The organism is Mycolicibacterium chlorophenolicum (assembly GCF_001044235.1).
Classification (GTDB): domain Bacteria; phylum Actinomycetota; class Actinomycetes; order Mycobacteriales; family Mycobacteriaceae; genus Mycobacterium; species Mycobacterium chlorophenolicum.
Genome location: NZ_JYNL01000010.1, coordinates 1 through 57,671, shown reverse-complemented (window position 1 = coordinate 57,671; position 57,671 = coordinate 1). Strand labels below are relative to the sequence as shown.

Genomic DNA, 57,671 nt, shown 5'->3' with positions numbered 1-57,671 from the left:
GGGTGGGCATCGCGCGGCTGCGGCTCGACCGTGCCGCCGCGGCGTTCCCCGAGATCCATCAGATCGGGTTCTTCACCGACCTGATCGGCGAGCTCCAGACCGACGACATCGACGACGACTGGGGCGGCGCGGACGCGCTCAAGACCATGGACGCCGCGGAGGTCAACCGGGTCGTGGTGGCCCGGCTGCGCCGCCGCATCTCGGCGATCATGGGCTACTCCGACGACAGCGCGGTCGACGTCGCGCAGCCGCTGACCGAGCTCGGTCTCGATTCGCTGATGGCGGTGCGCATGCGCAACACCATCCGCGGCGATTTCGGGGTCGAGCCGCCGGTGGCACTGTTGTTGCAGGGCGCCACGCTCAACGACCTCGCGGTGGATCTGATCCGCCAGCTGGGGCTCGAGGAGCAGGAGGACGCGGAGCGTCCCAACGCGCTGCGCGAGCGCGCCCAACAGCGTGCCGCCGCGCGTCAACGTGCCGCATCGCGGCGGAAAGTAGGACCACGATCGTGACGGACAACCAAGCGGAGCTCCCCGACAACGCCATCGCCGTCATCGGCATGGCCGGGAAGTTCCCGGGGGCCGAGTCGGTGTCGGCGTTCTGGCGCAATCTGCGGGCCGGCGTGGAGTCCATCGTCGACCTGTCCGAGGACGAGCTGCTGGCCAACGGCGTCACCGAGCGGGCGCTGGCCAACCGCGGCTACGTCCGGCGCGCGGGGCTGATGCCGGGCATCGAGGAGTTCGACGCGGAATTCTTCGGGTTCACCCCGTACGCGGCGCGCATGCTCGACCCGCAGCACCGGCTGTTCCTGCAGTCGGTGTTCCACGCGCTCGAAGACGCCGGCTACGACCCCAAGGGCCTGGAGTCCACCGTCGGTGTGTTCGGCACCAGCAGCTCGAGTGGCTACCTGCTGCACAACCTGATGTCGAACTTCGACCCGATGATGGTGATCGGGCAGGGCGCCAGCTTCGAGATGGTCAACCTGTCGCTGCAGAACGACAAGGACCACCTCGCCACCCGGGTGGCCCACCAGTTCGATTTCCGCGGCCCGGCCCTGTCGGTGGCCACCGCGTGTTCGTCGTCGCTGGTCGCGGTGCACCTGGCGTGCCAGTCGATCCTCAACGGCGAATGCGACATCGCGCTGGCGGGCGGGTCCTCGTTGCGCATCCCACACCACGTCGGCTACTGGTACGAGCAGGGCGCGATGGTGTCGCCGACCGGGCAGTGCCGCCCGTTCGACGTCCGCTCGGACGGCACGATCTTCGCCAGCGGCGTCGGCGTGGTGGTCCTCAAGGCGCTGGCCGACGCGATCGACGACGGTGACCGCATCCACGCGGTGATCCGCGGCTCGGCGCTGAACAACGACGGCGCGACGAAGATGACCTACGCCGCGCCGAACGCGCTCGGGCAGGCCGAGGTCATCGCCGAGGCGCACGCGATCGCGGGCGTCGACGCGTCCTCGATCACCTACGTCGAGACGCACGGCACCGGCACCCCGCTGGGCGACCCGATCGAGATCGAGGGCCTGCGTCAGGCGTTCGAGCTGGCCGAGGACACCCGCAGCGCGCCCTGCTACCTGGGCTCGGTGAAGTCGAACATCGGCCACCTCGAGACCGCGGCCGGCATCGCCGGGCTGATCAAGGCCATCCTGTGCCTGGAGCACAAGGCGATCCCGGCGACGCTGCACTACACCAGCCCGAACCCGGAACTGCACATCGACCGCGGACCGTTCCGGATCCGCAACGCCGACGGCCCGTGGGAGTCCGACGGCATCCGGCGCGCCGGGGTCAGCTCGTTCGGGGTGGGCGGCACCAACGCCCACATCGTGCTCGAGGAGGCGCCGACCGCACCGGCCCCGACACCGAGCGCGCGGCCGCAGGTGCTGGTGCTCTCCGCCCGCACCCAGGAGGCGCTCGCGCAGTCGCGGGCCGCGCTGGCCGCGGAGCTGGCCGTCAGCGACGAGATCAGCCTGCCCGACGCCGCCTACACGCTGACCCGGCGCCGCAAGGACCCGTTCCGGCTTGCCGCCGTCGTGCACGACCAGGCCAACGCCGCGACGGTGCTGTCGGCAACCGAGACCGACAACGTCTTCGAAGGCCATGGGGTGCCGGACGCCGAGTCCTCGGCCGACCGGGTGGCGTTCCTGTTCCCGGGCCAGGGCGCCCAGCACATCGGGATGGCCCGCGGGCTGTACGACGGCGAGCCGGTGTTCGCCCGTCACTTCGACGAGTGCGCGACCGCCTTCAGCGACGAGATGGGCTACGACCTGCGCGCCGAGATCTTCGACGGCGTGGGCCGCAACCTCGAGCACACCGATCGTGCCCAGCCCGCGCTGTTCACCGTGGAGTACGCGCTGGCCCGGCTGATCCAGTCCTACGGCGTGGAGCCCGCCGTGATGGCGGGCCACAGCATCGGGGAGTACCCGGCCGCCACGATCGCGGGCGTGTTCGACCTCGACACCGCGGTCAAGGTCGTCTCCAAGCGGGCGCAGCTGATGCACGCCGCGCCGCGCGGCGTGATGGTCGCGGTTCCGCTGAGCCCCGAGGCCATCGCCGAGCACCTCACCGGCGACGTGGACGTCGCGACGATCAACGATCCGGGCAGCTGCGTCGTCGCGGGCAGCGAGGAGGCGATCCGCACCTTCCAGGCCGGCCTGGCCGAGAAGGGCATCGCCGCGCGGCGGGTGCGCACCTCGCACGCGTTCCACTCCCGCCTGATGGATCCCGTGGTCGCCGAGTTCAGCGCGTTCCTGTCCGGCATGACGCTGCACGAGCCGCGAATTCCGTTGCTGTCCAACATCACCGGCACCACGATGTCGGCGGCCGAGGCCACCAACCCGACCACCTGGGCCCGCCAGATCCGGGCCACGGTGCGCTTCGCCGACGAGCTCGACATGCTGCTGAGCGCGCCCGACCGGGTGCTCGTCGAGGTCGGTCCCGGCGGCACGCTGACGTCGTCGGCCGGCCGCCACCCGCGCTGGTCGGAGCGGCACCGCGCGGTGCGGCTGATGCGCCACCAGGCCCAGAACCGCAGCGACTCCGACACCTTCCTGCTCGGTCTCGGCCAGCTGTGGGCGGCGGGCGTCGAGGTCGACTGGAACCAGGGCACCGACAGCGAGCCGCAGCTGGTGACGCTGCCGGGCTACCCGTTCGCCAAGCAGCGGCACTGGGTCGAGCACAACGCGAACGCGGCGTGGCTGGCCGGTGCGGGCGCCAACGGCATCGCCGTGGATGCGGCCTCGCCCGCCGGGATGTCGGGGGCGCCGGCCACCGCGGGCGGCACGTCCTCGGTGGAGACCGCGCTGCAGCAGGTCTGGGCGCAGTGCCTGGGCCTGTCCGACATCGACCGCAACGCCAACTTCTTCGAGCTGGGCGGCGACTCGCTGATCGCGATCAGCGTGGCGATGACCGCGGGCCACCGCGGCCTGGACCTCACCCCGCAGGATCTCTACGAGAACCAGACGGTGTCGTCGCTGGCCAAGGTGTTGACGGCGCGGTACGCCGAGGGCGGGCTGGCCCGGCATTCGCTCGACGACGTGGTCACCCCGCCGGTGCCGCCGAACGTGGCGTACTTCCTCGAGCACGGCCTGCGCGACGTCGGCCGCTGGCGCACCCCGGTCATCCTGGGGCTGCGCGCCGACATCGGTGAGGACGACGTGCGCGCGGTGCTGACCGCCGTCACGGGCGTTCACGACGCGCTGCGGGTGCATCTCGTGGAACGGGCCGGCGTCTGGGAGCAGCACATCGCCGAGCCCGGCGAGTTCACCGAACTGGTCGTGCGTGCCCTGCCCGACGGGGTGTCCGCGGGCAGCCCGCAGGAGCGGGAGGCTGTGCAGGCCGCGCTCGACGAGCAGGTTCGCGAACACCAGTTGCTGACCGCGCCGCTGACGGCGACGTTCCTGCGCGGCAGCGCGGGCGGCCCGTCCTACCTGGCGCTGAGCCTGCACGGGGTGGCCGGCGGACCGGGCGACGACGGGGTGTCGCGCGACGTGCTGCTGACCGACATCTTCACCGCGTTCTCCCAGCGGATGGCGGGGGAGGAGATCGCCCTGGCCGCGGTCCCCACGTCGTGGCGGGAGTGGTCGCAGCGCTGCGCCGGGCTGGCCACGCACCCGGCGGTGCTGGACAGTCGCGACTACTGGCTGCAGACCGCGCGCGCCGCGACGGTGAGCGTGGCCGGACCCGAACCGGCCGAGCGGCCGGGCGCCGACGATCTGGTGCGGTTCTCGGCGGCGATGTCGGCCGCCGAGACCGGCGAGATCGACGACACGCGGCGGCGGCTGCGGTTGCCGGTCGAGGAGATCCTGCTCGCCGCTCTGGGCCGGGCCGTCGCGGCGACGGTCGGCGAGGGCGCGGTGGCGGTTGACGTCGGCGGGCGTGCCCGCTCGGTGCTCAAGCCCGACGTCGACCTGCAGCGTACGGTGGGGTGGTTCTCCACCCTGCACCCGGTCGCGCTGACCGCGGCGTCGGCCCAGAACACGGGTGCGGGGGCGCTGCTCGAGGACGTCCGCGAGACGCTGAAGGCGGTGCCGCACTACGGCATCGGGTACGGCCTGCTGCGGTACCTGTACGCGCCGACGGCTAAGGCGCTGGGGGAGACCCGGTCGGCCGACATCCTGTTCACCCACGTCGGCACGATCCCCGAGGTGCCCGCCGAGCAGCCCGAGGACGCGCCGGTGCGCTTCGACGCCGACACCGCGCTGCCCATCCGCGACGCACTGCCCGGCCTCGGGCACGCGCTGGAGTTGCGCGTGTACCGGACCGGCGGCGTGCTGCACACCGACTGGTGGTACGACAGTCGCCGGCTCGGGCCCACCGATGTGGAATCCTTTGCCCGGCAGTACTCGACGGCACTGCTGGAGATCACGAGGGAAGCGCTGGCCGAGGAGGACTCCGACGCGGCCGGCGACGAGCTGGCGCTCGTCGACCTGTCGTGACACGGCGCAACCGGGCAGGAGGAGCTCATGGCCCGCTCTGAGAAGGCGGTGGTGGTCGCCGGCATCCGGAAGTCGTTCGGCGACGTCGTCGCGCTGCGTGACGTCAGCTTCGAGGTGGAGCGCGGCGAGGTGCTCGGTCTTCTGGGCCCCAACGGGGCGGGCAAGACGACGACGGTCAACATCCTCTCGACGCTGATCACCCCGGACAGCGGCCGCGCGCTGATCGCGGGTCACGACGTGGTCGGCGATCCCGCGGGGGTGCGCCGGTCGCTGATGCTGACGGGGCAGTACGCGGCGCTCGACGACATGCTCACCGGTCGGGAGAACCTGCTGATGTTCGGCCGGCTGCAGGGCCTGAAGAAGAGAGTCGCCAAAGAGCGCGCGGTGGAGCTGCTCGAGCAGTTCGACCTGGTGGCCGCCGGGGACCGGCCCGTCGGCACGTATTCCGGCGGGATGAAGCGCCGCATCGACATCGCCTGCGGGCTGGTGGTCCGCCCGGAAGTGGTGTTCCTCGACGAGCCGACCACCGGGCTGGATCCGCGCAGCCGCCAGGCGATCTGGGAGCTGGTCACCGACTTCAAGGAGGCCGGCATCGCCACGCTGCTGACCACGCAGTACCTGGAGGAGGCCGACCTGCTCAGCGACCGCATCATCGTGATCGACAAGGGCACGGTGATCGCCGAAGGCACCGCCGACCAGCTCAAGGAGCGCACCGGCGGCACCTACTGCGAGATCGTGCCGCGGCACATGCGCGACCTGCCCGAGGTGGCCCGCGTGCTGGGACCGCTGCTGCCGCAAGCGAACCGGGCCGCGCTGACCGAGACCTCCGACCGCATCTCGATGCCGGCGCCGGACGGCCCGACCACGCTGATGGCCGCGCTGACCAAGCTCAGCGAGGCGAACATCGAGCTGATGGACATCGCGCTGCGGCGCCCGTCGCTCGACGAGGTGTTCCTGGCGCTGACCGGTGACGACACCCGCGGCGACGACGAGCGCACCGCCAAGCTCGCGGCTGCGGACGCCTACGCGTGACCGGCTCCGTCTCGACCGCGGCGCGGTCGTCGAGGTCCACGGTTCCGGACGCGTCGCGGCCGCGGGTCAACCCGATCCAGCAGTGGTGGGTGCTGACGGTCCGGATGATCATCCCGACGCTGCGCAACGGCGAGCTGGCCACCCAGATCGCCGGGTCGATCGTCTTCACCATCGGCTACTACCTGCCGCTCAAGCAGATGATGGGCGCGATCCAGCCGCTGTCCAGCTACGCCCAGTACCTGACGCCGCTGATCATCCTGCAGGCGATCTGGTTCGCGGCGGTGTCGGCGGCGTTCCGCTCGGCGACCGATTCGATCCAGGGCATCAATCGGCGCTTCCGCGCGATGCCGATCCCGGCGATCATGCCTCTGGCCTCGCGGTTGACCGCGAGCATGTACCGCTGCTGCATCGCGCTGGTGGTGTCGGTGGTCTGCGGTCACGTGATCGGGTTCCGGTTCCACGGCAGCCTCGCCCACATCGCCGCGTTCGTCGGACTGGTGCTGCTGATCGGCGCGACGCTGGCGGTCATCGGCGATCTGATCGGGATCGCCACCCAGAACCCGGAGGCGACGGCCCCGATGATGCTGGTTCCGCAGCTGACGCTGGGCCTGGCGTCGGTGGGCCTGCAGCCGGTCGAGCGCTTCCCCGAGTGGATCCAGGGTTTCGTACGCAACCAGCCGCTGTCGCAGTGGGTGTACGGCCTGCAGGCGCTGGCCGGCGACAGCACCGATGCCGCGCCGGAGGCGACGTGGGCGGTGCTCGCTCCGGGCCTGGCGTGGGCGGTGGGCTGCGGGGTGCTCGCGGTCGTGCTGCACGGCGTGGTGAGCAGGAGACGCCGATGACGGCGACGCAGGCGTCCCGGGCGGAGGCGCCCTACCGGCCCGGCGGGCGGCACCGGGTGGCCAGGGTGTGGGAGAACTCGCCCCGCAGGCTCGTCCCGCAGGTGCTGGTGCTGACCGCCCGCATCCTGCGCCGCTGGAGCCGCGACCCGGCGACGCTGGTGCAGTCGCTGGTGATGCCGGCCGGGTTCCTCGCGGCGCTGGACATCGTGCTCGGCGACGTCATCGAGAAGGTGACCGGACACAGCGGCCTCTACGGGCAGGTGCCGCTGGTGGCGCTGGTCGGCGGTATGACGGGCGCGATCATCGGCGCGGTGAACGTGATGCGCGAACGTGAGGTCGGCCTGCTGTCCCGGTTCTGGGTGGTGCCGGTGCACCGGGCGGCCGGGCTGCTGGCCCGGCTGCTGGCGGACTTCGTCCGCATCCTGGTGATCACGCTGGCGGTGATGTGCGTGGGCCTGGCGCTGGGCATGCGGTTCGAGCAGGGCCTGCTCGCCGCGGTCGTCTGGGTGTTCGTGCCGTCGCTGTTCGTGGTCGCGCTGTCGGCCGCGGTGCTGACGCTGGCACTGTTCTCGCAGTCCACGATCGTGCCGCAGGCCACCGAGATCGTGATCGCGCTGCTGATGTTCTTCTCGATCGGGTTCGTCCCGCTCGACCAGTACCCGGACTGGCTGCAACCGATCGTCGAGCATCAGCCCGTGAGCTATACCATCGAGGCGATGCGGGGCCTGTCGCTGGAAGGGCCGATCGCCGAACCCCTCCTCTTCACGGCGCTGTGGTCGTTCGGCATCTTCGCCGTCTGCGCGGTGCCGCTGGCGATCGGGTACCGCAGGGCCAGCCGTCGTGGGTGAGCCACCCACGCCACCGACGTACAGGGAGAACTGAGCGATGTTTCCTTCCTCGGGCATCCGCAAGCTCGCGCGCAGCGAGGAGATGTTCGCCGAGACGCACAACTTCATCGGCCTCGCCGCGCACGTGAAGGGCCCGATGGACGCCGACGCGCTGTCCGACGCCTTCGACGCACTGCTGCAGGCGCATCCGGTGCTGGGCGGGCACCTCGAGCAGCTGCCCGACGGCAAGTGGGAGATCGTGCTCGACGACCTGATGCATCCGGGCATCGAGGTGGTGGAGCTCTCCGGCGACGAGCCGGCGCCGCCGCTGATCTTCGACCAGACCCAGTCGCTGGTGCACCTGCGGCTGACCGTCCGCGACGGGCAGGCCCAGCCGACGCTGTACATCCACCACAGTCTCGCCGACGGCCACCACCAGTTCAGCCTGGTCGAGGAGTTGTTCTCCACCTACACCGATCTGGTCACCACGGGCACCGCCCGGCCGGTGAAGGTGCATCCGGCGCCCGAGCCGCTCGAGGTCATCCTGGCCAACCGCGGCGTGGAGAAGAGGCCGCGCTCGGGGCTCGAGCGGCTGCTGGCCGCGATGTTCGCCTACGAGCTGCCGCCGTCACGGCGCGCCCCGTCGGACGTCAATCCTGTTCTGCCACAGCTGGTTCCGATGGAGTACTGCACACTCTCCGAGCAGGACACCGAGAAGATCATCGCGTTCTGCCGGGCGAACAAGCTGGGCCTGAACAGCCTGCTGTCGGCCGCGGTGCTGATGGCCGAGTGGCAGGTGCGCAACACCCCGAACATCCCGGTGCCCTACGTCTATCCGGTGGACCTGCGGTACCTGCTGACCCCGCCGGTCTCGGCGACCGAGAGCACGAACCCGGTCGGCATCGCGACCTACCTGGCCGAGATCCATCCGGGCACCGATGTGGCCGCGCTGGCCCGCGACATCAACGACACCTACAAGAAGGACATCGCCGAGGGCGTGATCCAGCAGAGCTTCCTGCACTTCAGCCCGCAGTACGTCGGCAACCCGCCGGGCCTGCCCGATGTGGTGATGTTCACCGACAACGGGATCGTGCCGCCGCTGCGGACGCCGCCGGACATGGAGGTCGCGGCGAGCCACGGCGAGTTCTACTTCGCGGTCGGGGCGGGCATCGAGATCTACACGTCGAAGATCTTCAACGGCGCGCTGATGATCGAATACCACTCCCACGGACCCGATCGCGACAAGTCGATCGCCGCGATCGAGGCGCAGCTGCGCAGCATCGCGGCCAAGCAGGCCGCGAGCACGGGCGCCTAGGCGCCCGGCCCGAACGCGTAGCGATGGTATTGCAGCGAGGTGCGCAGCGCCGGCGCCAAGGTCACGGCACGCTTGAGCGCGTGCATGCCGCGGCCCGTGCGCGCGTAGGTGCTCGCATCGAAAAACGTTGCCGCCGAGAGCAACCGGATGTCGGGCAGCTTGTCGAGGATCTGCTGCGGGCTGTTGACCGCCCAGTACAGCACCGATCCGGAGGTGCGGACCAGCGACTGCGTCTTCTGCGATTTGATGGCCAGCCAGTTGAAGAAGTCGATCTGCAGCTCCCCGGTACCGAAGCGGTCGATGAACCGGCGCAGCAGCGCGATGCCCTCCTCCTCGGTCAGGTACATGCTGATGCCCTCGGCGATGAGCAATGTCGGCCTGTCCGAAGGGATCTGGTCGAGCCACCCGGGCTCGGTCGCCGGGGTGGGGATCAACTCGTAGTGGGGCCGGCTCGGGTAGATCTGCTCGCGCAGCGCGATCACCTGCGGGAAATCGACGTCGTACCAACGGACGTCGGGTCCGGGGTCGATGCGGAACACACGGCAGTCCAGCCCGCAGCCGAGGTGGACGACGGTGCACTCGGGGTGCGCGGCGATGAACTGGCGCACCCAGATGTCGTACTGCGCGGTGCGAACGGTGAACAGCGGAGCCCACTTCGGGGTGATCTCGAGTTCACTCCAGTCGAAGTCGAGCTTGCCGATCGCCTCCTTGGCGAACCGGTCGCCGAGGATGGGCTGCTCGAAGTCCGCATCGAGCGCCTTGAGGTACAGCGTGGACAGCATCGTCTTCGCGGGACCGCTCAGATTGACCGCAACTTTGTCGTTCACGTGTGTGAGGCTATGCGGTTGAGGCCCGGCGTGGCACGTCGGGGCGTGCGCACCAGGGATGACATCAGGGAAAGGATGTGCCGAGGGTGACTGAATCACCGCAACCGGCGGCCCGGTCGCCGCGGGTGCTGCTGCTCTACTACAGCTACACCGGGCAGGCCAAGAAGGTTCTGGATGCGGCGGCGACGGTGTTCCGCGCCCGCGGCTGCGAGGTCACCGAGGCGCCCATCGAGTTCACCGATCCGCGCTACGCCGAGCGGTTCTCGCGGTTCCCGATGCGCCGGGTGTGGCCCGAGTTCATCGGGATGCTGCCCGCGCAGACGCTGCAGCGCACCGGGGACATCCGCACCCCGGACGCGGTGCGCACCGGCGACTACGACCTGATCTGCATCGGCTCGCCGACGTGGTGGGACACCGTGTCGATGCCGCTGCGGTCCTTCCTGAAGTCCCACGAGGCGCGACCGCTGTTGGAGGGCAAGCGGTTTGCGGTGTTCGTGGTGTGCCGGCGCAAGTGGCGCAAGAACCTCGCCGGGGTGCGCAAGCTCGCCGAGAAGAAGGGCGGCCGCTACGTCGACGGCATCCACTTCACCTATCCGGGTGGCGAGCTGCCGTCGATGCTGTCGCTGACCAGCTACCTGGGCACGGGGGAGTACCGCGACCGCTACCTCGGGGTGAAACTGCCCCCGACCAACATCGACGACGACCACCTCGAGGAGGCGCGCCGGTTCGCCGCGCGTGTCGCGGACAAGGTGTTCGGCCGGCAGAAGCAGGAGACGTAACCGACGTGCCCCGTCCCTTCGACGTGACGACCGAGACGTCGGCAGGCGTCGCCGATGTCGTCGCCGCATTCAGTGCCCAGGAGTACTGGCTGGCCCGGCTGGCAGCCTACGGCGGTGACTCGATGACGCTGGACTCGCTGGTCGTCGACGACGACGGCGGCATCGTCGTGCGCACCACCCAGGATCTGCGCCAGGAGATGCTGCCCGGCGCGATCGGCCGGCTGCTGCCCGGCGACACCGCGATCACCCGGACCGAGTCGTGGCGGCCCGCGACCGACGGGCAGGTGCACGGTGAGTTCACCATCGCCGCCCGCGGGGTGCCCAGTTCGGGCGCGGGAACCATGGTGCTGCAACCGGTTCCGGCGGGCTCGCGGCTGCGGGTGCGGGGCTCGCTGGAGGTGCGGATCCCGATCATGGGCGGCCGCATCGAACGCTACGTCGCCGATCTGATCGCCCGGGAGGTACCGCAGATGCAGCAGTTCACCGCGTCGTGGATCGCCGGGGAGGCCTAGCGATGCCCGAGCCGATCCCGGCCACCGCCGACGCGCTGGCCCGGCTGGACATGCCGTTGGTCGAGGCGATGATGACGCAGCGGGCGATCCGGCGGGTCCGGCCCGACCCGGTCGACGACGCGATCGTGCTGAGGTGCATCGAGCTCGCACTGCGGGCACCCACCGGCGCGAACGGGCAGAACTGGGAGTTCGTCGTCGTCAAGGACCCGCGGATCAAGAAGAAGCTGCAGCGGCGCTACCGGATCGCCTGGCGGGTGTTCCACCGCACGTCGATCCGCGACATCGCCTCCTACGACGACGAGATGGCCAAGAGCGTGAAGGCCATCGAATGGCAGCTCGAACACTTCACCGAGATCCCCGTGCTGGTGATCGCCTGCCTGCGCCTGGGCGCCCGGGACGGCAAGGTGCCGTTCGTGCCGATGCCGCACGCGGCCGCGTCGTCGTTCTACGGATCGATCTACCCCAGCCTGCAGAACCTGTTGCTGGCAGCGCGCTCCATGGGGCTGGGCGCCTCCCTGATCACGTTGCCACTGTGGAACGTGACGTCGGCCCGACGGGTGCTCGGGCTGCCGCTGGACGTCACCCCGTGCGCGGTCGTGCCGCTGGGCTGGCCGAAAGGCCGGTACGGACCGACAACCCGCAGGCCCGTCGACGAAGTCGTGCATCTGGACCGGTACGGCAACCGGGCCTGGTTCGGCCCGCGCCGGACACTGCAGAACTGACGCACACGTCAACCGCGGAAGCGTCTCGGCGCGGTCATCTCGCTTTGCTGGACACCCGTGGCCGGGTGGGATACGTTCCTTGCTGTCGGGGATCTGTTCACGCACAGTCGATTCACAGTTGAACCTGAAAGGGGCGTCATGCCTGCTGCCGTACGGCCTTATGTCACGGCCGGCGTGGCACTGGTAGGGGCCAGCGTCATCTCCGTCACTCCGATCCAACCGGTGTCCCTCGCCGACCGCGCGGTCACCCAGGAATACAGCCTGACCGCCGCGTCGAGCCCCACCTGCGCACCGGGATCCGTCTCGGCGCTGTGCGGCGACGCCTCCGGCGCCGCGGCGCTGCCCACGGGCCTGCCGGTCACCGCGCTGGGCACCGACCCGTCGCTGCTCTACGTCCCGATCAACCTGCTCAACATGGCCCTGAGCATCCCGGCGTGGGAGATCCAGGCCATGGACCGGTTCGCCGACGCGATGATCGGCACCGGCAGCTGGCAGGTGTGGGGCCCGACCAACGTGTTCGGGTTCGACGAGTGGGATCCGCCGAAGCTGAAGGGCTTCGTCGACATGCTGATCCCGATCAAGCCGTTCTCGTCGGTGCTCGGCCAGGACCTGAGCTGGTGGGCCCAGGCCAATCTGCCGATGAACTCCGGTTGCGCGGCGTTGCCCGGCGCGTGCCCGAACCTCGGCGGGCTGCTCGGCAGCATGTTCAAGGTGTCGCTGCTCGACCTCTACCAGGGCTACACGTTCCCCGCCGCGGGCGAGGAGGGTTCGACCAACCCGTTCACCGGTGAGCCGGTGTCGTGGGCGGGCCAGACCGTCAAGCTGGATCCGTTCGGTCCGATGACGTCGATGTGGGACTACCTGACCGCACCGCCCACCGGCCCGGAGACCGTGCCGCTGAGCGACTACTTCTCGGTGCCGGCCAAGCTGGGCAAGGCGCTGTTCGACTCGTTCTACCCGTTCGTGCAGAACAGCGAGTGGTTCAACGACGAGCAGACCAGTTTCGCGCCGCTTTTCCGCGCGCTGGCCCCTCTGCTGTGCCCGTCGTGCACACCCGGCAAGCCGGTCTACGACAACCCGTGGCTCTACGAGAACTACCCGCCGAACCAGCAGGCCACCACGGAAGCGACCCCGACGGCCACGCTCGCGGCCGCGACGGCGCCCGAGGCCCCGGAGGCAAACACCGGAACTCTCGCAAACCGTGAAGAGAAGTCTGAGAGTTCGCACCCGGTGAAGGACGCGGTGACGGGTCTGCTGAAGAAGTTCGAGTTAGCCGGCGAGACCGACGACGCCGCGGCCCCGGCCCCTGCGGAGCCTGCGGCCGAGGTTGCGGAGAAGCCGGCCGAGGCCACCGAATCCGCCGCGACGGAGACCGAGGCCGGGACCGGGACCACGGCGGAGACCGCGTCGGACACCGCCAAGGACGGCACGGACGGCGCCGCGGAATCGGCGAAGCCGACGCGGACCGGGCTGTTCGGCAAGCACCGCAAGTCCGAGGGCGACGACACCAACTCGGTGAGCTCGATCCGGGACAAGGTCAGCTCGGACAAGGGCTCGTCGTCGGACAGGAGCACCTCGTCGGACAAGGGCGCGTCGTCGGACAAGGGCTCGTCGTCGGACAAGGGCTCGTCGGACAAGGGTTCCGGCGGCGCCGAGTAACGCGCAGCGAGTCGCCGTGCGCCGCTACCCGCGGCGCGCGGCGGCCCTGCGCAGCGCGGGCAGCAGCAGGGCCCGCGGCGTGAACCGCCCACCCAGCCCGGTGAGTTTGGGCAGCAGGCCCGGCACGACGAGGCGTTTCCCGGCGAGCATGCCGTCGATGCCGGCCTCGGCGACCTCCTCGGCCGAGACCTGGACCGGCCCGCCGGGCGGGGCCTCGCCGGCCACCTCCCACCACTCGGTGGGCACCGGCCCCGGGCACAGCGCGGTGCACGACACCCCGGTGCCGCGCAGTCCCTCGTGGACGGCCTCGGAGAAGGTCTGCACGTAGGCCTTGCTCGCCGAATACACCGCGGCCCCCGGCAGCGGCTGGAAGCCGGCGATCGAGCCGAGGTTGAGGATCGCGCCGGACCCCTGCCCGATCATCGACGGCAGCGCGGCGTGGGTGAGCTCGGTCAGAGCGAGAACGTTCAGCACCACCTGGCCGCTCTCCCGTTCGGCCGGCAGATCCTGGAACAGGCCGTTGGTCCCGAAGCCCGCGCTGTTGACCAGGCCGGCCAACCCTCCGCCGCGCAGCCGCTCGGCGACGGCGGCCCGGTCGTCGGCGTCGTCGAGGTCGACGGCCAGCACGTCGACCGGGCGTGCCGGACCGCGCAGTTCGTCGGCCAGCGCGTCGAGGCGGTCGCGCCGGCGCGCGACCAGTGTCAGCGGATAACCGCGCCGGGCCAGACCGCGCGCGATCTGGGCGCCGATGCCCGACGACGCGCCGGTGATCACGACGGTGCGCTCGGCACCGGGCGGGGGGAGGGCCATGGGGGGATGGTAACGACCGCAGGCGCACGGGCGCGTATACGCTGGCCCGCGATGCTCGAGGTCATCGACAGGGGAACTGTCTCCGAATCCCATCCTGTCCCACTGCTGTTCGTGCACGGCGCCTGGCACGCCGCGTGGTGCTGGGAGGAACACTTCCTGCCGTTCTTCGCCGACCGCGGCTACCGCGCCACGGCCGTGAGCCTGCGCGGGCACGGCGGCAGTCCGACCGACAAGAAGCTGCGCGACCTGTCGTTCGCCGATTTCGTCGCCGACGTCGTCACCGCGGCCGACGCGCTGCCGGTGCGGCCGGTGGTCATCGGTCACTCGATGGGCGGGGTGCTGGTGCAGAAGTATCTGGAGGTGCGCGACGCACCCGCCGGGGTGCTGATGGCCTCGATGCCGCCGCAGGGCTATCTGCGATCGGGGCTGCGCTGGATCCGGCGCCATCCCTGGCATTTCGCGAAATTGACGGCGACGGGCCGGTCGCTGCCGTATGTCAGCACGCCGGAACTCGCCCGGGAGCGGTTCTTCAGCGCGCACACCCCCGAGGCGGTGGTGTCGCGTTACGCGGGCCGGCTGCAGGAGGAGAGTGCACGCGCGGGACTGGACGGACTGGTGAGGTTGCCACGACCCGCCCGGGTGCACGCCCCGCTACTGGTACTCGGCGCCGCCGACGACGGCGCGGTGACCCAGGACGAGGTGCGCGCCACCGCGCACGCCTACGGGACGACGGCGCAGTTCTTCCCGCAGATGGGGCACAACATGATGCTGGAAGCGGGCTGGGAGGACGTCGCGCGCAGGATCGACGCCTGGCTGACCGAACGCCGCCTCTGACGGTCGGGCGGCAAACCGGGTGAAGCATTGCTCCAGGGTTGCTCGATCCGCGAATACTTCGCTGGCAGGGTGCGTCTCGCACTGCTGACGGGCGTGCTCTAAGATATCTTTCAGGTTTTCTGACGATGACGTCAGCAAATGCCCGCAATCATGTGAATGGCATCGATTTGCTAGACACGTGGTCACTTTTTGGATACGTTCTTCGCTGTCGTCGATATCGTCCAGCAACACTCGAAAGGGGCGTCATGCCTGCCTCCGTACGTCCGTATGTCACGGCGGGCGTGGCGCTGGTGGGGGCCAGCGTCATTTCCGTGACCCCGATCCAGCCGGTCACGCCGCAGACCCGGATCGCCAATGACGCCTACAGCCTCACCGCGGCCGCGGTTCCCGGCGCCCCGATCGACGGCAGCGGCGACGGGGTCCCCTGCTCGGGCTACCACACCGACAACTGCGACATCTACGCCCCGCAGTCCTACACGCCGATCACGGTCGACACGAGCAACGGCTCGATCCTCAACGTGCCGGCCAACATCCTCAACGCGATCATCAGCGTCCCCCGCGCCTACCTCGACGGTCTCAACGACCTGTCCTACGCGCTCGAGGTCACCGGCAGCTGGTGGGTCTACGACCCGGTCAACGTGCTCGGCTACGACCCGGCCGACCCGCCGAAGATCACTGCGGTCACCAACCTGCTGATCCCGTTCAAGGCGCTGTCGAATCCGCTGGGCGAGCATGTGTCCTGGTGGGCCAAGGCCAACCTGCCGATGAACTCCGGCTGCACGGGCACCGCCCCGCCGACCTGTCAGGACGCCGGCGCGATCCTGTCCAAGATGTTCACCGCGCCGATCTGGGACCTGATCTACGGCTACACGTTCCCCGCGCTGAACAACCCGGTCAGTGACGCCGAGGGCGCCGCGGGCGAGGCCATCCCCGGCGAAGAGGGCGCTCCGGTGCCGTGGTCGGGTGCGCACATCCAGATCAACCCGTACGACCCGATCTGGAACGTCATCAACTACATGCTGGCCGACCCGACGACGAACCGTCCCGAGGCGATCACGCTGAAGGAGGTGGGTCAGTCCCTCGCGCGCTTCGGCAAGGCGCTGTGGCAGGACTTCAACCCCTTCGTGCCGGGCAGCTTCCTGTGGAAGGGCTTCCCCTACACGCTGGTGACGCCGTTCATCAAGCCGTTCGTCAAGGTCCTGTGCCCGAGCTGCGACCCCGAGCACCCCGAGGATCCGACGCCGTTCGACGGTCAGCTGCCGCCGAGCAGCCAGGCCAAGGAGTCGAACAAGGGCGTCACGAACCTGCTCGAGAAGCTGGGCCTGAAGAAGGAGGAGACCACCTCCGACACCGCGACGCTGGCGGCCAAGCAGACCGAGCAGAAGGCTGACGCCACCACGGAGACCACCACCACCGCGGCCACGACGGAGGAGTCCGCCACCAAGGGCGACAGCTCCGAGACGTCCGAGGCCACCGACGGCGCCCAGAAGGGCGACGTTGTCAAGGACGCGGTCGCGAACCTGCTGAAGAAGTTCGAGAAGGCGCCCGTGGAGACGACCCCGGCCACCGACGCGACCGACACCGACGGCAAGACCGACGCCGGTTCGCCCGCGACGGACGCCGGTTCGGCCACGACGGACAAGGGCGGCGACGACGCCTCCGCGTCGTCGCCGAAGAAGTGGTCGTTCGGCGGCAAGCACCGCAAATCCGAGGACACCACCAAGTCCGCCGACGCCGGTGCGGAGAGCTCCGCAGGCAAGTCCTCCTCGGAGAGCAAGTCGGAGACCAAGAAGGACACCTCCGACGCCAAGAAGGACACCTCGGGGTCGAAGGGCGCCAAGGCCGGTGCCGGCAGTGCGAGCAGCAGCAACGGGTCCGACAGCGGTGGCAGCGAATAGGACTGGCGTCGGCCACCGTCCTGCTGCGTCTCTGACTGCCCGTAGTATCGCCACGTGAGTACGGAGCAGTTCGACGCCGTCATCGTCGGTGCGGGATTCGGCGGCATGGGTGCCGCCATCCAGCTCAACCGGCTGGGCTACCGCAACATCGCGATCCTCGATCGCGAGGACGATCTCGGCGGTACCTGGCATGTGAACCGGTACCCGGGGTTGACGGTCGACGTGCCGTCGACCACGTACTCCTACTGGTTCGAGCCCAACCCGTACTGGTCGAGGCTGTACGCGCCGGGCGCGGAGCTCAAGAGCTACGCCGAGCACGTCGCCGACAAATACGACCTGCGTCGCTACATGCGCTTCAACACCACCGTGGAGGGGGCGCGCTGGGACGAGGAGTCGCAGACCTGGCAGGTGTCCCTCCAGGGCGGCCAGACGTTGCGCGCGCAGTTCCTGATCCTGGCGACGGGGTACCTGTGCCAGCCGAAGAAACCCGACATCCCCGGCATCGAGGACTTCGCGGGCACCGTGCTGCACGCCCAGGAGTGGAACGACGACTATGCGCTGCGCGGCAGGAAAGCGGCGATCATCGGCACCGGTTCGACCGGGGTGCAACTGATCCCCAAGCTGGCCGAGGACGTCGCCGAGCTGACGGTCTATCAGCGCACCCCCATCTGGGTGATGCCGAAGTTCGACCTCGCCTTCGGTCCGGCAGCGCAGCGGCTGTTTGCGAGATTCCCTGTCACGCAACAGCTTCTGCGCAGGTCCAGCGATCTGTTCCTGGACATCATGGTCACCATCGCGATGTGGAAGTTCCGTCAGTTCCGCCCGGTGAACACCGCGGCCGCCCGCATCGGCGCACTGCACCGCTTCCTGGCGATCCGTGACAAGGAGCTGCGGCGCAAGCTGACCCCGAACTACGACTTCGGCTGCAAGCGCCCGACGCTGTCCAATGTGTACTACCGCACGTTCAACAAGCCGCACGTGCATCTGGAGACCGCGGGCATCGAACGCATCGAACCCGACGGCATCGTCGGCAGGGACGGCGTCAAGCGCGCCGTCGACACCCTGGTGCTGGCCACCGGGTTCGACGTGTGGGAATCCAACCTGCCCGCGATCCCGGTGATCGGCAGGCAGGGCCGCGATCTCGGAAAGTGGTGGCGGGAGAACCGGTTCCAGGCCTACGAGGGCATGACCGTGCCGATGTTCCCGAACATGGTGACCCAGGCCAGCCCGTACGCGTGGGTGGGCATGTCCTGGTTCGACACCGTCGAGTACCAGATGCGGCACATGAAGCGGCTCTTCGGCGAGCTGCAGCGCACCGGCGGCCGTACCTTCGAGGTGACCGAAGAGGCCAATGACCGGTTCCTCGACCGCATGCTCACCCTGCTCGACGACTCGGTGTTCCGGCTCGGCGACTGCACCAACTCGAGGTCGTACTGGTTCAACAGCTCCGGTGAGGCGCCGCTGTTCCGGCCCACGTCCATCCGGCAGGCGGTCAAGGAGCAGGAGCACTTCCCGCTCACCGATTACCAGATAGCCTGACGTCCACGCACCAGGAGGGTGACACCATGACAGCGGCCACCACAGAGCCGGTGAAGCTGCCACCAGGCCCGCGGATACCGAAGCTCATCCAGGGCGCGGCGGTGCTGACCGCGCGCTACGGCGCGATCGCGGCGCTCGGCCGCCGGTACGGCTCGGAGTTCACGCTGAACATCCCCGTGTTCGGTGAGACGGTCGTGATCAGCAATCCGGCACTGGTCAAGGAGTTGTTCAGCAGCAGCCGCGAGCTGATCGGGCGCCCGCAGAACAACCTGGGCGGCGACGTGCTGGGCCCGGGCTCGATCTTCAACCTCGAAGGCGACGAGCTGCTCGCCCGCCGCAAGCTGCTGCTGCCGCCGTTCTCCGGCAAGAACATGCGCGCCTACGAGAGCATCACCGAAGAAGAGGTGGTCCGCGAGATCCGTTCCTGGCCCGAGGGTGTCGAGTTCGCGACGCTGGAGCCGATGATGCGGATCACGCTCAACACGATCCTGCGCGCGGTGTTCGGCGCGGAGGGCGAAGAGCTCGACGAGCTGCGCGAGCTGATGCCCAAGGCCGTCGAGTTCGGGTCGAAGATCGCGCTGATGCCGTCGATCGTGCGCAAGGACGTCGGCCCGTGGAGTCCCGGCGGCAAGTTCGCGCAGTACCGCCGGCGGATGGACGAGTTGCTGAGTTCACTGATGCGCCAGGCACGTTCGGACCCGAACTTCACCGACCGGGGCGACGTGCTGTCGCTGCTGCTGCAGGCCCGCTATGACGACGGCCAGCCGATGCCGGACAACTATATCGTCGACGAGCTGCTGACCATGCTGGTGGCCGGCCACGAGACCACGTCCACGCAGTTGGCGTGGACGATCGAGCGGATCCGGCGCCACCCGAACCTGCTGACCCGGCTGACCGAGGAGGTCGACGCCGGCGGCAACGAGCTGCTGCTCGCGACGATCGCCGAGTCCCAGCGCACCCGCCCCGTGCTCACCGCCGCGCTGCGACGCACGCGTACCCGGGTTCGCTTGGGGGAGTGGGTGATTCCCGAGGGGGATACGATCCTGGCGAGTACTCAGCTGGCGATGGCCGCCGAGAGCAGCTTCCCCGACGCCGAGAAGTTCGACCCGGACCGCTTCGTGGGCAACCCGCCGAACCCGTTCGCGTGGATCCCGTTCGGCGGTGGCATGATGCGCTGCATCGGGGCCTCCTTCGCGACCATGGAGATGGAGGTCACGCTGCGCACCATGCTGCGTGAGTTCCGTGTCGAGCCGACCGGCGAGCCCGACGAGAAGCCGCACAGCAGGGGTGTCACCGTCACGCCGGCGCGGGGCGGCCGCATCGTCGTGCACCGCCGCACGGCGCCCTCGGCCACCGCGGCCGACGCGGTGTCGGCAGCGAAGGGCGACACGGTCTAGAACCGGTACTGCAGCACCCGCGCCTTCCGGGCGATGGCGGGGATCCGGTGGGAAAGCCGGGCCGCCAGACGTAGCCCCGCGGGAAATGACGTCGCCTCGGGACGCTGCATCACGCTGGCGGCGTCGAGCAGCGTCAGCGCCGGGTTCCACGCTTCGGGGCGCCGCGGGTCGGCGAAGCCCGGGAAGTTCCACTGGGTGTGCGGCGAATTCGTCGTGCGTGCCGTGGCGAGCCTGCCCAGCAGCCGGTTGGCCCTGCTGACCGGGCCGTAGTCGTTGAACGCGAGCACCCCGGTGCCGAAATGCGCTGTGACGCTGCCGAACAGCGATCGCACCGTGGGTTCGTCGAGGAACGCGACCAGGCCGTCGGCGAACACCATCGCGGGCCGGTCGGCCGGGACCGCGTCGGCCCAGCCCGGCTCGGTCAATGAGGCGGCGACGGCGTGCTCGACGGGGTGCGGCGGGCGCAGCCCCGCGCGCACGGCGTGCACGGCGGGCAGGTCGACGCTGTACCAGTCGATCCCGGCCGGGGGGTCGACGCGGTGCACGGCCGCAGAGAAGCCGGCGCCGAGGTCGACCACCACCGCGTCGGGGTGGTCTCGGATGAACGTGCGGATGGCCTCGTCGAGCATCTTGGCGCGCAGCGCGACCAGAGGCACCACGCTGGGCGTCGCCGCCAGCCTGGTGAAGTCGTAGTCGATCGCGGCGACCGACTCCTGCGCCCACCGGTCGCCGAGGATCGGTCGGGCGGCGGCGTTGTCGAGCGCACGGCAGTACTCGGTGAGAAGGGCGGTCTGCTCGACGGAATCGAGGTGGCTGACGTCCATCCCGCCAGCCAAGCACAGCCCGCGCGGTTACGACGCGGCGGAGGGGCTGTCCGCGTTCGCCGTCTGGTGCGCGTGGCGGCCGAGGAGTCGGCCGCCGAACGGGCGTGTGCGGGCGGGCTTGTCGCTCGCGGCCCGGCCCTTACCGGAGTCGTCGGCTCCGCTCGCGGCGGGCGCCGGCGCGGTCGCGTCGCTGTCATCGGTGTCGTCGGCCGCGGAGTCCACGGAGTCCACCGAGTCCGCGGTCGTGTCGTCGGCGGGATCCGCGTCGGTGCGCGGGTCCGCCGCGGTGTCCTCAGTGGCGGCGTCATCGACTTCGGCGACGGGCCGACTGGTCGCCGTGTCGTCGTCCGCCGCCTTGGACGACGTCCGCACCGTGCGCGCGGCGGTCAGGGTGGTCGGCTCGGTGGGCGTCGGATCCTGTTGCGGCGGATCGGTTTTCGGCAGCAACTCCGGCGGCCAACCCGGCGTGGCTGGCAGATAGGAGCGGTCGTAGGCCTTGTCGATCTTGGCTTTCAGCGGATCGTTGAGCTTGTCGGCCAGCGCGTCGAGGCCGAGCCTGCGCAACGGCTCGAGCAGCGGAATGTTCTCCGTCGGCACGAAGACGTAGGTGGTGTTGCCTTCTTTCCACACGTAATTACCCGGGTCGTAGATGTCGACGTTCTCGTAGTCGATGTGGATGTAGCGCATGCCGGCGTACGCGTTGGCCAGGGCCAGCAGGTTCAACGGGCGGTCTGGCCAGTCGGAGGCCATGTCGTACTCGCGGCTGACGTCGATGATGTCGTATTGCGTCTCGGGCGTGACCTGACCCAGGTGCACGTGCGCACCGCCGAACTTGCGGTCGGGGTTGCCGATCAGCACGACACTGAGCTGAGCCGGCGTGCGGGCGCCCGGGGCGTCGCCGTACTCCTCGAGCCACTGCGAGACGACGCGGGCGCCCTGGCTGTAGCCGAACACCACCACCTGCCCGCCGGACGTGTCGAGGGTCAGCGCGCTCTGCAGATCCTCGGCGCCTACGCTGCGTTCCAGATACGGGTAGCTGACGGGCTGGCAGGTGCGCGCGCCCGTGCACATGATCCCGCCGTGGTCGTCGGTGTTGCGGCCCGGATACAGCGCGAGCGTGACAATCGGCTTCAGCGCCGCGGCGGCTTCCGGCGCCGTCGCCAGGGCCGGCATGCCCGCGACCAGCGGCACGGCCGTCGCTGCGGCGGCCAGCAGCGCGAGCCGGCGCCTCGGATTGGTCAGTCGCTTAGCTGTCCCGCTCATGAACCACCCTTGCCCAGCACCGCCGCACCCGTTTGCTGCGTGGAGCCCAATGTACCCCCGCGTAAGAGCGGCAATCCTGCTTTAGCTGTGCGATTCCGGATTCGTAATAACTGTCAATTTTGCCATCAGCACGTTGCGCGTAGCGACAGCGCGGATTCCGGCCGCCGACGGTATCCGGGTTTGCTCCTTGAGGTGCGCAGTCAGAGCCGGCCGGCGACGAAGTTCGCCGCCTGATCGACCATGCCGTTCTCCACGTAGGAGAAGTGCGCCCCCAGGCTCAGACCCTTCGTGCAGAACACGTCGTCGAGCGCGCACATGTCGATGGTCTTGGGGCCGAACGTGCCGCTCAGCGCCGGGAGGGGCCCACCGCCGGCGACGTCACGCAGCGGATTGCCGAAGACCGCGACCGCCGCCACGTGGTCGGCGAGCTGCGGCGGCAGCGGGGTGGGGGTGAACCGTCCCAGCGGGCGCGGGTCGACGGTGATCAGGTCGATCACCCCGGCACCCTGGCTCATCCCCCCGAGCACCAGCTTGGTGTTCGGGCAGTTGTCGGCCATCCACTGCACGCGGCCGGCCGCGTCCGCCGCGCCCGCAGGGGCGGAGGAGTCGAAGTTCCAGCCCGCCGGATAGTTGACCGCGTAGGCCGCGACCGAGCGGCCGCCCACCTTGGAGCGCAGCGAGTCGACGAAGGCATCGCCGACGAATCCGAGGCCCGGCTCGGCACCGGTGCCCCGGGCGAAGATCACCTCGATGTCGGGGCAGGGATCGGCGGCCGCCGGCGGCGCGGCGGCAACGCCGAACACCAGTGCCGCCGGCAGTGACGTCGCCGCACCGAGAAAGCCGAGAACACGCCGCAAGACCATGCTTCCATGCTGACACACCGTTGCGGCGGCCCGCCGAAAACCGTTGTTGAGCTGCGCTTTCAGGCGAACGAGTAGTCGCTGAGCGGGAAGTTGTCGTTCTCCCGATTGGTTTCGTTGGTCGACGCCGGCCGGACCAGGGTCTCACCGGTGGGGCTGAAGTAGTAGGACCGGGAGCGCGCGCAGTCGCCTTGGCGGAACACCGTCTTGCCGAGTTTGGCCGCCATCCGTTCGCGGAACGAGGTGTTGGCCTCGTCGGTGACCTCGAAGGTGGTCGCGCCGAGACGGTGCAGCTCCCCGAACAGCCGGTCCATGTGGCGCATCTGGTACTCCATGGTGTTGAAGTACGACAGACCGCTGGAGGCGTACGGGCCGGCGAGGCTGATGAAGTTCGGGAACGCGGGCACGGTGACCCCCTGGTATGCCTGGAACCCGTTGTCGCGCCACCACTTCCCGAGGTTGCGCGCGTCGCGGCCGATCACCTCGATCGCCGGGATGTTGGCCTCCCAGATGTCGAATCCGGTGCACAGCACCAGCGTGTCGATCGCGGTCTTCGTCCCGTCGCACGCGACGATGCCGTCGCCGACGATGCGCTCGATGCCCGCGGTCTGCAGGTGCACATGGGGTTTGGCCAAGGTGGCGTAGTAGGTGTTCGAGTACGTCGGGCGTTTGCATCCGAAGTCGTAGTCCGGTGTGAGCTCGGCCCGCAACGTCTTGTCGCGGATCGACAGGAACCGCAGGAACGCCGACAGGTACGACGCACCGACGTTGAGCTGGCGGAAGTACTTGTAGTTGATCACCGACAGGATCATCATCACTTCGAGGTTGATGTCGGTGGTGAACCGGAATGCGCGCTGCAGCAAAGGAATGCGCGCGAACAGCCGGCGCAGGACGGGCGGGATGGCGAAGTCCAGCTTCGGTACCACGTGGATCGGGGTGCGCTGGTAGACGGTCAGGTCGGCAGCCGTCTTGGACAGCTCCGGGATGAGTTGCACCGCGGTCGCGCCGGTACCGATGAGACCGACCCGCTCACCAGCGGGGGAGTAGCTGTCATCCCAGTCCATGCTGTGGATGATCCGGCCGGTGAAGTCGTCGATCCCCGGGATGTCGGGGTTGCGCGGCTGCGACAGGTACCCGGTCGCGGTGATCAGGAACCGCCCGGTCAGAGTCTCCCCACTCGAGAGCGCGACCTGCCAGTACCGGCCTTCTTCGTCCCAGCGGGCACCGTCGACCGGCGCGTTGAACCGCATGTGCCTGCGCACGTCGTACTTGTCGGCGACGTGGTCGGCGTACTGCTTGAGTTCCGAACCCGGGGCGTAGAGCCGGGACCAGCGCGGGTTGGGTTCGAACCAGTAGGAGTACGTCGGCGACGGGATGTCGACGGCGAGCCCGGGGTAGTGGTTGACGTACCACGTGCCGCCCAGGTCGTCCTCACGGTCGAGGATCACGATGTTGTCGTAACCCATCTTCTTGAGCTGGATCGAAGCACCCATCCCGCCGAAACCGGCGCCCACGACGATCGCGTCGTACTGCGGCTCATCCATGGGCATCAACGCTACCTCACAGCAAATGGGTCATCGGCGAGTGCATTTTAGGACGCCTGCCGCCCCGGCGCGCGCCGTCGCAGACACCACGGAGCCCCGGCGCGAGGCCGGGGCTCCGGGCGGGTGTCTGAAGACTTCAGGCAGCCTCGAGTTCCGGGGAGGGCTACTCCGAGGAGCCGGAGGAGTCAGACGACCCAGATCCATCGGACGGCGCGGTGTCGCCGCCGGACTTCGCTTCTTCGCGCGCGGCCTTCCTGGCCTCGCGCTTGGCGGCCGCATCCGCCTTCGCCGCCGCCCTGGCCTCGGCGCGTGCGGCCTTGGCCTCGGCGCGCTGGGCCTTGGCCTCCGCCCGGGCCTCGGCGCGTGCGTCGCGCCGGGACAGTGCGTCGACCTTGGGTGCCGGCTGCGCCTGACCGGACGACGCCTCCTCGCCGCCCGCGTTGCTCGCCGGTGTGGCGGCGGCCTCGGTCGCCACATTGTCGGCGGGGACGAGAGCCGCGGTCTTGGTGGCCGTGGCGGTCGCCGTCACCGGATCGTTGCGGCTGTAGCCCTTGTCGATCTTGGCCTTGAGCTCGGCCTCCTTTGGCTTGAGCCACGGCATCAGCTGCACCAGCGGCAGGGTCGTGGTCGGCACCAGGTAGTGCTTGGTGACGCCGCCCTTGATGTTGGTGTCCTCCGTGTAGTACTTGGTGCCCTCCAGCGCCGCGAGTTCGGCCATGCTGGTGGTGTACATCACGGGTACGTGCACGACGATCGAGCCGGCCATCGCGTTCATGATCGCGAGGAAGTTGAACGGACGGTCGGGCATGTCCGCCATGCCGTCGTACTCGCCGGTGATGACGATGATGTCGTAGGGGGTGATCGGTGGCGGCTGGTAGGTGTAGTCGAACTTCGAGCTGTACTTGACGTCGTTGATCAGCTTCTGCCGGCTGGAGTCCTCTACCACGATGAACGTGACGTCCTCGGGATCGGGCATCTCACCTGTCTTCACCCAGTCCCGCAGCACCTCGTTGACCACCAGCGAGCCGGCCGACAGGCCGACCACGGTGACCTTCTCGCCGTTGATCGGATTGCCCTGCGCGTCCCGGGAGAGGTTGCCCAGCGCGGTGTTGATGGCGGCCTCGAGGTTGGGGATGCCGACGGCGATCGAGGCGCCGAGCGTCATGTCGCCCTTGCCGGAGTAGGGGCCGGCCTGAGCGGGCCACGTCACCGATGTCCGGGTCTGGTTCTTGAACGCGCCTTCGAGCAACGGTGCCATCATCATGTCGGTCATGGTCGGGATCTTGATCCCGCCGATCATCACGGCCGTGCTGCTGGCGCCGGCACCGGTGGCGGTGGACAGCGCTAGGGCGATCGAGGCAAAAGCGGTGCCACAGGCAATCCCGGCTTTGCGGATCTTTGTTTTCATGACATCTCCCCGATTTGAAGCGATTGCTGATCCGCCGTACTCGGCGCGACAAGAGCATATTGCGCTTACGTCAAAGCCTGCACAGCAAAAACAGAACATTTCCGCTGAATGCGATCTAAGCAAACTGTATCTACATTGCTGTTATCCATTCTTTATCGCTGCTCTACATTAGTAGAGAAATGGATTCGAAGATTCCCGGTAAATGGTCGTGGTCCGGTCTTTGGTAAAGATTACTGCTGTCAAAGAGCCATAAAACAAGATCAAAGTGAGATCTTCAGGCGAAAGCGGCGAAAATTACATTTTTGTGATTCGTCCTTGACGTGATCGGACAGGGATGCATCTGAGATGTTGCTGACATGTACCCGGCTAAAAAAAATTTTTGGTCTGTACCATCGCCTGCAGCACACGATTACCGGCAAGGAACGCACGCCTGAACAATCGGTGATGCCGATGCGTTCCCTCCGCGGGCTCCTTCGCGGGCGGTATGCGTGATCTGACTTTCGAGTAAGTTGGCGGAGGGTCCTCCGCAAACCCGTTTGCCACTCAGCAACACACGGCGGCCTTGCTCGCGGCGGTGGGGGAGATTCAGCCGGAACCCGGACCTGGGTCGGCACCACAGCGAACCTGCTGCGCGACAACTGTTTTCGTCGACGCAGGCGCGCGCCGGGCGGCCACGCTCTCGCGGCCCGGGGGCGCGGATCCCCCCGCCAATGCGCCGGGCGCGATAGCCACCCACGGTCAATAGTCGGGGGCAGTGGGGATTTCCGCTCACTTCGAGTTTGCTAAGTAGATGCCCGAGAAGTCTTTGCATATGGTAATGTCCGCGTCGGTCGAGGCGTCGGCACTCCTGCCGGCTCCCGGCCCGCGTACCGCTGGAGGGCTCGCCTGCCGAGCCCGGCAACCTCGCACGTCGGCCCGACCAACGGGTTGGCCAGCGAAGTCCGACGTCACACCGCATACTTCTGCGTGTCGCGGTCGGTACGCGCGAGTCGGTTGCCAGGTCACCGGCGTCCAGGGCGGACGTCACCTCGAGAAGGGAAGTCTGCGTGAAGCGAGCGACCAAGGCCGTGATGACTGCGGCGGCAATCCCTTTCGCAGCGGCGTTGCCTCTGACATTCGGCGCCGGCACGTTGCCCGCCGCCGCGGCCGCCGCCAGCTCCGCCTCCTCGCTGATTCCCAGTGGTCCGGCGACCGTCCTGCACCACGGCCCGACCCCGTGGGAGATGGACGAGAACCTCGGCGGCGCACTCTGCGATGCTCCGAAGGTCTGCCGGGAGGTCGCCTACGGCTGGATTCAGCCGTACGGCCCGATCGAGATCGGGATGACCGAGAACGTCAACCGGCTGGACTGGGCGATCCACTACGTCGGCACAGGCCCGAAGATCGTGTACGGCTTCAGTGGTGGAGCGCGTGTCGCCTCGGTGTGGCTGCGCGATCACGCGGACGACGCGGACGCTCCGGATCCCGACAAGCTGTCGGTGGTTCTGATCGGGAACGGCGGCCGCAAGTACGGCGGCGTCAACGGCTGGTTTTGGGGTGATCTGTTGATGACCCCCACCGACACCCAGTACGACGTCGTCGACATCGCCCGCGAATACGACCCGATCGCCGACTTCCCGTCCAACCCCTTCAATCTCCTCGCCCTGGCCAACGGGATCGCCGCGTTCTCGTACGTGCATCTGCGCTACGACGAGGTGGATCTCGACGATCCCGACAACGTCGTCTGGAAAGAGGGCAAGACGACCTACGTTTACGTCCCCACCGAACACCTGCCGCTGCTGCAGGGCTTCTACGATGCCGGGCTGGGCTCACTGGTCGAAGGCATCGAGCCCAGGCTCCGCGAGATCATCGACAGCGCCTACAACCGCACCTGGCTGGAGGGCAAGCCGACCCAGGGCGAGCAGAACGCAGCCCCGCGCTCACTGGTGCGCGCCGCCGTGGCCGAGGACACGGACACGGACACGGACGATGCCGCGGACACCGCCAAGGACGACGACACCGCCGCCCCGCGCGACCACGCCACCCTCCCCGCTGCCACCGCGCCGGAGGCTGCCGACGACACGGAGGCGGGGGACACCGACGCGGACGACGCGACGGACTCCGAGACCGGCACCGACACCGACGTCAAGACCGACACCGAAGCCGAGCCCGACACCGAGACCAAGCCCGACACCGAGACCAAGCCCGACACCGAGACCAAGCCCGACACCGAGACCAAGGCCGATACCGACACCGGCGCCACGGACGAGGCGACACCGGCCGTCGGGAAGCACCGCGCCCCGCTGCATGGCACGAAGAAGTCGGACACCACCGAGTCCGCCACGTCCACGAAGGCCGACACCACCACGTCCACCAGGTCCACGACGTCTGCCGCCTCCTCGGCGAGCAGCAGCTCGGACGGCAGCGGCGCGAGCTGACCGCGGTCGGTCGGCCGCTATTGTTCCGAAGGTGACAACCAAAGGCACTGCGGCGCTGTCGCAGAAGGTCGCGTTCATCACCGGCGGCGCGTCGGGCATCGGGGCGGCCCTGTCCGAATCGCTGACCGCCGCGGGCGCACAGGTGTGGATCGCCGACCGTCAGTTCGACGTCGCCGACCAACTGGCACAACGACTTCGGAGTGCCGGAGCGCGCGCCCACGCGGTCGCGCTCGATGTCCGTGACCCCGCGGCGTTCGAGGCTGCCGTCGCCGAGGCGGTACAGACCAGCGGCCGGCTCGACTATCTGTTCAACAACGCCGGCATCGGCATCGGCGGCGAGGTCGACTCGCTGACGCTCGAGGACTGGACCGACATCATCGACGTCAACCTGCGCGGCGTGATCCACGGCGTTCGGGCCGCCTATCCGGTGATGATCGGCCAGGGCAGCGGGCACATCGTCAACACCGCCTCGATGGCCGGGCTGATCACCACGTCCGCGCAGGCCGGTTACTCGGCCACCAAGCACGCCGTCGTCGCGCTGTCGAAGACGCTGCGGGTGGAGGCCGCCAGCCACGGGGTGCAGGTGTCGGTGCTGTGCCCCGGGGTGGTGCGCACCCCGATCCTCTCCGGCGGCGAATACGGCCGCAACAGAAACGTCAGCCGGGAGAACCTGCTCAAGCTCGGTGAGGCCCTGCGGCCGATCGAGCCGGGGCAGTTCGCCGAGCAGGCGCTGCGCGGCGTGCTGCGCAACCAGGCGATCATCGTGGTCCCGCGCTGGTGGAAAGCGTTGTGGTATCTCGAGCGGCTGTCGCCGACGCTGTCGATGCGGACGGCCGCGGTGGCCCTCAAGCGCACCCGGGAGGCGGCGTCAGCCCCGCTGCAGTAGCCGCTCGGCGTCGCGCGGCTTGAGCGCGGCCAGCCGCACATCCCCGCGGTAGTGCTCGGCCACCCGCCGATCCATCACCCGCCGCCACAGTGGCGGGCACAGCGCCAGCACCACCATCGCCGCGTACCCGGCCGGCAGCTGCGGAGCCTCCTCGGCGTGGCACAGCGCCTGGTAGCGGCGCTGTGGGTTGGCGTGGTGGTCGGAATGGCGTTGCAGGTGGAAGAGGAACACGTTGGAGATCACCGAGTTGCTGTTCCAGCTGTGCGACGGACGCACCTGCTCGTAGCACCCGTCGGCGCGGCGCTGGCGGCGCAGCCCGTAGTGCTCGAGGTAGTTGATCGTCTCCAGCAGGAACACCCCGATCAGCGCCTGCCCGATCAGCCACGGCACCACGTCGACGCCGAAGCCGGCGATCAACGCCGCGAACAGCGCGGCGGTCATCAGCCATGCGTTGAGGACGTCGTTGTGCAGGCTGAACACCGAACCGCGGTGGCGCCGCAGGCGTCGGGCCTCGATCGACCACGCCGAGCGCAGGCTGCCCAGGATGGACCGGACGTAGAAGAAGTAGACGTTCTCACCCAGCCGGGAGCTGGCCGGGTCCTCGACCGTCGCCACCCGGGCGTGATGGCCGCGGTTGTGTTCGACGAAGAAGTGCCCGTAGCCGGTCTGCGCGAGCGCGATCTTGCTCAGCCACCGTTCCGAGCGGGCGCGCTGATGCCCCAGCTCGTGGGCGGTGTTGATCGCGATGCCCCCGATGCCGCCGACGGTGAGCATCAGGCCGACCTTGTCGGGCAGCGTCATCGTGACCCCGCCGCCGCCGGTCCACAGCCAGCAGCCCAGGACGAGTGACAGGTACTGCGCGGGCAAGTACAGGTAGGTCGCCCACCGGTAGTAGCGGTCCTGCTCGAGGTGCGCCAGCACACTGTCGGGCGGGTTCTCCGCGTCCGGGCCGACGAGAAAGTCCAGGGCCGGGATGACGAAGAACATCAGCATCGGTCCCGACCACCAGAACAGCCCGGAACCGGTCAGCGCGACGGCCGCCCAGGACGTCGGCACCAGGATCGGGATGACGACGCCGAGCAGCCACACGTACCGCTTGCGGTCCCGCCAGGTGCCTCCCTGAACCGGCGGGGCGGCGCGCAGCGAACGGCGAAGCCGTCGAGTCGGCATCCTCAGCTCCATCCCCCTCTTTGCCGGACGGTTCCCCGATCATCGCAGACCCGGGCGTCGATCAGGTAACGCCGTCATACCATTGTTGCTCGTCATCGGGCAATATCAGCAGCGAAGCGACGTCGGTCACTTCGTTGTGCGGACCGTGCCGAAGTCGTGCTGGGCGGTTGCTCAGGGAGGTCACCGCCAGCGCCGGCGACCGAGGCTGACCCGCGGGGACGGTGCCTCCCCACCGATGTTGCGCCGGACGAGGTCCGCCAGGGTGCTCGTGGCGTCCAGCACGGCCATGCCCTCCGCCGAGAACGTCGCCTCACCGTACACACCCGGGTCGAGCAGCGGGTTGGTCAGTGCCTGGGAGAAGGCGTCGACCGCCACCATCGCACTCATCACCGGCGGCAGTGTGCTGCCGCGCCGGACGTCCTCGGCGAACAGTCCGACGAACAACTCGACGCGGTCGATGCCGTCGGCGCCGTAGCAGCGCTCGAGGGCGGCCCGCACGTCGCTGCGCGAACTGAGGTCGCCGATCGAGCGCAGCGCGGGGAACCCGCACGCCCGCCGGTAGTCGTTGTAGGACGCGAGCTCGGCGTGCCGGCCGATGCGGATCGACTTCTCCTCGATGGCCAGCATCGAGGCGTCGGTGTTGCCGAGCCGGATCGTGCTGCAGGGTTGCCGCGAGGCTTCGTCGAACAGGGCCGACAGCCCGTGCTCGGTGACCGGCCGGGTGTCCCACCACAGGTCGGCGAACGTGCGGCGGCGCCCGCCGATCGTCACCTCGGTCGGCACCAGCGAGTGCCACCGGTACAGCAGGTTGAACTCGACCGACATCCAGTTCTGCCGATACCACTTCTCGTTCGCGCCGATACCGGGTTCGACGGACAGCGGGAACCGGATCGGGGTGATGTGGTTGATATAGTCCTCGATGACGATCTTGAGCAGCACCACAGTGAGCGTGTTGCGGGTGGTGTCGAAGACCCGGTCGTCGCTCCATTCCGGATGAGCGGCGCTGATCAGTCCGGCGATCCGGTTGTGTTCGCGCAGGAACAGCGTGCTGATCATCACGAAGCCGTAGTGGATGTTGCCGCGGGGGATGCCGAGCGCGAACAGCTTCGGCCGCAGCGCATCGGGTACGGGCCCGCCGCCGGCGGCCTTCAGGTCGCCGCCCCGGAAGATGATGTCCAGATCGGCGAACTCGTGCTTGACCGCGCCGTCGGCGTCGCACAGGTAGGGCGGGAACTCCGCGGCCAGGCTCGCCTCGGTCTTCAGCCGGCCGCCGGCGCCCTCCCGCAGCATCGCGGTCACCTCGGTGGTCTGGCCGTAGAGCTGGCTCAGGTCGATGTCGTGGGTGGAGGTGTTCCTGGTGTCGTCGTTCGGGTCGGTGCGCAGGAAGCCGTCGACGAACCACTGCGCGAACAGCGGGAACAGCAGCGTCGAGCGCGCCGATTCGTCGCCGGTCGTACCGTTGCGCGCGAACAGTGCGGCGACCGCGGCCGGCGCCGGGAGACCGGCCTGGAACTCGGGCTTCGGCGGCAGGTGGCGCTGGCTGTACGTGCGGTCGTGCAGCGACTCCCACGAGGTCCACGGCAGCATCGTGCTCAACGCACCGGGACGTGTCCGCATCGTGTAGACCAGCGAGTTGATGATCCACCGGTTGACCATCGGGCCCACTGTCGGAGTGGCGCGCAGTGCCAGCCACACCGGGGCGAAGTGGGTCGTCAGCAGGATGCGCACACCCCTTCTGACGCCGTTCTTCCGCCAGAACCCCCTGGTCACGCAGGTCAATATACGGCGCGGACGGCGGGGGGTCAGCCCAACAGCGTCGCGATCGCCGATGCCAGCTCCGGGTCGGTCGAGCTGCCGACGTTCTGGTAGCTGCCCCCGGTGGTCTGCGCGACCGCCTCCCAGGTGGCCCGGTCGCTGTCGTCACCGAAGTCGATGACGTTGACGGCCACCGGTTTGGCCTGGTCGAAGGCGCCGCTGATGTACTGACGCAGCCCGTCGGCGCCCAGCGACTGGTCGGTGTGCGGACCGGCCGTGATCACCAGAACCGAATTCTTCTGTCCCTCACGGTATTTCGCCGACGCATCGGTGTAGACCAGGCGCAGGGTGGTGAACGACACCGCACCGCCGCCCGACGGGGTCTGCCCGTCCAGGGCACTGGTCAGCGCGGCCGAGCGCGGCCGGCCGTCCACCTGGTCGGACAGGGCGCCCAAGCTCACCTCCGAACGTCCGGCGACCCCGTCGAACGTCCACAGGCCCACCCCGGAGTCGGCCGGCAGCACCTGCAGACGGGCCTTCAGGGCGTCGACGACGTTGGTCAGCCGGGGTTTTCCGCCCTCGTCGGTCGGCATCGACTGGTCGAGCATGATCGTGACGGTCGGACTCTGCGCGGGCGTGGTCAGCGTTTCGGCGATCGTGGCGCGCAGTGCGTTGTCGCCGAGGTTCAGCGGCGCACCGACAGGCGCGAAATCGACGACGTCGTTGCCGGGCGGCTGCTGGCCCTCGACGCGGAAGCCGGCCTTGGACAACTCGGCGAGTTGTTCGGGTTTGCGCAGGAAGCGGGCGAACTCACTGGCCGCGGAGATCTGCTCCTGGGCCAGCCAGTCACCGGAGAGCAGCACGGTGGGGAAGTCCGCCATCGCCGTGGGTCCCGGCGGCAGCCACGACGCGAGCGCCGACCGGGCGTCGGGCTGCGAGGCCGCACGCTGGAAGAGTCGCTGCTCGGTCGTGACGACCGCGTGCACGGGAGCGGTGGCCGGATCGTTCGCGCCGACGAGCGCGTCGAGCGCCGTGGCGGCATTCGTGTCGGCCAGCTGCGGGGAACCTGCCATCAGCGTGCTGACGGCGCCCAGGCCCGCGCTGGGCGGTGCGCCCGACGGCGCCGACGCGGCCGCCACCGCCTCGGCCGCCAGGAACGACGCGTCGCTGTCCTCACCGAGCGGGAGCGCCAACCGCAGGCCGCCCCAGCCCTGCAACCCCAGGCCGTCCAGGCCGGCCTGGTCGCTCTGCAGCCGCGGCAGCGTGCCCCAGTTCTGCTCTCCCATGGCGCCTTTGAGCTGAGGGGAGACCGCCAACACCACGGGCGAGGTCACCAGAGAGCGGCTGTCGCTGACGATCTGGGAACCGGCCTTGGCCTCCAGCCGGGCCTCGGAGGCCGAGCTGCCCGGGATCCACAGCGCCGGGCGCTCACCCAGGTCGCCGGGCCAGTCACCGGACAGGCCGGTGAACACCTGCTCCGAGTCGGCGGATCTGATGCCGACCTTGACGCACTTGTCGCCGACGGGCTCGGCAGTGTCGTTGTACCGCTGCGCGAGCGCGTTGAGCGGTTCGGCGATCGCCGGGTCGGCGACCACGGCCACGGCCACCTCGCCCTCGACGCAGCGCGCCGCCGCCGTGTCGGACCTGCTCGACAGCGCGTCACCGAAGAAGCGCCACAGGATCACCGCGCCGACGATGACGACGACGCCGACCAGGGCGGCGATGACACCGACGGAGATCCCGCGCCGGCCCGGAGTGACGGCGCGGTGGCTTCCGGTCCATTCCCCGTTGTCCCAGCCGCCGCTGTGCTGCGGCCCGCCGGGCCGCGCGGGTGCGTCGAACCGCTCGGTCTGCGACTCGTCGCCGGCGGAGTCCTCGGTGAACTCGCGTGCGTCGCCATCCGCGTGGGAGGAGTCGTCCGCGGGTCGGGAGTCGTCGGGGTCGGGGAGGCTATGTCGTCCCATACCTGCCTTCGGTGTCGGGGTCAGCCAACGTTACTAGCCGCTTTGAACTCCCGGCGCCGGCGGTGCAGGATCGGCTCGGTGTAGCCGCTGGGCTGCGCGCCGCCGGCCAGAATGAGTTCCTGGGCCGCCTGGAACGCGATGCTGTTCTCGGGATCCGTTGCCATGGGCCGGAAGTCGGGATCGGCGGCGTTCTGCTCGTCGACCACCGCGGCCATCCGGCGCAGGCTGGCCTTGACGTCCTCCTCGGTGATGACGCCGTGGCGCAGCCAGTTCGCCAGCAGCTGGCTGGAGATCCGCAGCGTGGCCCGGTCCTCCATCAGCGCGACGTCGTGGATGTCGGGCACCTTCGAGCACCCCACGCCGGCGTCGATCCAGCGCACCACGTAGCCGAGGATCGACTGGCAGTTGTTGTCGACCTCTTCGCGGATCTCCTCCGACGCCCAGGCCAGCTCCTTGGCCAGCGGGATGGTCAGCAGTTCCTCGATGGTCGAGCGGCGCTTGCCCTCGAGTTCGGTCTGCACCGCGAACACGTCGACAGCGTGGTAGTGCATCGCGTGCAGCGTGGCCGCGGTCGGCGACGGCACCCAGGCGGTGGTGGCGCCGGCCTTGGGCTGGCCGATCTTCTGCTCGACCATGTCGGCCATCAGCTCGGTCATGGCCCACATGCCCTTGCCGATCTGCGCCTTGCCGGAGAAGCCGGTCTCCAGCCCGATGTCGACGTTCTGGTTCTCGTAGGCCTGGATCCACGCGGTCGACTTCATCGCGCCCTTGCGGATCATCGGACCCGCCTCCATCGAGGTGTGGATCTCGTCGCCGGTGCGGTCCAGGAAGCCGGTGTTGATGAACACGACCCGGTCCGCGGCGGCCTTGATGCAGGCCTTGAGGTTCAGCGTGGTGCGCCGCTCCTCGTCCATGATGCCGACCTTGATGGTGTTCTGCGGCAGGCCCAGCACGTCTTCGACGCGGCTGAACAGCTCGCAGGTGAACGCGACCTCGTCGGGGCCGTGCATCTTGGGTTTGACGATGTAGATGGAGCCGGTGCGGCTGTTGAGCAGTGGGCCGTTCCCGTCAGCGCCGTCGTCGTCGGCCTTCAACCCGTGGATCGCGATCAGGCTGGTGAACAGCGCGTCCTGGATGCCCTCGGGCACCTCGGCGCCGTTGTCGAAGGTGATCGCGTCGTTGGTCATCAGGTGGCCGACGTTGCGCACGAACAGCAGGCTGCGGCCGGGCAGGGTGAGCTCGGACTCGCCGTCGGGGGCGGTGAAGGTGCGGTCGGCGTTGAGCACCCGGGTGAAGGTCTTGCCGCCCTTGCTGACCTCCTCGGCCAGATCGCCGCGGTTGAGCCCGAGCCAGTTGCGGTAGCCCAGCACCTTGTCGTCGGCGTCGACGGCGGCCACCGAGTCCTCGAAGTCCATGATCGTGGTGATCGCCGACTCCAGCACCACATCCTTGATGCCGGCCCGGTCCGTGGAGCCGATGGGGGAGTCGGCGTCGATGAGGATCTCGATGTGCAGGCCGTTGTTGACCAGCAGCACCGCGGTCGGCGCGTCGGGCTCGCCGAGGTAGCCGGCGAATTGGGCGGGGTCCTCCAGCGCGACCGAGTCAGCGTCGTCGAGCGTCGCGGTCACGGCGCCGTCGGCGACCGTCAGGCCGGTGATGTCCGTCCACGAGCCCTGCGCCAGCGGGGCCGCCCCGTCGAGGAACGTGCGGGCGTAGGCGATCACCTTGTCGCCGCGCACCTTGTTGTAGGAGTCGCCCGGTTCGGCGCCACCCTCCTCGGAGATCACGTCGGTGCCGTACAGCGCGTCGTACAGCGAACCCCAGCGCGCGTTGGCGGCGTTGAGCGCGAAGCGCGCATTGAGCACCGGCACCACCAGCTGCGGTCCGGCGGTCGTGGTGATCTCGTCGTCGACCCCGGCGGTGGTGATCGTGAAGTCGCCGGGTTCGGGCTCGAGGTAGCCGATGTCGGTGAGGAACTGCTTGTACTCCTCACCTTCGAAGCCGCCGATCACCCGCGCGCGGTGCCACCGGTCGATCTGGGCCTGCAGTTCGTCGCGGCGGGCCAGCAGTTCCTGGTTCCTGGGAGTCAGGTCGGCGACGACCTTGTCGACGCCGGACCAGAAGGTGTCGGGATCGATTCCGGTGCCGGACAGCGCCTCGTTGGTGATGAAGTCGTACAACACCGGGGCGACGCGCAGGTTACCCACCGTCACACGTTCGGTCATGATTCCTCCCTCGCCGGCACATGCGCTCGGCCCGCGCGTTGCCTGTCGTGAAATCCGTCGATGCAGTTTACCCGCCGGTAAACACGCTGATCCCCGGCCCACTTCGCCGGCCGGCGTCGCGCAATGCGACGCAGGCGCGGAGCAGCCGCTCCCGCAGCGGCGCCGCGCGGACGCTGAGGGACTCCTGCGCCGTCGCGTATTCCCGTCGGCCATCGGCTGTTTCGACGGCGATCGGGGCGAAGCCGAAATCCCGCAGATCGTACGGGCTGGCCCGCATGTCGAGGACGCGGGCCTCGGTGGCCAGCTCGAAACAGTCCAGCAGAAGGGAGGATTCGATCAACGGACCGAGTTTGAACGCCCATTTGTAGAGGTCCATCCCGGCATGCACGCAGCCTGGTTGTTCCTCGGCGATCTGCGTCTGCCGGGTCAGCGGCCGGGCGTTGCGCGTCACGGCCGGCTCGGTGAAGAACCGGTAGGCGTCGAAGTGGCTGCAGCGCAACGGAATCGACTCGACCACCGCATCGGTGCCCGCCGCCCCGAGGCGCAGGGGCACCGCGCCGTGGCGGACAGCGTCGGTGCGGTACACCATCGCCCATTCGTGCATGCCGAAACACCCGAACCGGGCCGGGCGCGCCGCGGTGGCCGCCAGCAGGTCGGCGATGAACGTCACAGTGCCCAGGCGCGTCCGCAGATGGTCACGGCTGACGGTGACACCGGCCTCGGTGCGGTGGTAGCCGGCGCGCGTCAGGTACTCCTGCGCGGCGTCGCCGCCGAGCACCACCCCGTAGCCCGGATGCCACACGCGCAGCTGGCGCGGCCGGCAGCTGTAGTAGGTGAACAGGAAGTCGAACACCGGGTGGGGCACGCCCGCGCGGCGGCGCTCGACGTGCGGGGCGAGCAGGGCGTCGGCGCGGCGCCGGTGCGCCTCGGCACGCTCGGTCCACTCGGCAGGGTCGAGCCGGTCGGTGCGCTCAGACACGATGGGTGCCGTCGCGGACGGTGCCCACCAGATCCTCGACGAGGTCTTCCAGCGCGACCATCGCGGTGACGCTGCCGTCGGCGGCCGTCACCAGCGCCAGGTGGCTGTTGGTGCGGCGCAGCCGGGTCAGCGCATCGGGCAGCGGCAGCGAGGCCGGCACTCGCGGCAGCGGACGCACCATCGACGACTCGAGCACCACCGAGTCGTCGTGCGGCCCGTCGAGCAGGGGCAGCACGTCCTTGATGTGCAGGTACCCGGCGTAGGCGCCGGACGGGTCGGCCACCGGGAACCGCGAGTAGCCGGTCTCCTTCAGCGCCTCCTCGAGAGCGCCGATCGTCGGCCCGGCACCGGTGCGCGCCGCCGGCACGGCACGGATCTGGTGCAGCGGCAGCGCGACGTCGTCGACCACGCGGTTGCGGATCTGCAGTGCGCGGGTCAGCCGGGTGTGCTCCTCGGGGTCGAGCAGCCCCTCCGACAGGGACTCGGCGATCATCTCCGAGAGCTCCACGGTCGACACCGTGACGTCGAGTTCGTCCTTGGGCTCCACACCGAAGGTCCGCAGCGTGGTGTTGGCGCACCAGTTGTAGAACGCGATGAACGGTCGGGCGGCCCGGATGTAGACCAGATACACCGGGATCAGCAGCATGGCCGTGGATTCCGGGCCTGCGATCGCGATGTTCTTCGGCACCATCTCTCCGAGCAGCACGTGCAGCGTCACCACGGCCGACAGCGCCACCAGGAACGACACCGTGTGCAGCAGCGCGTCGGGGATACCGAACAGCTCGAACGGTTTTTCCAGCAGGTGCGCCACGGCGGGTTCGGCGACGCGGCCCAGCAGGATCGAACAGACCGTGATGCCGAGCTGCGCGCCGGCCAGCATCAGCGACAGGTTCTCCCCGGCCCTGATGACGGTGACGGCGCTGCTCTTGCCCTGCTCGGCGAGCGCCTCCAGGCGGTCGCGGCGGGCCGAGATCAGCGCGAACTCCGAGGCCACGAAGAACGCGTTGGCGCCGAGGAGCACGAAGGTCAGCAGCACCCCGAAGATGTCACCCATCAGAGGTCCCCACCGGAATCGTCGTCGTCGTCGCCGTGGTCGTCACTCACACGACCGAGGTTGGTCAGGGTCAGTTGGTCGATGCGGCGACCGTCCATCTTGACCACCGTCGCGAGCCAGCGGATGGGGTCTTCGATCGGCCCGTCGGGGTCGAATGCGGTCAGCTCCACCGACTCGCCCTCGTCGGGGATGTGGCCGAGTTGCTCGAGCACCAGGCCGCCGATCGTCTCGTAATCGCCTTCGGGCGCCCGGAACTCGGTGTTCTCGGCCACCTCGTCGATGCGCAGCAGACCGGAGACCCGCCAGCCGCTGCCTGCCGGCACGACGTCGGGGGGTTCGACGTCGTGCTCGTCGCGCACGTCGCCGACGATCTCCTCGATCAGGTCCTCGACGGTCACCATGCCCGCGGTGCCGCCGTATTCGTCGACGACGAGCGCGGTGGCGAGGCCGTTGGCGCGCACCTCCGACATCACCGCGTCCCCGTCGAGGGTGGACGGGACTTTCGCGACGGGCTGGACGATCTCCCACAGGCGGATCGTGGGCCGTTGGTCACGCGGCACCGCGAACACCTGCTTGACGTGCACGACGCCGATCGTCTCGTCGAGGTCGCCGCGGATCACCGGGAAGCGCGAGTGCCCGGTCCGCACCGCGGCCTGGCTGAGCTCGAGCACGGTGTCGTCGGCGTCGAGGGTGTCGATCTTCGAGCGCGGGGTCATCAGTTCCTCGGCGGTCCGGTCTCCGAACTGCAGCGAACGGTCCACCAGCACCGCGGTCACGGGGTCCAGCGAGCCGCTCTGAGCCGACGTCCGCACCAGCGACACCAGCTCCTGCGGCGAGCGCGCGGAGCGCAGTTCCTCGGCCGGCTCGATGCCGAGCCGCCGCAGGATCCAGTTCGCGGTGCCGTTGGTCATCCGGATCAGGGGGGTGAACAGGAACGAGAACATCAGCTGGGGGCCCGCGGAGGCCCGCGCCGTCGGCACGGGCCGGGCGACCGCGAGGTTCTTGGGCACCAGCTCGCCGAACACCATCGACACCGAGGTCGCGATCAGGATGGCCAGGATCAGCGCCAGCGGGGTGGCGAACCGCTCGGGCAGACCGACGGCGGCGAGCCCCGGTTCGATCAGCCGGGCCACCACGGGCTCGGCGAGGAAACCGGTGGCCAGCGTCGTGATCGAGATCCCGACCTGGGCTCCGGACAGTTGGGTGGACAGCGTCTTGTGGGCGCGCTGTACCAGCTGATCGCGCCGGTTGCCCGAGCGCGCGTTGGATTCGACGGTGCTGCGTTCCAGCGCGGTCAGCGAGAACTCCGCGGCGACGAACACCGCGGTGCCGGCGGTCAGCACGACGATGGCCAGCAGCGACAGCAGGGACGTGACGGCGGTCAACGGAGCGCTCCGGGAACGGCAGCAGGGGAGGCGCCGGGCTCGAGGCCCGGCGGACTAGAGGAGGGTTCGGCCTCGGCGGGCTCGTGGTCGGGCCGCTCGGCGAGCGTGGCCGGCGCGGATGGGCCTCCATCCAGTGCCTGCGGCACCTGATCCCTTTCGCCTGAGTGACAGATCCGCTGAGTGACAGCGTGACCACACATGCTAGCCGAAGTGCGGGGCACCTCCCGCCGCGGCGAGCGTTTAGTAAGCCTAACCTCACGCGATGGTAGGTTGCAGATCACGATCAACGAAAGGCGGACTGCACCCTCATGCCCCTGAAGTCGATGTCTGCGCCCTTCCCGAAGACCTCCCTCGGGCGGTTCTCGGTCTCCCGCTGGGCCGGCGCGTTCGGAGCCGTCGCCGCCCTGGTGGCGCTGTCGGCGTGCGGTTCGGAGACGCGCACCGACGACGCCGACAAGGTCGTCGTGTACTCGGGCCGCAGCGAGGAACTGGTCGCGCCGCTGCTCAAGCAGTTCACCGTCGACACCGGAATCGAGGTCGAGACCCGCTACGCCGGTTCGGGCGAGATCGCCGCGCAGCTGATCACCGAGGGCGACAAGTCCCCGGCCGACGTGTTCCTGTCCCAGGACGCCGGGGCCCTCGGCGCGGTGTCGAAGGCGGGGTTGCTGGCGCCGGTCGACGCCGAGACGCTGCGCGCGGTTCCCGCCGCGTACGCCGCCACCGACGGCACCTGGGTGGGGGTGTCGGGCCGGGCCAGGGTGGTCGTCTACAACCCGACGCTGGCCCCCGCACCGCCGGACACCATCGACGGTCTGCTCGCCCCGCAGTGGAAGGGCAAGATCGGCTTCGCACCGAGCAACGCGTCGTGGCAGGCGTTCGTCACGGGGCTGCGGGTGGTGCGCGGCGAGGACGGCGCCGCGCAGTGGCTGCGCGCCTTCAAGGCCCAGGACCCCAAGGCGTTCGAGAACAACGTCGCGGTCCGTGACGCGGTGGACGCCGGCCAAATCCCGCTGGGCCTGGTCAACCACTACTACCTCTACGAACTGATCAACGCCAAGGGCGCCGACGCGGTGACGGCGCAGAACAAGTTCATGGCGGCCGGCGACCCCGGCGGCCTGGTGAACGTCGCCGGTGTCGGCGTGCTGAAGGCGGCACCGAATCCCGAAGGCGCGCAGGCGTTTGCGGCCTACCTGGTGGGCGAGTCGGCGCAGCGGTACTTCGCCGAGGAGACCGCGGAGTACCCGCTGGCCGCCGGCGTGGCGCCGGCCGCGGAGATGCCGCCGCTGAGCGACCTGCGTCCGCCCGCCGTCGACCTGTCCCAGCTCGACGACATCGAGACGACGCAGGAGCTGCTCGTCGAAACCGGCCTGCTGACCAACTGAGGGTGGCCGGTTCGGTCCGGACGGCACATCGTCCGCCGGCGCTGCTGGTGCTGCCGGCGGCCCTGGTGGCCGCGGCGACGCTGATTCCGCTGGTGTACCTCGGCGACCGGGCGCTGTCGCGCGGCTGGTCGGCGGTGGTGGCCGAGGTGGTGCAGCCGCGCACCGCGGCTCTGGTCGGCCGGTCGCTGCTGCTCGTGGTGACGGTCACCGCGGCGTGCGTGGTGCTCGGCGTGACGCTGGCGGTGCTGCTCACCCGGACAGACATCCCGGGCCGGCGGATCTGGAGCGTCGCGCTGACGCTGCCGCTGGCCATGCCGAGTTACCTGCTGGCCTACCTGTGGGTGTCGGCGGTGCCGTCGGTGGCGGGTTTCTGGGGCGCGGTGCTGGTGCTGACGCTGGTCAGCTATCCGCTGGTGCTGCTGACCACCACGGCGGCGCTGGCCCGGGTCGATCCGGCGCAGGAGGAGGTGGCCCGCTCGCTGGGCCGGGGCGGCTGGGCGGTGCTGTTCGGGGTGACGCTGCGGCAGGCGCGCGCCGCGATCGCCGCGGGCGCCCTGCTGGTGGCGCTGTACGTGCTCAGCGATTTCGGCGCGGTGGCGGCGATGCGCTTCGAGGCGTTCACGTGGGTGATCTACGGCGCCTACCGGTCGGGGTTCAACCCGTCGCGGGCGGCGGTGCTGTCGCTGGTGCTGATGGTGTTCGCGGTGGCGCTGGTCGCCGCCGAACACCTTGTCCGGGGCCGCGCCGCGGCGTCGCGGGTCGGGTCGGGGGCGCCGCGGCCGGCGCCACGCAACCGGCTCGGGGGGTGGACCGGGGTGGCGCTGGCGGCGCCGGTCGCCGTGCTCGCGGCCGCGGTGCTGGTGCCCGGGGCGGCACTGGTGGATTGGCTCGCGACGGCCGGCCCACGCTGGGATCCGGGTCTGTGGCTGGCCGCCCTCGGGTCGACGCTGTGGTTGTCGGCGGCGGCCGCGCTCGTCTCGACCGTCGCCGCGCTGCCACTGGGGGTGCTGGCGGCCCGTCACCGCGATCGCGCGACGCGGGCGCTGGAGGGCGCCAGCTATGTCGCGCACGGCCTGCCGGCGATCGTCATCGCGATCTCGATGGTGTCGCTCGGGGTGCTGCTGCTGCGGCCGATCTATCAGCGCGAACCGCTACTGATCCTGGCCTACTCGGTGCTGTTCGTGCCGTTGGCGGTCGGTTCGGTGCGGGCCGCGGTGGAGTCGGCGCCGATCCGGCTCGAGGAGGTCGCCCGGTCGCTGGGCCGCACACCGGTGCGGGCGTTCACCGCGGTGACCGCCCGGGTCGCACTGCCCGGCATCGCGGCCGGCGCCGCGATGGTGCTGCTGACATGCATGAAGGAGCTTCCGGTGACGCTGCTGCTGCACCCGACGGGGACGGACACGCTGGCCACCCGGCTCTGGGGATACAGCTCGGTCAGCGACTACGCGGCCGCCGCACCGTACGCGGCGGCGCTGCTGGTGTTCGCGGCCGTTCCCACCGCGCTGCTCGGCGCGTGGAGTGTGCGCAGTGACTGAGCCGGTGGCCGGGGTCGCCGCGCACGGCATCCACAAGGCGTTCGGCGACCGGCAGGTGCTCGCCGGCGCCGACCTGGTGGTGCCCGCGGGCTCCATGACCGCGGTGCTCGGCCCGTCGGGGTGCGGCAAGACCACGCTGCTGCGGATCCTGGCCGGCTTCACCGATCCCGACGCGGGCACCGTCCGGATCGGCGGAGAACTCGTCGCGGGCGGGCCGGTGGCGGTGCCCGTGCACCGCCGCCGGGTGGGGCTGATGCCGCAGGAGGGGGCGCTGTTCCCGCACCTGAGCGTCGGTGCCAACGTCGCGTTCGGCATGCCGCGCGGTGGCCGTGTCGAGGAGTGGCTCGAGGTGGTGGGCCTGGAGGGGCTGGCCGACGCGCGTCCGCACGAGATCTCCGGTGGTCAGCAGCAGCGGGTCGCGCTGGCGCGCGCGCTGGCCGCCCGGCCGCGGGTGCTGCTGCTCGACGAACCGTTCGCCGCGCTGGACGCGGGTCTGCGCATCCGGGTCCGGGAGGACATCGCGACGATCCTGCGCGACACCGGCACCACGGCGGTGCTGGTCACCCACGATCAGGCCGAAGCGCTGTCGCTCGCCGACGCGGTGGCCCTGCTCATCGACGGGACGGTGGCCCAGCACGGCAGCCCCGCCGACCTGTACGAGCGGCCGGCCAGCCTGGCGGCGGCCCGGTTCGTCGGCGCCACCGTGGAGCTGACCGGCGCGGCCGCGGCGGGCGTGGTGCAGACCGCGCTGGGCCGGCTGCGCCCGCGGGTGGCAGTGGCCGACGGCGCCGTGGTGGTGGTGCTGCGCCCGGAGCAGCTGCGCATCGGGGCCGACGGGGTGCCGGCCCGCGTCACCGCGTGCCGGTTCTACGGCGCGGACACCGCGGTGGAGCTGGTGCTCTCCGACGGCACCGCGATCCGCATGCGCCACCCGGGGCGGCTCGATCTGGCCGCCGACAGCGCGGTCAGCGTGCAGGTGGCCGGCGACGTGCTGGCCTATGCCTCACCAGCCGGCGGGCAGCGGATGCCCCTCGGCGAACCCGGCCGCTGACTGCACGCCGAGCACCACCTTCTCGTGCAGTTCGGGCAGCGTCGCCGCGCCGACGTAGGTGCAGGTGCTGCGCACCCCGGAGGTGATGTGGTCGAGCAGGTCCTCGACGCCGCCACGCACCGGGTCGAGGTTCATCCGCGACGTCGAGATGCCTTCCTCGAACAGTGCCTTGCGGGCCCGGTCGAACGCGCTGTCGGCGGCGGTCCGGGCGGCGACGGCGCGCTTGGAGGCCATGCCGTAGCTCTCCTTGTACGGCTGGTTGTCGCGGTCGTGCAGCAGGTCGCCGGGGGACTCGTAGGTGCCCGCGAACCAGGAGCCGATCATCACGTTCGACGCTCCGGCCGCCAGCGCGAGCGCCACGTCACGAGGGTGACGCACCCCGCCGTCTGCCCACACATGCCCGCCGAGTTCCCTTGCCGCTGCGGCACATTCGACGACAGCGGAGAACTGCGGGCGGCCCACGCCGGTCATCATCCGGGTGGTGCACATGGCGCCGGGGCCGACGCCGACCTTGACGATCGAGGCGCCGGCGGTGATCAGGTCGCGGGTGCCCTCGGCCGAGACCACGTTGCCCGCAGCCAACGGCACCCCGAGGTCCAGCGCGGCGACGGCGGCGATCGCGTCGAGCATCTTGGCCTGGTGGCCGTGGGCGGTGTCGATGACCAGCAGGTCCGCCCCCGCTTCGACGAGGTCGCGGGCCTTGGCGGCGACGTCGCCGTTGATGCCGACCGCGGCGGCGATGCGCAGCCGTCCGCGGTCGTCGAGTGCGGGGGTGTAGATGCCGGCACGGATGGCGCCGGTGCGGGTGAGCACGCCGGCCAGCCCGCCGTCGGCGTCGGTGAGCACGGCGACCGCCACCGGCGCGTGCTCGAGCAGGTCGAACACCTTGCGCGGGTCGGTGCCCACCGGCGCGGTGACGAAGTCCCGGACGGCGACGTCGCGGACCCGGGTGAAGCGGTCCACGCCGCTGCACACCGACTCGGTGACCAGGCCGATCGGGCGGTTGCCGTCCACCACGACGGCCGCGCCGTGGGCGCGCTTGTTGATCAGCGCGCACGCATCGGACACCGAGTCGTCCGGCGACAGGGTCACCGGGGTGTCGACGACGGTGTCCCGGCTCTTGACGAAGTCCACGGTGTGCTGCACCGCGGCCGCCGGAAGGTCCTGCGGCAGCACCACGATGCCCCCGCGGCGGGCGACGGTCTCGGCCATCCGGCGGCCGGCGACCGCGGTCATGTTGGCCACCACCACCGGGATCGTCGTGCCCGACCCGTCGACCGTGGACAGGTCCACGTCGAAGCGGGAGGTCACCTGCGAGCGGCCCGGCACGATGAAGACGTCGTTGTAGGTCAGGTCGTACGGCGGGTCATCGAGGAACTTCACGCCCCGAGTCTAGTGGCGCAGGGTCAGGCCTCGATCTCGCTGCGGTCGCCGCTCCACAGCGTGTGGAAGCGCTTGGCCGGGTCGCTGTCGATGCGGCCGTAGGTGTGGGCGCCGAAGAAGTCCCGCAGCCCCTGGGTCAGTGCGGCGGGCAGCCGCTCGGTGCGCAGGGCGTCGTAGTAGGACAGGGCCGAGGCGAAGCCCGGGATCGGGATGCCGAGTTCGGTGGCGGTCACCACGACGCGACGCCAGCTGTCGATGCCGGCTTCGATGGCCTCGCGGAAGTACGGAGCGGAGATCAGCGTGGGCAGGTCCGGGTTCTCGTCGAACGCGTCGGTGATCCGGTTGAGGAACTTGGCGCGGATGATGCAGCCGCCCCGCCAGATCCTCGCCATGTCGCCGGGGGCGATGTTCCAGTCGTACTCGTTACTGCCGGCCTGGATCTGGTTGAAACCCTGCGCGTAGGCGATGATCTTCGAGGCGTAGAGCGCCTTGCTCACGTCGTCGACGAATTGGGTTGCGTCGCTGGGCTTGTCGCCGAGCTCACCGGAGGCCAGGCCGGTGGTGGCCTTGCGCTGGGCGACCGAACCCGACAGAGCGCGGGCGAACACGGCCTCGGCGATGCCGGTCACCGGGACACCCAGGTCGAGGGCGGACTTCACCGTCCAGCGGCCGGTGCCCTTCTGCTCGGCTTCGTCGAGGATGACGTCGACCAGCGGCTTGCCGGTCTTCTCGTCGGTCTGGCGCAGCACCTGCGCGGTGATCTCGATGAGGAAGCTGTCGAGGTCGCCGGTGTTCCACTCGGCGAAGATGTCGGCGATCTCGGGGGCGGTCTTGCCCAGCCCGTCGCGCAGCAGCTGGTAGGCCTCGCCGATGAGCTGCATGTCGGAGTACTCGATGCCGTTGTGCACCATCTTGACGAAGTGGCCGGCGCCGTCGGGGCCGATGTGGGTGCAGCACGGCACGCCGTCGACGTGCGCGGAGATCTCCTCGAGCAGCGGCCCGAGGCTCTCGTAGGACTCGGCGGGCCCGCCGGGCATGATCGACGGCCCGTTGAGGGCGCCCTCCTCGCCACCGGAGATGCCGGCGCCGACGAAGTGCAGTCCGCGCTCACGGATGGCCTTCTCGCGGCGGATGGTGTCGGTGTAGAGCGCGTTGCCGCCGTCGATGATGATGTCGCCTTCTTCCATCGCGTCGGCGAGCTCGTTGATCACCGCGTCGGTCGGATCACCGGCTTTGACCATGATGATCACCCGCCGCGGCTTCTCCAGCGCGTCGAGGAATTCGGCGATGGTCTCACTGCGCACGAACTTCCCCTCGGAGCCGTGCTCGGCCAGCAGGGCGTCGGTCTTGGCGATCGAGCGGTTGTGCAGTGCCACGGTGTAGCCGTGGTGGGCGAAGTTGCGCGCGAGGTTCGACCCCATGACCGCGAGGCCGGTGACGCCGATCTGCGCGGTACCGGTGGTGGAAGTGGCGGAGTCGGTCATGCGGACAGCCTTTCGTTGTGCGGTTGTGGGGGATCGGGCAGAGCTCGAGGGCATCCAGAGGGCATCTAGAGGGCACTGAACAGGCGGTGCAGCTCGGTCAGCCACGGCACCGCCAGCGCGACGGTCGGCAGCACCAGCACCGTCGCGGCGCAGACGTAGGCGCATGCGGCGACGGTCCGGCTGTTCGGCGCGCCGCCGAGCCGGCGCACCCGCAGCACCGTGGTGGGTCCGCCCGCCGCCAGCGCGCCGCGCGGGGTGTGCCCGGCCGCGCAGGCGACCAGCGCGCGGGCCAGGGGAGTGGGGCCGGTGTGGCGGACGGCGGCGTCGTCGGCCAGCGCCTCGATGAGCAGGCGCACCGCGTTGAGTGCGTGCCCACTGCGCACGATGCGGGGGAACGCGGCGTGCACCGCGGTGAACATCTCGAGCACCAGGTCGTGCCGGGCCCGAAGGTGCGCCCGCTCGTGCGACAGGATGGCCGAGATCTCGTTGTCCGCCAACGTGTTCAGCGCACCCTCGCTGACCACGACGCGGCTGCGCACGCCGGGCAGGCAGTACGCCAGGGGTTGATCGACGTGAAGGATGCGCAGGCCGCTGGCCGCCATCGGCCGGGTGGGGTGCGCGCCGACGAGGTCGACGATCATGCGGTGATGGGCGCGGCGGCGGCGGGTGGCGATCGCCACCTGCAGGATCGAACCGATCAGCCGGGCCCCGACGACGAGGGTCAGCGCGAACACGACGACGTAGGTGGTCCACAGCGCCCACCCGAGGTCGTCGTACGCGGTGACGATCGTCGCGGTGGGCCGGCCGTCCGGACCGGGCTCGAAGAGCCGGCTGGCGATCGCGATACCCGCGGAGAAGAAGGACAGCACCGCGGCCAGGGCGATCGACTGCCAGAGCACGATCGCGGCGCGGGGGGCGCGCAGCGGCCAGGTGGCGCGCGCCAGCATCGCAGGCACCGGCCCTGACAGAAGCAGGGCGACGGTGGTGAAGGCCAGCGCGGACACGCTGTCAGTGTCTCTCAGCCGGTGGGGTGATCGCTACCGGGTCGGTGCGAGCGGTGCTTGTCCTCGAGTTCTGCCAGCGCCCGGCGCAGCGCGTCGGCCTCGTCGGCGCCGACGCGTTCGACGAAATGCACCAGCGCGGCCTCCCGACTGCCCGAATCGGCGGCCTGGTCGAGGGCGTCGACCATCAGGCCTGCGACCAGTTCGTCGCGTCCGTGCGTGGGCGCGTAGCGGTGCGCGCGGTCGTCGCGATGCTGGACGACCAGGTTCTTCTTGGCCAGCCGCTGCAGCACGGTCATGATCGTCGTATAGGCGAGTTCGCGGTGCGCCGACAGGGCTTCGTGCACCTGCCGCACGGTTTGCGGTTCGCCCGCGGACCACAGGTGGTCCATCACCGAGCGCTCGAGTTCTCCGAGCCGTGTCAGCTTGGCCATCTTCCGTTTCTCTCCTACCGGCGGTGGTTTCGAGCCTACTACGGGATTACTACCGCGTGTCGTATCAAGTTCCTGGGAACCGGCGACGGGCCGACTCACGTCGTTGCGTTGACCAACGTCAGCACGCCTGGGCGTCGTGCCGTCGAGCGTTGTGAGTCCGATCACAGCCGGTGGTCACCCCTTCCGCGGTCATGATTATAGTAAGGCTAACCTAACTCAACGTGGAGGTGTCGTGACGGTCCTGGTGGACGATCCCCTGATCGCGAGCATGTCGATCCGCCGCACCCTGCCGGTCCACGAGTCCAGCCGGCGGTTGCGCGAGCTCTACCGCGAGTGCCCGCGGGTGTACGGCGTCGCGGTGATGGGGGATCTCTCCCGGCGGCGCTGGTGGCCGCTGGCCGAGTTGCTCACCACCGACCGGCTGAGCCGGATGTACGACGCGGCTCTGGCGGAGTCGGGCGGCCCGGCGGCGGTGACCCAGCAGCTCGCGGCCACCTTCGCCCACGTGGTGGTGGGGCGCGTGATCCCGCTGCTGGTCCTGGAGGGCCGCGCGTGGGACACCGGCCCGGAGAACCTGTGGGTGCACGTCGACTCCGAGGGCGCCATCGACTGGGTGGGGGTGGCCGACCCGACGCTGCGCGCGCTGCCCGACGATCCGGTGTTCGACGGGCGGGCGGCGGTCGTCGACGACGGGATCGTCGCGCTGCCCAGCGAGGCCGCGCTGACCACCTGGGTCGCCCACCGCAGTCACCGCGCGCTCGCACCGCTGTTCGGCCGGCTCACTGCGGTCAGCGGCGGCGCGATGCCGGTCGCGGCGATGTGGCATGCCGTCGGGGTGGCGGCCGTCGGCGCGGCCACCCGGATCCCGGTGCTCGCCGGCACCAGTGAGGTGGTCAGCATGCGGCGCGCCCAGGCGGTGCTCGACGCGCTCGTCGGCTTCGGTGCCCCCGTGCGCGGGTCGCGCGCGGCCCGCCACGGCGAAGCCCTTGCTTGATTAGGGAAGCCTTGCCTATATTGATGGGCGGTGCCGCAACATCGAGAACCACCGGACCGCGCCGGAGTCCTGAGGGCTGCAGAGACCCCCGGTCCGACCGAAGGACGGGCCCCACGCTCCCGCGTGGGGCCCGTCCCCCTTTTCGCGGCCCCACGACAGGCGTGTAGACACGATCCGTGACTGATCTTCCCGATGGAGTCGGCGGCGGCTTCGACAAAGAACTCGGCCTCACCTATCTCGACATGAGCCCGGACGGCGGACACGCCACGCTGGAGATCACCGAGAAGCTGTTGCAGCCCTGGGGAATCGTGCACGGTGGCGTCTACTGCGCGGTCATCGAGAGCATGGCCAGCGTCTCGGGCCAGGTGTGGCTCTCCCAGAACGGGGGCGGCCACGTCGTCGGCGTCAACAACAACACCGACTTCCTGCGCGCGATCAACACCGGCACCGTGACCGCGGCGTCCACGCCCATTCACCGCGGCCGTCGCCAGCAGCTGTGGTCGGTGACCATCACCGATGCGTCCGACCGGTTGGTGGCGCGCGGTCAGGTTCGGCTGCAGAACCTGCCCGAGGAGTAGGCGCACCCGCGTGCGCTGCTGACTGTCGCGCGGCGTGGCAGGATCGCCCACTATGCGCCTGACCCCGCATGAACAGGAACGGCTGCTGATCTCGTATGCGGCCGAACTGGCCCGCCGCCGGCAGGCCCGCGGCCTGCGGCTCAACCATCCCGAGGCCGTCGCGGTGATCACCGACCACATCCTCGAGGGAGCCCGGGACGGCCGGACCGTCGCCGAGCTGATGGTCAGCGGCCGTGCCGTGCTCGGCCGCGACGAGGTGATGGACGGTATCCCCGAGATGCTGCACGACGTCCAGGTCGAGGCCACCTTCCCCGACGGCACCAAGCTCGTCACCGTCCACGACCCGATCTCGTGAGGCGGCGGCGATGATTCCCGGAGAGATCGTCTTCGGCGACGGCGACATCGAGCTCAACGCCGGCGCGCAGCGGCTCGAGCTCGACATCGTCAACACCGGCGACCGGCCCGTGCAGGTCGGCAGTCACGTTCATGTGCCCCAGTCCAATTCGGCCCTGCAGTTCGACCGCACCGCCGCCCACGGCCATCGGTTCGACATCCCCGCGGGGACCGCGATCCGGTTCGAGCCCGGCGTCACCCAGCGCGTGGGCCTCGTGCCGTTGGGCGGCACCCGCGAGGTGTACGGCCTGAGTCTCGACCCGCCCGGCAGATTGGACGGACCGGTATGACCTCCCTGTCCCGGGCCCGCTACGCGGCCCTGTACGGCCCGACGACCGGCGACCGGATCCGGCTGGCCGACACCGACCTGTTCGTCGAGATCACCGAAGACCGCAGCGGCGGACCGACACTCGCCGGCGACGAGGCGGTGTTCGGTGGCGGCAAGGTGCTGCGCGAGTCGATGGGCCAGTCCCGCGCCACCCGCGCCGACGGCGCCCCCGACACCGTCATCACCGGCGCGGTCATCCTCGACTACTGGGGGATCATCAAGGCCGACATCGGGATTCGTGACGGCCGCATCGTCGCCATCGGCAAGGCGGGCAATCCGGACATCATGTCGGGGGTACACCCCGACCTCGTGGTCGGACCGTCGACGGAGGTCATCGCCGGCAACGGCCGCATCGTCACCGCGGGGGCGATCGACTGTCACGTGCACCTGATCTGCCCGCAGATCATGGAGGAGGCCCTGGGCGGCGGCATCACGACGATCGTCGCCGGCGGCACCGGACCCGCCGAGGGAAGCAAGGCCACCACGGTCACCCCGGGGTCGTGGCACCTGGCGCGGATGCTCGAGGCGCTCGACACGTGGCCGCTCAACGTCGCGCTGCTCGGCAAGGGCAACACCGTGAGCGCCGAGGCGATGTGGGAGCAGTTACGCGGCGGCGCAGCAGGTTTCAAGCTGCACGAGGACTGGGGCACCACCCCTGCGGCCATCGACGCCTGCCTGACGGTCGCCGAGGCCGCCGGCGTGCAGGCCAACATCCACACCGACACCCTCAACGAGGCGGGCTTCGTCGAGGACACCCTCGCCGCGATCAAGGGCCGGTCGATCCACGCGTATCACACCGAGGGTGCGGGCGGGGGACACGCACCGGACATCATCACCGTCGCCGGCAAACCCAACGTGTTGCCCAGTTCCACCAACCCGACCCGCCCGCACACCGTCAACACCCTCGACGAGCACCTGGACATGCTGATGGTGTGCCATCACCTCAACCCCAGCGTGCCCGAGGATCTCGCGTTCGCCGAGAGCCGGATCCGGCCCTCGACGATCGCGGCCGAGGACCTGCTGCACGACATCGGGGCGATCTCGATGATCGGCAGCGACGCCCAGGCCATGGGGCGCATCGGCGAGGTGGTGCTGCGGACGTGGCAGACCGCGCACGTGATGAAGCGCCGCCGCGGCTTCCTGCCGGGGGACACCCGCGCCGACAACACCAGGGCGCAACGGTATGTCGCCAAGTACACGATCTGCCCGGCGGTCGCCCACGGGATGGATCACGAGATCGGCTCGGTCGAGGTGGGCAAGCTCGCCGACCTGGTGCTGTGGGAGCCGGCCTTCTTCGGGGTCCGTCCGCACGCGGTGCTCAAGGGCGGCATGATCGCCTGGGCGGCGATGGGCGACGCCAACGCCTCCATTCCCACTCCGCAGCCGGTGCTGCCGCGACCGATGTTCGGCGCCTCGCCGGCCGCGGCCGCCGCGACCTCGGTGCACTTCGTCGCCCCGCAGGCCCTGGAGGACGGGCTGGCCGACCGGATCGCGGTGCGGCGCAGGCTCGTCGCCGTGGGCAACGTCCGCGCGGTCGGCAAGGCGCAGATGCCCCTCAACGACGCGCTGCCCGACATCCAGGTCGACCCGGACACGTTCACCGTCCGCATCGACGGTGAGGTGTGGCAGGAGCAGCCCGCCGCGGAACTGCCCATGGCGCAACGGTTCTTCCTGTTCTGATGGACACCCTCGCCACCCTGCTCGTGCTGGCCGATTCGCGGCTGCCCACCGGCGGGCACGTGCATTCGGGGGGCATCGAGGAGGCGGTCACCAGCGGTCTGGTCATCGACCTCGCGACGCTGCGCGCCTACCTCGGCCGCCGGATCCGCACCACCGGACTGGTCGCCGCGTCGCTGGCCGCCGCCGTCCACGAGGGCACGTTGACCGCCGCGGCCGGGGGTACCGGCGACAGCGAGACCGACGCGCGCACACCGGCTCCGGCCGCCCGCGCGGCGTCGCGGGCACAGGGCCGCGGGCTCGTCCGGCTGGCCCGGCGGGTGTGGCCCGACACCGACTGGGACACACTCGGCGCCACGCCGCATCTGGCGGTCGCCGCGGGGGCGGTGGGCCGGGCGAGCGGACTGACGCCCGGGCAGACCGCCCTGTCGGTGGTCTACACGACGATGACCGGATCGGCGACGGCCGGCCAGCGCCTGCTCGCCCTCGATCCCGGCGACGTCGCCGCGTTGACGTTCGCGCTGGCGCCGCTGTGTGAGCGGACCGCCGCCGAAGCCGTCAAGGACCTCGCCGACCTGTCCGACCCGCTCCTCGACGTCCTGGCCCAGCGCCACCTCGACCGTGACCGTCCGTTGTTCGCGTCCTGATCCGAAAGAGCCGCCATGCCACCACATCTCATCGACGGAGTCGGCCACTCGCACGGCCACGCGGATCGCCCGCGCCGCGCCCGGCGGCCCGGTGAACCGCTGCGGATCGGGGTCGGCGGTCCGGTCGGCTCCGGCAAGACCGCCCTGGTGGCCGCGCTGTGCCGCACGTTGCGCGACGAGCTGTCCCTGGCGGTGCTGACCAACGACATCTACACCACCGAAGATGCGGACTTCTTGCGCCGCAACGCCGTACTGCCCGACGACCGCATCGCCGCGGTGCAGACCGGCGGCTGCCCGCACACCGCGATCCGCGACGACATCACCGCGAACCTCGACGCCATCGACGACCTGATCGCCGCGCACGACCAGCTGGATCTGATCCTGGTCGAGTCCGGTGGCGACAACCTCACCGCCACGTTCTCGTCCGGCCTGATCGACGTGCAGATCTTCGTGATCGACGTGGCCGGCGGCGACAAGGTGCCCCGCAAGGGCGGACCCGGCGTGACGTTCTCGGATCTGCTGGTGATCAACAAGACCGATCTGGCGCCCCTCGTCGGCGCCGATCTGGATGTCATGCGCCGCGACGCCGCGGCCGCCCGGGGGGACCGTCCGTTCGCGCTGATCTCGCTGACCGCCGATCCCACCGCGGGCCCGGTGCTGGAGTGGGTGCGCGAGCAGCTGCGGGTCGCGCAGGCGGTGTAGATGCGCTCCGACGTGCTGATCGTCGCGCGGGCCGGCCGTTCACCCCACCTGGAATGTGCGGGCGGGATCGCCGCCCGCCGGACCGAGCGCGACACGGTGCACCTGGTCTCCGCCGCGGCCACACCGCTGGGCGGTGACGCGATCCGGCTGCGGGTGGTGGTCGAGGAGGGCGCCCGGCTGGCGGTGCGCACGGCCGCGGCGACGATGGCGCTGCCCGGGGCGCTGACCACCGAGTCCCATGCGAGTTGGGACCTGGAGGTGGCCGGCGTCCTGGACCTCGACCCGCAGCCCACGATCGTGGCGGGCCCGTCCCGCCACGTGACGTCGACGCGTCTGGCGGTGGGCGCCGGCGCGTCGGTGCGGCTGCGCGAGCGCGTCCAGATCGGCAGGACCGGGGAGCGCGACGGCTACTGGTCGGGATCGCTGCACGCCGACGTGGACGGCGTCGCGCTGCTGCGCCACCGGGTCGAGTTGGGCAACGGCTCGTTCGCCGACGACGAGATCGCCGCTCCGCGGGCCTGTGTCAGCGAATTGCATTACCCCGCCACCGACGTCGACACCGCCGGCGTCACGCTGGCACTGGCCGGCGGCGGCTGTCTGGCCACCTGGCAGGGGGAGCGGCTCTAGCTGGCCGCTTTCTCCTCGACGGCCGCGGCGATCTCCTCGAGTTCCTCGATCCTGGTGCGCGCGTAGGCCTGCTGCTCGGTGATGGTGAGCTGACCGCGGTTGCTGCCCAGGAACGTCACCGTCCACGACAGCAGCGTGGCGATCTTGGTCTTGAACCCGACCAGGTACACCAGGTGCAGCAGCAGCCAAGCCAGCCACGCGATGAAGCCGCCGAACTCCAGCGGGCCCACCTTGGCCACCGCGTTGTACTTCGACACCGTCGCCATCGAGCCCTTGTCGAAATAGCTGAACGGTTCCCGCTGCGCGGGGTCGGCGCCCTTGAGGCCGGCGATGATCGCCTTGGCGGCGTACTTGCCGCCCTGGATGGCGCCCTGCGCCATGCCCGGCACGCCTTCCACCGCAGCCATGTCGCCAACGACGAACACGTTCGGGTGACCGGGGATCGAGAGATCGGGGAGCACCTTGACCCGGCCGGCGCGGTCGAGCTCGACGCCGGACTGCTCGGCGAGGTCGCGGCCCAGCGGGCTGGCCGACACGCCGGCCGACCACACCTTGCAGGCCGCCTCGATGCGGCGGATCTTGCCGTCGGGGTCCTTGACCGTGATGCCGTTGCGGTCGACGTCGGTCACCATCGCGTTGAGCTGGATCTCCACGCCCATCTTCTCCAGCCGGGCCTGCGCCTTCTTGCCCAGCTTCTCGCCCATCGGCGGCAGCACCGCCGGCGCGGCGTCGAGCAGGATCACCCGCGCCTTGGTCGAATCGATGTGCCGGAAGGCACCTTTGAGCGTCTGGTCCGCCAATTCGGCGATCTGCCCGGCCATTTCGACACCGGTCGGGCCGGCGCCGACGACCACGAACGTCAGCAGCTTCTCCCGGCGGGCCGGGTCACTGGACCGCTCGGCCTGTTCGAAGGCGCCCAGGATCCGGCCGCGCAGTTCGAGCGCGTCGTCGATCGACTTCATGCCCGGCGCCCACTCGGCGAAGTGGTCGTTGCCGAAATAGGACTGACCCGCGCCTGCGGCGACGATCAGGCTGTCGAACGGCGTGATGTAGGTGTGGCCCAGCAACTCCGAGCGCACGGTGTTGGTCTTCAGGTCGATGCCGGTGACGTCGCCGAGCAGCACCTGCGCGTTCTTCTGCTTGCGCAGGATCACCCGGGTCGCCGGCGCGATCTCGCCCTCGGAGATGATGCCGGTCGCCACCTGGTACAGCAGCGGCTGGAACAGGTGATGGGTGGTGCGGGCGATCAACTTGATGTCGACGTCAGCCCTCTTGAGGGTCTTGGCCGCGGTCAGCCCGCCGAATCCCGATCCGATGATGACCACCTTGTGGCGATCGGATGCGATGGCTCCGGGATGGGTCATGGCTACTCCTGTGCACGGTGCTCTCGGGTGTCCTTGGCGGAACTTCTTTACCCATTCAGAACAACCAGAACCTTAGCCGCCGCACTTCCTGGCGGCGCGGTGAGATGCCCCACCGCGCCGGCTCACCCCGTGACCAGCGGCTTGAGCGCCTCGCCGAGGGCGGTGATCTGACCCGGCTGATAGCCGACGGTCTGGGTCGGGACGAACAGGATGACCCCGTCGATGCCGGCGTCGAGCACCTTGGTCTGGACCTGCTCGGCCACCTGCTCGACGCTGCCCGCGACCATCCGCTGCCGGAAGTCCTCGGGGATCATGTCCGGGGTGACGCCGTCGCCGACGATCGCGCCGATGAGCATGCTGGTCTCCAGCGTCGCGGGGTCGCGGTCGATCTCCTCGCAACGCTGTTTGACGACGTCCACCTTGCGGGCGAGCTCGTCGAACCCGGCGATCACGTTGAGGTGGTCGAAGTGCTTGGCGGCCAGCGGAATGGTCTTCTTCTCGCCGCTGCCGCCGATCATCAGCGGAATGTGGTCGCGGAAGCGGGGATTGGCCAGCGCCTCCTGCGTGCGGTAGTGCTTGCCGGTGACGGTGGGACGCTCACCGGCGAGCATCGGCAGGATGATCTGCAGCGCCTCGCCCAGCTTTTCGAACCGGTCGGTGAACGTGCCGAAGTCGTAGCCGAGTTGGTCGTGCTCGAGTTCGAACCACCCGGTGCCGATGCCCAGGATCGCGCGGCCGGCGCTGATCACGTCCAGCGTGGTGATCGCCTTCGCGAGCAGGGTGGGGTTGCGGTAGGTGTTGCCGGTGACCAGGGTGCCGAGCTGCACGGTGTCGGTCGCCGCGGCCAGCGCGCCCAGTGCGGTGTACGCCTCGAGCATCGGCTCGTCGTAGTTCCCGATACCCGGCAGTTGGTAGAAGTGGTCCATCAGGAACACGGAGTCGAAGCCGGAACTGTCGGCTTCTTTCGCCTGAGCGACGACGGTGGGGAACAGTTCCCCGACGCCGGTTCCGTACGAGAAGTTGTTGATCTGAAGCCCGAGTCGAATCGTCACGAGTCAGACCCTACGCATCGGGCGGGGCCCACCGTCCGCCGTTTCACTCGGCGCGAAGCGCGGAATAAACGGTGCGCGTGGACGGTTTGCGGTCAGCCAACATCGTCGGACTTTCCCCCGCAAGCGGGTGGTGCCCCCACAACGCGGCTCGTGCCTCGCCGCTTGATCGTCGTCCTCAGCCGAAGTTGGCCAGGGCGCCGTGGCTGACATGCAGGGTCTGCCCGGTGATGTGCCGCGCGGCGGGCGTGGTGAGGAACAGCGACAGCCGGGCGATCTCGGCGCTCACCGACGGGGAGGTGGTGCCCAGCCCTTCGTAACCGGGCTCGGCCCCGCGTCCCATGGCCACCGCGTTGACGGTGATCCCGCGGATGCCGAAGTAGTGCGCCTGTCCGGCCGTCCATTCCGAGACCGCGGCCTTGACCGCCGCTGCGGCGCTGCCTTCCCGCAGCGCGTCCCCGATGACCGTGACGATCGAGCCGCCGGAGCGCAGCTGGTCGCCGAGCACCTGCACGGCCAGCACCGCGGAGAGCAGGCCGGCGTCGAACAGTCCCCGCCATTCGGCGGCATGGTCGACGAGTGTGTAGGCGCGCGGGTCGCCGGCGTTCCAGGTGGGGGCGGGCACGTTGATCACCGTGTCGAGGTGTGCGGGGAACTGGTCGTGCGCCGCCGCGATCGCGGCGGGGTCGGCCATGTCGACGGCGATGGCGTCCGCGTCGAGTTCCTTGGCCAGCACCTCGAGGTCGTCGCGGTGACGTCCGGCGACGATCACCCGGTGCCCGGCGTGGCTGAAATTCTCGGCGATCGTGCGCCCCAGGTCGGTGTCGCATCCCGTGATCAAGACATCCATCATCGGCCTCCTGTTGTGTTCGGCGCTGAACCCCAGCGAGTCGGCCCCATGTTACTGGACGGTAGCTAGCCGCCCGAAACCGACGCGCCGCCGGCGGTAACGCCACGGGGCCGGGTCGCGATCAACCGTTCGTCGACGTCGTACGACGTCGGCCCCGCACCCCGCGCCACGCGCGGGGCGCTCGCCATGCGAGCAATCGATCAAAACTCTCTGACATGCGTCTATACCCGTGCTGGCAATGTCACAATTCGGCACATTCTCAGCTACTCACACTTGCGTCACGGCTGTAACACGGTAGTTTCTTCCCCATGCATGAGCGAGACGTGCCTTCCCCCCGCCGCAGGAGCCTGCCGACCTCGGTCGGACTGGTCGCCCTGACCGGCGCCACCGTGGCCGCGCTGACCTTCCCCGCCGTAGCGGGAGCCCAGCCGGCGCCGGCGCCGCCGCCCGGGCCGACCCCGACGGCACAGGACGCCCCGCCGCCCGCGGCGCCGCCGCCCCCGGCCGATCCCAACGCTCCGGCGCCGCC

General features: G+C 69.8%; 49 protein-coding genes and 1 pseudogene (1 of these 50 running past the window's edge). 29 read left to right on the top strand and 21 right to left on the bottom strand.

Annotation, left to right across the window (positions count from 1 at the left end; translation table 11 throughout):
• The 6 genes in view from MCHLDSM_RS05795 to MCHLDSM_RS05770 are tightly spaced (at most 37 nt apart) and all read left to right on the top strand, a layout consistent with a single transcriptional unit that may run on beyond the window.
• Nucleotides 1–512 carry the 3' portion of a type I polyketide synthase gene (locus MCHLDSM_RS05795; protein WP_048469291.1) on the top strand. It extends 4,882 nt beyond the left edge of the window, so the window shows 512 of its 5,394 coding nt (coding positions 4,883–5,394); its start codon lies off the left edge, out of view; it ends in the stop codon at nt 510–512.
• Nucleotides 509–4,936 carry a type I polyketide synthase gene (locus tag MCHLDSM_RS05790; RefSeq protein WP_268781250.1) on the top strand — a complete coding sequence of 1,476 codons (4,428 nt, stop codon included), beginning with the start codon at nt 509–511 and terminating at the stop codon, nt 4,934–4,936. The genes MCHLDSM_RS05795 and MCHLDSM_RS05790 overlap by 4 nt, the downstream gene beginning before the upstream one ends.
• Before the next feature lie 27 nt (nt 4,937–4,963).
• On the top strand, nt 4,964–5,968 hold the full coding sequence (locus MCHLDSM_RS05785) for a daunorubicin/doxorubicin resistance ABC transporter ATP-binding protein DrrA (protein ID WP_048469290.1): 1,005 nt from the start codon (nt 4,964–4,966) through the stop codon (nt 5,966–5,968).
• Nucleotides 5,965–6,810: an ABC transporter permease gene (locus tag MCHLDSM_RS05780; protein WP_048469289.1), complete on the top strand. Its 846-nt coding sequence runs from the start codon at nt 5,965–5,967 to the stop codon at nt 6,808–6,810. Before MCHLDSM_RS05785 ends, MCHLDSM_RS05780 begins: the two co-directional genes overlap by 4 nt.
• A complete protein-coding gene (locus MCHLDSM_RS05775; RefSeq protein WP_048469288.1) occupies nt 6,807–7,658 on the top strand; it encodes an ABC transporter permease in 852 nt (283 codons plus the stop codon). Before MCHLDSM_RS05780 ends, MCHLDSM_RS05775 begins: the two co-directional genes overlap by 4 nt.
• Nucleotides 7,659–7,695: 37 nt before the next feature.
• Complete coding sequence (locus MCHLDSM_RS05770) at nt 7,696–8,952, top strand: phthiocerol/phthiodiolone dimycocerosyl transferase (protein WP_048469287.1); 1,257 nt, start codon at nt 7,696–7,698, stop codon at nt 8,950–8,952.
• Here the strand turns inward: MCHLDSM_RS05770 and MCHLDSM_RS05765 are convergent.
• Nucleotides 8,949–9,779, bottom strand: a complete 831-nt coding sequence (locus MCHLDSM_RS05765; protein ID WP_048469286.1) for a class I SAM-dependent methyltransferase — start codon at nt 9,777–9,779, stop codon at nt 8,949–8,951. The two genes, MCHLDSM_RS05770 and MCHLDSM_RS05765, sit on opposite strands and share 4 nt — an antisense overlap.
• Before the next feature lie 77 nt (nt 9,780–9,856).
• Between MCHLDSM_RS05765 and MCHLDSM_RS05760 the strand changes: the two genes are divergently transcribed.
• The 4 genes from MCHLDSM_RS05760 to MCHLDSM_RS05745 all read left to right on the top strand — a co-directional run bounded on the left by MCHLDSM_RS05760 (nt 9,857) and on the right by MCHLDSM_RS05745 (nt 13,451).
• Entirely contained in the window at nt 9,857–10,558 is a 702-nt protein-coding gene (locus tag MCHLDSM_RS05760; RefSeq protein WP_407661919.1) for a flavodoxin family protein, read from the top strand.
• A gap of 5 nt (nt 10,559–10,563) precedes the next feature.
• Nucleotides 10,564–11,070, top strand: coding sequence for a DUF2505 domain-containing protein (locus MCHLDSM_RS05755; protein ID WP_048469284.1), 507 nt, complete (start codon nt 10,564–10,566; stop codon nt 11,068–11,070).
• A 2-nt stretch (nt 11,071–11,072) separates the two neighbouring features.
• On the top strand, nt 11,073–11,792 hold the full coding sequence (locus tag MCHLDSM_RS05750; protein ID WP_048469283.1) for a nitroreductase family protein: 720 nt from the start codon (nt 11,073–11,075) through the stop codon (nt 11,790–11,792).
• Nucleotides 11,793–11,930: 138 nt separating this feature from the next.
• Complete coding sequence (locus tag MCHLDSM_RS05745; protein WP_048469282.1) at nt 11,931–13,451, top strand: hypothetical protein; 1,521 nt, start codon at nt 11,931–11,933, stop codon at nt 13,449–13,451.
• Nucleotides 13,452–13,475: 24 nt separating this feature from the next.
• Here MCHLDSM_RS05745 and MCHLDSM_RS05740 read toward each other — a convergent pair whose 3' ends face one another.
• Nucleotides 13,476–14,261, bottom strand: coding sequence for an SDR family NAD(P)-dependent oxidoreductase (locus MCHLDSM_RS05740; protein WP_048469281.1), 786 nt, complete (start codon nt 14,259–14,261; stop codon nt 13,476–13,478).
• Nucleotides 14,262–14,312: 51 nt separating this feature from the next.
• Between MCHLDSM_RS05740 and MCHLDSM_RS05735 the strand changes: the two genes are divergently transcribed.
• The 4 genes from MCHLDSM_RS05735 to MCHLDSM_RS05720 all read left to right on the top strand — a co-directional run bounded on the left by MCHLDSM_RS05735 (nt 14,313) and on the right by MCHLDSM_RS05720 (nt 19,929).
• Nucleotides 14,313–15,095 carry an alpha/beta hydrolase gene (locus MCHLDSM_RS05735; RefSeq protein WP_048469280.1) on the top strand — a complete coding sequence of 261 codons (783 nt, stop codon included), beginning with the start codon at nt 14,313–14,315 and terminating at the stop codon, nt 15,093–15,095.
• Nucleotides 15,096–15,406: 311 nt separating this feature from the next.
• Nucleotides 15,407–16,993, top strand: coding sequence for a hypothetical protein (locus MCHLDSM_RS05730; RefSeq protein ID WP_131722602.1), 1,587 nt, complete (start codon nt 15,407–15,409; stop codon nt 16,991–16,993).
• A 54-nt stretch (nt 16,994–17,047) separates the two neighbouring features.
• Nucleotides 17,048–18,532, top strand: coding sequence for a flavin-containing monooxygenase (locus MCHLDSM_RS05725; protein ID WP_082168757.1), 1,485 nt, complete (start codon nt 17,048–17,050; stop codon nt 18,530–18,532).
• 26 nt (nt 18,533–18,558) lie between these two features.
• Complete coding sequence (locus tag MCHLDSM_RS05720) at nt 18,559–19,929, top strand: cytochrome P450 (RefSeq protein ID WP_048469279.1); 1,371 nt, start codon at nt 18,559–18,561, stop codon at nt 19,927–19,929.
• Here MCHLDSM_RS05720 and MCHLDSM_RS05715 read toward each other — a convergent pair.
• The 5 genes from MCHLDSM_RS05715 to MCHLDSM_RS05695 all read right to left on the bottom strand — a co-directional run bounded on the left by MCHLDSM_RS05715 (nt 19,926) and on the right by MCHLDSM_RS05695 (nt 25,693).
• On the bottom strand, nt 19,926–20,753 hold the full coding sequence (locus tag MCHLDSM_RS05715; protein ID WP_048469278.1) for a class I SAM-dependent methyltransferase: 828 nt from the start codon (nt 20,751–20,753) through the stop codon (nt 19,926–19,928). The genes MCHLDSM_RS05720 and MCHLDSM_RS05715 overlap by 4 nt on opposite strands.
• 27 nt (nt 20,754–20,780) lie before the next feature.
• Complete coding sequence (locus tag MCHLDSM_RS05710; RefSeq protein ID WP_060937647.1) at nt 20,781–22,016, bottom strand: PE-PPE domain-containing protein; 1,236 nt, start codon at nt 22,014–22,016, stop codon at nt 20,781–20,783.
• A gap of 200 nt (nt 22,017–22,216) precedes the next feature.
• Nucleotides 22,217–22,879, bottom strand: coding sequence for a cutinase family protein (locus MCHLDSM_RS05705; RefSeq protein WP_048469277.1), 663 nt, complete (start codon nt 22,877–22,879; stop codon nt 22,217–22,219).
• A 59-nt stretch (nt 22,880–22,938) separates the two neighbouring features.
• The gene (locus MCHLDSM_RS05700; protein ID WP_048469276.1) at nt 22,939–24,420 is read right to left on the bottom strand and encodes a flavin-containing monooxygenase; all 1,482 of its coding nucleotides are present in this window, start codon (nt 24,418–24,420) and stop codon (nt 22,939–22,941) included.
• A 163-nt stretch (nt 24,421–24,583) separates the two neighbouring features.
• Complete coding sequence (locus MCHLDSM_RS05695) at nt 24,584–25,693, bottom strand: PE-PPE domain-containing protein (RefSeq protein ID WP_234713892.1); 1,110 nt, start codon at nt 25,691–25,693, stop codon at nt 24,584–24,586.
• Here MCHLDSM_RS05695 and MCHLDSM_RS39060 point away from each other — a divergent pair.
• From MCHLDSM_RS39060 to MCHLDSM_RS05685, 3 genes are all read left to right on the top strand, one after another.
• Complete coding sequence (locus MCHLDSM_RS39060; RefSeq protein ID WP_234713891.1) at nt 25,683–26,000, top strand: hypothetical protein; 318 nt, start codon at nt 25,683–25,685, stop codon at nt 25,998–26,000. The two genes, MCHLDSM_RS05695 and MCHLDSM_RS39060, sit on opposite strands and share 11 nt — an antisense overlap.
• An 874-nt stretch (nt 26,001–26,874) precedes the next feature.
• Nucleotides 26,875–28,245: a PE-PPE domain-containing protein gene (locus MCHLDSM_RS05690; RefSeq protein ID WP_048469274.1), complete on the top strand. Its 1,371-nt coding sequence runs from the start codon at nt 26,875–26,877 to the stop codon at nt 28,243–28,245.
• Between the two features lie 31 nt (nt 28,246–28,276).
• On the top strand, nt 28,277–29,131 hold the full coding sequence (locus MCHLDSM_RS05685; RefSeq protein ID WP_048469273.1) for an SDR family NAD(P)-dependent oxidoreductase: 855 nt from the start codon (nt 28,277–28,279) through the stop codon (nt 29,129–29,131).
• On the opposite strand, the gene MCHLDSM_RS05680 is transcribed toward MCHLDSM_RS05685, so the two are convergent.
• From MCHLDSM_RS05680 to MCHLDSM_RS05650, 7 genes are all read right to left on the bottom strand, one after another.
• Nucleotides 29,114–30,301: an alkane 1-monooxygenase gene (locus tag MCHLDSM_RS05680; RefSeq protein ID WP_048469373.1), complete on the bottom strand. Its 1,188-nt coding sequence runs from the start codon at nt 30,299–30,301 to the stop codon at nt 29,114–29,116. The two genes, MCHLDSM_RS05685 and MCHLDSM_RS05680, sit on opposite strands and share 18 nt — an antisense overlap.
• A 180-nt stretch (nt 30,302–30,481) precedes the next feature.
• Nucleotides 30,482–32,071 (bottom strand): peroxidase family protein, encoded by a 1,590-nt coding sequence (locus MCHLDSM_RS05675; RefSeq protein ID WP_048469272.1) that lies wholly within the window; start codon nt 32,069–32,071, stop codon nt 30,482–30,484.
• A gap of 32 nt (nt 32,072–32,103) precedes the next feature.
• The gene (locus MCHLDSM_RS05670) at nt 32,104–34,020 is read right to left on the bottom strand and encodes a substrate-binding domain-containing protein (RefSeq protein ID WP_048469271.1); all 1,917 of its coding nucleotides are present in this window, start codon (nt 34,018–34,020) and stop codon (nt 32,104–32,106) included.
• 20 nt (nt 34,021–34,040) lie between these two features.
• The gene (locus tag MCHLDSM_RS05665; protein WP_048469270.1) at nt 34,041–36,245 is read right to left on the bottom strand and encodes a malate synthase G; all 2,205 of its coding nucleotides are present in this window, start codon (nt 36,243–36,245) and stop codon (nt 34,041–34,043) included.
• Nucleotides 36,246–36,312: 67 nt separating this feature from the next.
• A complete protein-coding gene (locus MCHLDSM_RS05660; RefSeq protein ID WP_048469269.1) occupies nt 36,313–37,224 on the bottom strand; it encodes a hypothetical protein in 912 nt (303 codons plus the stop codon).
• Nucleotides 37,217–38,278: a hemolysin family protein gene (locus tag MCHLDSM_RS05655; protein ID WP_048469268.1), complete on the bottom strand. Its 1,062-nt coding sequence runs from the start codon at nt 38,276–38,278 to the stop codon at nt 37,217–37,219. The genes MCHLDSM_RS05660 and MCHLDSM_RS05655 overlap by 8 nt, the downstream gene beginning before the upstream one ends.
• Nucleotides 38,278–39,663 carry a hemolysin family protein gene (locus MCHLDSM_RS05650; protein ID WP_048469267.1) on the bottom strand — a complete coding sequence of 462 codons (1,386 nt, stop codon included), beginning with the start codon at nt 39,661–39,663 and terminating at the stop codon, nt 38,278–38,280. Before MCHLDSM_RS05650 ends, MCHLDSM_RS05655 begins: the two co-directional genes overlap by 1 nt.
• Nucleotides 39,664–39,986: 323 nt before the next feature.
• Here MCHLDSM_RS05650 and MCHLDSM_RS05645 point away from each other — a divergent pair, with 323 nt between their 5' ends.
• Genes MCHLDSM_RS05645 through MCHLDSM_RS05635 form a run of 3 tightly spaced genes read left to right on the top strand, consistent with a single transcriptional unit; the run spans nt 39,987 to nt 43,631 of the window.
• Nucleotides 39,987–41,045, top strand: a complete 1,059-nt coding sequence (locus MCHLDSM_RS05645; protein WP_048469372.1) for an iron ABC transporter substrate-binding protein — start codon at nt 39,987–39,989, stop codon at nt 41,043–41,045.
• Between the two features lie 2 nt (nt 41,046–41,047).
• The gene (locus MCHLDSM_RS05640) at nt 41,048–42,580 is read left to right on the top strand and encodes an ABC transporter permease (RefSeq protein ID WP_048469266.1); all 1,533 of its coding nucleotides are present in this window, start codon (nt 41,048–41,050) and stop codon (nt 42,578–42,580) included.
• Nucleotides 42,573–43,631 carry an ABC transporter ATP-binding protein gene (locus MCHLDSM_RS05635; RefSeq protein WP_048469265.1) on the top strand — a complete coding sequence of 353 codons (1,059 nt, stop codon included), beginning with the start codon at nt 42,573–42,575 and terminating at the stop codon, nt 43,629–43,631. The genes MCHLDSM_RS05640 and MCHLDSM_RS05635 overlap by 8 nt, the downstream gene beginning before the upstream one ends.
• On the opposite strand, the gene MCHLDSM_RS05630 is transcribed toward MCHLDSM_RS05635, so the two are convergent.
• From MCHLDSM_RS05630 to MCHLDSM_RS05615, 4 genes are all read right to left on the bottom strand, one after another.
• Nucleotides 43,584–45,014 (bottom strand): GuaB1 family IMP dehydrogenase-related protein, encoded by a 1,431-nt coding sequence (locus MCHLDSM_RS05630; protein WP_048469264.1) that lies wholly within the window; start codon nt 45,012–45,014, stop codon nt 43,584–43,586. The two genes, MCHLDSM_RS05635 and MCHLDSM_RS05630, sit on opposite strands and share 48 nt — an antisense overlap.
• A 23-nt stretch (nt 45,015–45,037) precedes the next feature.
• Complete coding sequence (gene gndA, locus MCHLDSM_RS05625; RefSeq protein WP_048469263.1) at nt 45,038–46,498, bottom strand: NADP-dependent phosphogluconate dehydrogenase; 1,461 nt, start codon at nt 46,496–46,498, stop codon at nt 45,038–45,040.
• A gap of 65 nt (nt 46,499–46,563) precedes the next feature.
• Nucleotides 46,564–47,502, bottom strand: a complete 939-nt coding sequence (locus MCHLDSM_RS05620; protein WP_048469262.1) for a M56 family metallopeptidase — start codon at nt 47,500–47,502, stop codon at nt 46,564–46,566.
• Nucleotides 47,503–47,516: 14 nt separating this feature from the next.
• Nucleotides 47,517–47,933 (bottom strand): BlaI/MecI/CopY family transcriptional regulator, encoded by a 417-nt coding sequence (locus tag MCHLDSM_RS05615; protein WP_048469261.1) that lies wholly within the window; start codon nt 47,931–47,933, stop codon nt 47,517–47,519.
• 232 nt (nt 47,934–48,165) lie between these two features.
• Here MCHLDSM_RS05615 and MCHLDSM_RS05610 point away from each other — a divergent pair, with 232 nt between their 5' ends.
• From MCHLDSM_RS05610 to MCHLDSM_RS05575, 8 genes are all read left to right on the top strand, one after another.
• Nucleotides 48,166–48,927, top strand: a complete 762-nt coding sequence (locus tag MCHLDSM_RS05610; protein ID WP_048469260.1) for a hypothetical protein — start codon at nt 48,166–48,168, stop codon at nt 48,925–48,927.
• A 176-nt stretch (nt 48,928–49,103) separates the two neighbouring features.
• Nucleotides 49,104–49,505, top strand: a complete 402-nt coding sequence (locus MCHLDSM_RS05605) for a PaaI family thioesterase (protein ID WP_048469259.1) — start codon at nt 49,104–49,106, stop codon at nt 49,503–49,505.
• Nucleotides 49,506–49,557: 52 nt separating this feature from the next.
• A complete protein-coding gene (locus tag MCHLDSM_RS05600) occupies nt 49,558–49,860 on the top strand; it encodes an urease subunit gamma (RefSeq protein ID WP_048421251.1) in 303 nt (100 codons plus the stop codon).
• A gap of 10 nt (nt 49,861–49,870) precedes the next feature.
• Nucleotides 49,871–50,188 carry an urease subunit beta gene (locus tag MCHLDSM_RS05595; protein ID WP_048469258.1) on the top strand — a complete coding sequence of 106 codons (318 nt, stop codon included), beginning with the start codon at nt 49,871–49,873 and terminating at the stop codon, nt 50,186–50,188.
• Nucleotides 50,185–51,906: an urease subunit alpha gene (locus tag MCHLDSM_RS05590; RefSeq protein ID WP_048469257.1), complete on the top strand. Its 1,722-nt coding sequence runs from the start codon at nt 50,185–50,187 to the stop codon at nt 51,904–51,906. The genes MCHLDSM_RS05595 and MCHLDSM_RS05590 overlap by 4 nt, the downstream gene beginning before the upstream one ends.
• Complete coding sequence (locus MCHLDSM_RS05585; protein WP_048469256.1) at nt 51,906–52,550, top strand: urease accessory protein UreF; 645 nt, start codon at nt 51,906–51,908, stop codon at nt 52,548–52,550. The genes MCHLDSM_RS05590 and MCHLDSM_RS05585 overlap by 1 nt, the downstream gene beginning before the upstream one ends.
• Before the next feature lie 15 nt (nt 52,551–52,565).
• On the top strand, nt 52,566–53,252 hold the full coding sequence (gene ureG / locus MCHLDSM_RS05580; protein ID WP_048469255.1) for an urease accessory protein UreG: 687 nt from the start codon (nt 52,566–52,568) through the stop codon (nt 53,250–53,252).
• A complete protein-coding gene (locus MCHLDSM_RS05575) occupies nt 53,253–53,879 on the top strand; it encodes an urease accessory protein UreD (protein WP_048469254.1) in 627 nt (208 codons plus the stop codon).
• On the opposite strand, the gene MCHLDSM_RS05570 is transcribed toward MCHLDSM_RS05575, so the two are convergent.
• From MCHLDSM_RS05570 to MCHLDSM_RS05560, 3 genes are all read right to left on the bottom strand, one after another.
• Nucleotides 53,876–55,243: a type II NADH:quinone oxidoreductase Ndh gene (locus tag MCHLDSM_RS05570; protein WP_048469253.1), complete on the bottom strand. Its 1,368-nt coding sequence runs from the start codon at nt 55,241–55,243 to the stop codon at nt 53,876–53,878. The genes MCHLDSM_RS05575 and MCHLDSM_RS05570 overlap by 4 nt on opposite strands.
• 122 nt (nt 55,244–55,365) lie before the next feature.
• Nucleotides 55,366–56,295: an LLM class F420-dependent oxidoreductase gene (locus tag MCHLDSM_RS05565; RefSeq protein WP_048469252.1), complete on the bottom strand. Its 930-nt coding sequence runs from the start codon at nt 56,293–56,295 to the stop codon at nt 55,366–55,368.
• Nucleotides 56,296–56,470: 175 nt separating this feature from the next.
• A complete protein-coding gene (locus MCHLDSM_RS05560; protein WP_048469251.1) occupies nt 56,471–57,142 on the bottom strand; it encodes an SDR family oxidoreductase in 672 nt (223 codons plus the stop codon).
• A 308-nt stretch (nt 57,143–57,450) separates the two neighbouring features.
• Here MCHLDSM_RS05560 and MCHLDSM_RS36990 point away from each other — a divergent pair.
• Nucleotides 57,451–57,671 (top strand): annotated as a pseudogene (locus MCHLDSM_RS36990) (hypothetical protein); the annotation flags it as partial.

Excerpts from the sequence above, each read along its gene's own strand:
- MCHLDSM_RS05785 (WP_048469290.1), top strand. The coding sequence starts at position 4,964 with ATGGCCCGCTCTGAGAAGGCGGTGGTGGTCGCCGGCATCCGGAAGTCG.
- MCHLDSM_RS05775 (WP_048469288.1), top strand. The coding sequence starts at position 6,807 with ATGACGGCGACGCAGGCGTCCCGGGCGGAGGCGCCCTACCGGCCCGGC.
- MCHLDSM_RS05770 (WP_048469287.1), top strand. The coding sequence starts at position 7,696 with ATGTTTCCTTCCTCGGGCATCCGCAAGCTCGCGCGCAGCGAGGAGATG.
- MCHLDSM_RS05750 (WP_048469283.1), top strand. The coding sequence starts at position 11,073 with ATGCCCGAGCCGATCCCGGCCACCGCCGACGCGCTGGCCCGGCTGGAC.
- MCHLDSM_RS05745 (WP_048469282.1), top strand. The coding sequence starts at position 11,931 with ATGCCTGCTGCCGTACGGCCTTATGTCACGGCCGGCGTGGCACTGGTA.
- MCHLDSM_RS05740 (WP_048469281.1), bottom strand. The coding sequence starts at position 14,261 with ATGGCCCTCCCCCCGCCCGGTGCCGAGCGCACCGTCGTGATCACCGGC.
- MCHLDSM_RS05735 (WP_048469280.1), top strand. The coding sequence starts at position 14,313 with ATGCTCGAGGTCATCGACAGGGGAACTGTCTCCGAATCCCATCCTGTC.
- MCHLDSM_RS05720 (WP_048469279.1), top strand. The coding sequence starts at position 18,559 with ATGACAGCGGCCACCACAGAGCCGGTGAAGCTGCCACCAGGCCCGCGG.
- MCHLDSM_RS05715 (WP_048469278.1), bottom strand. The coding sequence starts at position 20,753 with ATGGACGTCAGCCACCTCGATTCCGTCGAGCAGACCGCCCTTCTCACC.
- MCHLDSM_RS05710 (WP_060937647.1), bottom strand. The coding sequence starts at position 22,016 with ATGAGCGGGACAGCTAAGCGACTGACCAATCCGAGGCGCCGGCTCGCG.
- MCHLDSM_RS05705 (WP_048469277.1), bottom strand. The coding sequence starts at position 22,879 with ATGGTCTTGCGGCGTGTTCTCGGCTTTCTCGGTGCGGCGACGTCACTG.
- MCHLDSM_RS05700 (WP_048469276.1), bottom strand. The coding sequence starts at position 24,420 with ATGGATGAGCCGCAGTACGACGCGATCGTCGTGGGCGCCGGTTTCGGC.
- MCHLDSM_RS39060 (WP_234713891.1), top strand. The coding sequence starts at position 25,683 with ATGTCGGTCATGGTCGGGATCTTGATCCCGCCGATCATCACGGCCGTG.
- MCHLDSM_RS05695 (WP_234713892.1), bottom strand. The coding sequence starts at position 25,693 with ATGACCGACATGATGATGGCACCGTTGCTCGAAGGCGCGTTCAAGAAC.
- MCHLDSM_RS05680 (WP_048469373.1), bottom strand. The coding sequence starts at position 30,301 with ATGCCGACTCGACGGCTTCGCCGTTCGCTGCGCGCCGCCCCGCCGGTT.
- MCHLDSM_RS05670 (WP_048469271.1), bottom strand. The coding sequence starts at position 34,020 with ATGGGACGACATAGCCTCCCCGACCCCGACGACTCCCGACCCGCGGAC.
- MCHLDSM_RS05665 (WP_048469270.1), bottom strand. The coding sequence starts at position 36,245 with ATGACCGAACGTGTGACGGTGGGTAACCTGCGCGTCGCCCCGGTGTTG.
- MCHLDSM_RS05655 (WP_048469268.1), bottom strand. The coding sequence starts at position 38,278 with ATGGGTGACATCTTCGGGGTGCTGCTGACCTTCGTGCTCCTCGGCGCC.
- MCHLDSM_RS05645 (WP_048469372.1), top strand. The coding sequence starts at position 39,987 with ATGTCTGCGCCCTTCCCGAAGACCTCCCTCGGGCGGTTCTCGGTCTCC.
- gndA (WP_048469263.1), bottom strand. The coding sequence starts at position 46,498 with ATGACCGACTCCGCCACTTCCACCACCGGTACCGCGCAGATCGGCGTC.
- MCHLDSM_RS05615 (WP_048469261.1), bottom strand. The coding sequence starts at position 47,933 with ATGGCCAAGCTGACACGGCTCGGAGAACTCGAGCGCTCGGTGATGGAC.
- MCHLDSM_RS05600 (WP_048421251.1), top strand. The coding sequence starts at position 49,558 with ATGCGCCTGACCCCGCATGAACAGGAACGGCTGCTGATCTCGTATGCG.
- MCHLDSM_RS05595 (WP_048469258.1), top strand. The coding sequence starts at position 49,871 with ATGATTCCCGGAGAGATCGTCTTCGGCGACGGCGACATCGAGCTCAAC.
- MCHLDSM_RS05590 (WP_048469257.1), top strand. The coding sequence starts at position 50,185 with ATGACCTCCCTGTCCCGGGCCCGCTACGCGGCCCTGTACGGCCCGACG.
- MCHLDSM_RS05585 (WP_048469256.1), top strand. The coding sequence starts at position 51,906 with ATGGACACCCTCGCCACCCTGCTCGTGCTGGCCGATTCGCGGCTGCCC.
- ureG (WP_048469255.1), top strand. The coding sequence starts at position 52,566 with ATGCCACCACATCTCATCGACGGAGTCGGCCACTCGCACGGCCACGCG.
- MCHLDSM_RS05575 (WP_048469254.1), top strand. The coding sequence starts at position 53,253 with ATGCGCTCCGACGTGCTGATCGTCGCGCGGGCCGGCCGTTCACCCCAC.
- MCHLDSM_RS05570 (WP_048469253.1), bottom strand. The coding sequence starts at position 55,243 with ATGACCCATCCCGGAGCCATCGCATCCGATCGCCACAAGGTGGTCATC.
- MCHLDSM_RS05560 (WP_048469251.1), bottom strand. The coding sequence starts at position 57,142 with ATGGATGTCTTGATCACGGGATGCGACACCGACCTGGGGCGCACGATC.